The sequence below is a fragment of the Bartonella phoceensis genome (assembly GCF_902825145.1).
GTDB lineage: Bacteria > Pseudomonadota > Alphaproteobacteria > Rhizobiales > Rhizobiaceae > Bartonella > Bartonella phoceensis.
This window is the reverse complement of the sequence record NZ_CADEAD010000003.1, coordinates 230,686-288,356: the sequence shown is the minus strand read 5'-3', so window position 1 is coordinate 288,356 and position 57,671 is coordinate 230,686. Positions and strand designations below refer to the sequence as shown.

The window sequence follows — 57,671 nt, the reverse complement described above, 5'->3', positions numbered from 1 at the left end:
GCAGAGCTTTATAAAAAGTTCCAAGAGCTTGTTCAAAACATCAACGGCACAGAAGAAGTAGAACTTACTCTGCCTCTTCTAAAATTGCATTTAAAGCATCAAATCGAGGATGAAAGTTCACATCTAGAAGCTACACAAGATACGGCTTAATGCCCCTCTAAAATCAAAAATACAGGCGCGTTTCTCTTTACATTAAGAAATTATAATAATATTTTGTTTTTAAATAATTATATCAAATAAAAATAGAAACGTGCTATATGGCGCATATCTTTTTTGATTTTTGGGTCATTTTTAATTGATTTTGGAGTCAATTGAACTTTTGGTTTGATTTTTTTCAAAGGGGATTCAAAGACTTTTCAAAGGCCATTTAGATTCTTTAATGAAATGAGTTTTTTTCTTCTTTTGAAAGATTGTAATTGGCGGTAATTAGCTCTTTAGTGGGAAATATATTATTTGAGGAACGACACGAATAAAATGTGCTCACTGCTTTTAGTATAAATTAATTGAAGATTTTCCATCTATCTTGCGCGTGATAAGTGTTTTTTTGTTCCATGCTGATAAGAAAACCAGATTCAATTTTTAACTAATTCTTACCAAATTTCGCACAAAATATCCTACGCCTAAGCTAAAAAAATCTTGATCAGTTTTGATATTGCTCTCTTCACAAACAAGTATGTGTGTTTCAGAATAGACAAAACAATATAATTATCCATAAAAATCTCACATCCCATTATCTATTGAAACAGTAATAATTTTTGAATAGAATGAATATTTTGCTCAGAACGGTTTTTGATAACATTTTACGCAAACTTCATATTGATTACTAAAAATGTCTATTAGTTATGGCTGAGAAATGAACTTAGTCTTTTTTTATTTTACTATGGAAATTTACGAAAAAACTCTTATCTGCTGGAATAGAGGAAAAGGTCATTAAATTTTATGCTTTAGATAAAGAAACAATAACAAATTTTAAAAAAATAATCAGATACTGATCATAAAGTTTTTACAATAAAGTCTTCTAATCCATTGAAATAGGAAACCATTAGTCCATCTATCAGAATTTTAGATGGTCTGCCCAAAGAGAAATTAGAATCATTCAATAATCTGCATCTGAATAGATACATATTCAAAAATTCTATTTTCTTGCTTTTCTGTAAAAAACTATAAAAAATCAATAAATTATATGATCTTTAAAAAAACATGGTGGGCGATGAGAGACTCGAACTCCCGACATCCTCGGTGTAAACGAGGCGCTCTACCAGCTGAGCTAATCGCCCGATGCTATGATCAGCAATTGGATAGGCACTCTTTAAGGAAAAATTTTTCCAAACGCAAGAATAAAGATAGTATTTGATGATTTTTTTGAAAAAATGTATAAGTCTTCTTGACATAAACGAATGAACACCTTACACGACGGCTTATACCAATTAAATTGGTTCAAAAAGATGCGCGGGTGTAGCTCAGTTGGTTAGAGTGCTGGCCTGTCACGCCGGAGGTCGCGGGTTCGAGCCCCGTCACTCGCGCCATTTTCTAATCCTTTTATGAGATTTCCGTTTTTAGGTGTATGCATCTTATGTACGAGGCGTATGGCCATGAGAGTGTTAGCTTTATATGTTTCTAGAATATAGCTTTTCCTTCTTTTTACATGGTTTATAAGAATAGGGCTTGCGTCTTTCTTTGCTCTGCGTTACCTATGCCGATAAGAAAAGCATCGCTCGGTATGTCTTTTAAGCAGTACGAGCGAATTTAACAGAACAATTATATGATTTATCTGTTTGATTAATAATGTGGAGTGATTGCGTTAATTCAGGTCATTTCACTAAGGTGGAAGAGGATTATGACTCATTTATTGAGCTCTTATTTGCCGGTTTTGATCTTTATCATTGTTTCGGCAGTTATTGCGGGGGTTCTTTTAATTATGCCTTATATAGTGGCTTATCGTTCTCCCGATCCTGAAAAACTATCAGCTTATGAATGCGGATTTAATTCGTTTGATGATGCACGCATGAAGTTTGATATTCGTTTTTATTTAGTATCAATTTTGTTTATCATCTTTGATATTGAAGTCGCTTTTCTTTTTCCTTGGGCAGTTTCATTTAGCTCGATAGGTATGTTCGGCTTTTGGTCGATGATGGTGTTTTTAGCACTTTTGACTATCGGATTTATATATGAATGGAAAAAAGGAGCTCTTGAATGGGATTAATATCGGATAATTCAATGATTACTGTTCCACAACCAAAAGGGCTTATTGATCCAAATAGGGGCAAGTTGATAGATTCTGACGACAACTTTTTTCGTGATATTAATACAGAACTATCCGATAAGGGTTTTTTAGTTACTTCGGCAGATGCTTTGATTACTTGGGCACGTACCGGTTCTTTAATGTGGATGAGTTTTGGTTTGGCTTGTTGTGCTGTCGAGATGATGCAGTGTTCAATGCCTCACTATGATAATGAGCGTTTTGGATATGCGCCGCGTGCTTCACCTCGCCAATCAGATGTAATGGTGGTAGCAGGCACTCTGACAAATAAAATGGCACCTGCGTTAAGAAAAGTGTATGATCAAATGCCAGAACCGCGTTATGTGATATCTATGGGGTCATGCGCAAACGGTGGTGGGTATTACCATTATTCTTATTCAGTTGTACGTGGATGCGATCGTATTGTACCTGTGGATATTTATGTTCCGGGGTGTCCTCCTACGGCGGAGGCGTTGCTATACGGTATATTATTGCTGCAGAAAAAAATCCGTCGTACAGGTTCCATAGAGCGATAAGGATTTCATGATCATGGTGAATGAATCATTAGTTGAACTTGCTACCTATTTAAAAAACAAATTAAGAGATAAGCTTGAAGAGACTATTCTTGCATTTGGTGAATTAACTATTGTATCGCGTCTGGATGCAATCACAGATGTTTTAATGTTTGTTCGTGACGATTCTCGCTGTCAGTTTATCAATATCACGGACATTAGCGGTGTTGATTATCCGTCTCGTGATAAACGTTTTGATGTTTCTTATCAACTTTTATCTCCTCGCGAGAATTTGCGTTTACGTGTTAAGGTACGGACTGATGAAAATACTCCTGTTGCTTCTGCTTGCTCGATTTATCCTGGGGCAGAGTGGTATGAACGTGAGACGTACGATATGTATGGAATTTTGTTTTCAGGTCATCCTGATTTAAGGCGGATTTTGACGGATTATGGATTTGAAGGGCATCCTTTGCGCAAGGATTTTCCTGTCACAGGGTTTGTTGAATGTCGTTATGACAATGAAGCGAAGAGAGTAATTTATGAACCTGTTGTTTTGCGACAAGAGATGCGCAATTTTGATTTTCTTTCTCCTTGGGAAGGAGGACAAAATGTTTTACCGTATGATGAAAAATGAGATATCAACAATGATATTGGAGCGTATAAAGTTTGGAATTAGAATAATAGTTTTTTTAAATAATCAAATATTTTTAGTGTGATAAGATTTTTTATTAACATTCGATATGAAGTTTTTTAGTAAAGTAAAGGGTTGATAGTGGCTGAGGTCAGTGTTCGGAATTTTAATATCAATTTTGGACCGCAGCATCCTGCAGCACATGGGGTTTTGCGCATGGTCCTAGAATTGGACGGTGAAGTTGTTGAGCGTGTGGATCCACATATTGGATTATTGCATCGCGGTACAGAAAAATTAATGGAAACAAAAACTTATCTTCAAGCTGGCCCTTATTTGGATCGTTTAGATTATGTTGCTCCTATGAATCAGGAGCACGCTTTTGTTTTGGCTATTGAAAAATTATTAAATGTTGAGGTTCCCAAACGAGGACAATTAATACGTGTTTTGTTTTCTGAAATTGGACGTATTCTTAATCATTTGCTTAATGTCACAACACAAGCAATGGATGTTGGTGCTTTGACACCACCACTTTGGGGATTCGAACAACGTGAAAGATTGATGATTTTTTATGAGCGTGCGTGTGGAGCGCGTCTTCATGCAAATTATTTTCGCCCTGGTGGTGTGCATCAAGATTTACCAGAATCTTTGATTGAGGATATTGGTAATTTTGTTGATCCGTTTCTTATTGCTCTTAGTAAACTTGATGCGCTTATAACACCAAATCGGATTTTTAAGCAGCGTAATGTAGATATTGGTGTGGTAAGTGTTGATGAAGCTTGGGCACGCGGTTTTTCTGGAGTCATGATTCGTGGAGCTGGTGTGCCATGGGATTTACGAAAAAGCCAACCTTATGAATGTTATGATGAAATGGAATTTGATATTCCTGTAGGTAAAAACAGTGATTGCTATGATCGCTACCTCATTCGTATGGAAGAAATGCGTCAATCAGCAAAAATTATGCGCCAATGCGTGGATCGTTTGCTGAGTACTGAAAAAAATGGACCAGTCTCGAGTTTAGATCGCAAAATCGTGCCTCCAAAGCGGTGCGAAATGAAAAGTTCAATGGAGGCGTTGATTCATCATTTTAAACTTTATACGGAAGGTTTTCATACACCTCCTGGTGAGGTATATGTTGCTGTAGAAGCTCCAAAAGGTGAGTTTGGAGTTTATCTTGTTTCCGATGGAACGAATAAACCTTATCGTGTTAAGTTGCGCGCGCCTGGTTTTGCTCATCTTCAAGCCATGGATTTTTTAACTCGAGGCCATATGTTGGCGGATGCTACAGCTATTTTGGGTTCGATTGATATTGTTTTTGGGGAGGTTGATCGCTAATGTCTGTGCGTCGTCTTGCAGATGATATTTACCAACCTGCAGAGTTTTCTTTTACAAAAGAAAATCAGATCTGGGTGAAAAATACTATAGAAAAATATCCTATAGGGCGTGAGCAATCTGCTGTCATTCCATTATTAATGCGTGCTCAAGAACAGGATGGTTGGGTGACACGTGCTGCGATTGAGCATATTGCTCAGATTCTTTCCATGGCTTATATTCGTGTTCTAGAAGTTGCAACTTTTTATACTCAGTTTCAACTTCAACCTGTGGGAACAAAGGCGCATATTCAAGTTTGTGGTACGACTCCTTGTATGTTACGTGGATCTGGTGAATTGATTAAGGTTTGTCAGAAAAAAATTCATCATGAGCCCTTTGTTACAAATCCGGATGGAACTTTATCATGGGAAGAAGTGGAGTGTCTTGGTGCTTGTGTCAATGCTCCCATGGTTATGATTTTTAAAGATACTTATGAAGATCTTACAGCTAAGCGTCTTGAAGAGATTATTGATGCATTTGAAGCAGGTAAAGGTTCTGAGATAGCGGTTGGCCCGCAAAATAGTCGTAAATCATCAGAGCCTATTGGTGGTTTAACTTCTCTCATTGATGAAGAAGACAAGAAGTCGTTTAAGTCTTTAAAGAAAAAGGATAATGAAGGAATGGGAGTGTAGTGTATATTTTTTCTTGAAAAGATATTTTATTATTTTACCCATTGTGGCAACATTTGACGAGTAGTAAGAATTTTTAAGAAAATGTTTAAGAAATTGCATTTGAGGAAAAGCTAAAAATGCTACGGGCAAGAGAAAAAAGGGTGGGGTATGCTGGCTGATAAAGATCGTATTTTCACCAATATTTATGGTTTAAAAGACAAATCATTAAAAGCTGCAATGTCACGTGGGCATTGGGATGGTACTAAGGTTCTTATCGAAAAAGGTCGTGATTGGATCATTAATGAGGTGAAGGCATCAGGTTTGCGTGGGCGTGGTGGTGCTGGTTTTCCTACCGGAGTGAAGTGGTCCTTTATGCCCAAACAAAGTGATGGTCGTCCCCATTATTTGGTTGTAAATGCTGATGAGTCAGAGCCTGGAACATGCAAAGACCGTGATATCTTACGCCATGATCCCCATACTCTGATTGAAGGTTGTGTAATTGCTACTTTTGCCATGGGAGCAAATATCGCTTTTATCTATATCCGTGGTGAGTATATCCGTGAGCGTGAAGCACTTCAAGCGGCCGTTGATGAATGTTATGATGCGGGTTTACTTGGCAAAAAAACGAAATGTGGGCATGTTTGCGATATTATTATCCATCATGGTGCGGGTGCTTATATTTGTGGTGAAGAAACAGCTCTTCTCGAAAGCCTTGAGGGAAAAAAGGGGCAGCCTCGGCTTAAACCGCCATTTCCTGCAAATATGGGGATTTATGGCTGTCCGACAACAGTCAATAATGTAGAATCTATTGCCGTTGTTCCAACGATTTTGCGTCGAGGTGCTTCGTGGTTTTCATCAATTGGGCGTGCAAATAATGTTGGAACGAAATTATTTATGGTTTCTGGGCATGTTAATGCACCTTGTACATTTGAAGAGGCTCTAGGTATTTCTTTCCGTGAATTAATTGAAAAACATACAGGGGGTATTCGTGGCGGATGGAATAATCTTTTGGCAGTTATTCCAGGGGGAGCTTCTTGTCCGGTTGTTCGGGGTGAAGATATGGTTGATGCAATCATGGATTTTGATGGAATGCGTGATGTTGGATCTTCTTTTGGCACAGGTGGTGTAATTGTGATGGATAAATCAACCGATATTATCAAGGCAATTTGGCGAATATCAGCTTTTTTCAAACATGAGAGTTGTGGTCAGTGTACACCATGCCGTGAAGGCACGGGTTGGATGATGCGCCTTTTAGGGCGTATGGTTGAAGGAAAAGCACAAAAACGCGAAATTGATCTTTTGTTTGAAGTCTCTAAACAGGTTGAAGGACATACTATTTGCGCACTTGGTGATGCAGCGGCGTGGCCTATACAGGGATTAATACGTAATTTTCGGCCAGAGATTGAACGTAGAATTGATGATTATACGCGAAATATCGTTCAGAGAAAAAATATTGCGTTGGAAGCAGTTGGATAGAGGATTTTAAAGTGCAATGGGATGCAAGTTTTAGGTAGATTATCCGCAGGCTGGATGAATGATGATAAATATCAAAGTTGATGGTAAAGAGATTGAAGTCCCTGATTACTACACGTTGCTTCAGGCAGCTGAGGCAGCGGGTGCTGAAGTGCCGCGTTTCTGTTTTCATGAGTCTTTATCAATTGCTGGAAATTGTCGTATGTGCTTGGTTGAGGTCAAGGGAGGACCTCCAAAACCTCAGGCTTCTTGTGCTATGGGAGTTCGCGATTTACGGTTAGGCCCTAATGGTGAAACACCAGAAATTTTTACCAACACAGAGATGGTGAAAAAAGCACGTGAAGGTGTGATGGAGTTTCTCCTCATCAATCATCCTTTGGATTGTCCTGTGTGTGATCAAGGGGGGGAATGTGACCTTCAAGACCAAGCAATGCTTTACGGGCGTGATTGTTCTCGTTATACAGAAAATAAACGTGCTGTAGAAGATAAGTATATTGGGCCACTTGTAAAAACTGTAATGACACGGTGCATTCATTGTACACGTTGTGTTCGTTTTACAACGGAAGTGGCGGGTATTTCTGAACTTGGGTTAATAGGTCGTGGTGAAGATGCTGAAATTACCACATATCTCGAAAAAGCAATGACATCTGAATTACAGGGAAATGTTATTGACCTTTGTCCAGTTGGAGCTTTAACTTCAAAACCTTATGCATTTCACGCACGTCCTTGGGAATTGGTTAAAACGGAATCGATTGATGTAATGGATGCACTGGGAAGTGCGATCCGCATTGATAGCCGCGGTCGTGAAGTTATGCGGATTATGCCGCGTACAAATGAAGAAGTAAATGAGGAATGGATTTCTGATAAGACACGTTTTATTTGGGATGGATTGCGCACTCAACGGCTTGATAGGCCATATGTACGCAAAGATGGAAAGTTTCACCCTGTAAGTTGGACAGAAGCTTTTTCAGTAATTAAAATGGTAGTTTCTAAAACTTTACCAGAAAAAATTGGAGCAATTGCTGGAGACCTTGCGTCTGTTGAGGAGATGTATGCACTGAAAACATTACTTATTTCATTGGATTCAAAGGTTTTTGATTGTCGTCAAAGAGGAATGGCTTTATCCCCTGAATTAGGACGTTCGAGTTACATTTTTAATCCAACGATTGCGGGGATTGAACAGGCTGATGCATTACTTATCGTAGGGTCTAATCCACGTCATGAGGCCGCTGTTTTAAATGCACGCATTTTAAAACGTCAACGGAGGGGAAAGTTTCCCATCGCATTAATTGGTGAAAAAGTCGATTTACGTTATCCGTATTCGTATCTTGGAGATGGTACTGATGCATTAAGTGCGCTTATTCATGGTGAAGATGTATTTTTCAATGTGTTAAAAGAAGCAAAAAGGCCACTTATTCTTATTGGGGAGGGTGCTCTTTCAGGTAAAGAAGGTTTGTCTGTTTTAAAAAATCTTGCAAAATTAGCGGATAATATTGGAGCCCTTAAGGAAGAATGGAATGGGTTTGGCATTCTTCACAATGCAGCGTCGATTGTTGGCGGATTAGACATTGGTTTTACTTCTAGTCTTGGTGTTACAAATATTCTTAAAACTTGTGAAGTTTTATTTTTGCTTGGTGCCGATGAAGTAGAGTTAGCCAATACAAAAGCCTTTACAATTTATATTGGTAGCCATGGTGATAATGGTGCACATGCTGCGGATGTTATTTTGCCGGCATCGGCTTATACTGAAAAATCAGGGCTTTATGTGAATACAGAAGGACGTGTTCAAATGACAAATCGGGCTGGTTTTGCCCCAGGAGAAGCAAAAGAAGATTGGGCTATTTTGCGTGCTTTGTCAGATATTTTAGGACAAAAGCTGCCTTTCGATTCGCTTTCTCAATTAAGACAGAGCTTGTTTAATGATTATCCACATCTTTGTGCTATCGATGATATAGTCCCTTCTGATATAGATAATCTTAAAGAGCTTGGTTCACAAATGATTGCTCTGGAGCGGCAAGCGTTTACTTCTATGGTTAAAGACTTTTATTTGACAAATCCAATAGCACGTGCTTCTGCAGTGATGGCTGAATGTTCATCTCTCGCAAAGAGCCGTGCAACACAGATTGTAGAGTAAGGGTAGAGGAAAAGGAATAATGATGTATGATTTCTTTATGATCTGGTTGTTGCCATTACTCATTATAATCGGAAAAACACTTCTCCTTTTGGTTATTCTTCTGGTCTTGATTGCTTATCTTCTTTATGCAGATAGAAAAATTTGGGCAGCAGTACAATTGCGGCGTGGTCCCAATGTTGTTGGTCCGTGGGGGTTGTTACAGTCTTTTGCAGATTTAATTAAATTTGCTGTTAAAGAGCCTATTATCCCTGCTGGTGCTAATAAGGGTATTTTTCTTTTAGCACCTTTTATTTCCGCTACGCTTGCGTTATCCACTTGGGCCGTTATCCCTGTCAATGAAGGATGGGAAGTTGCACATATTAATGTTGGTTTGCTTTATATTTTAGCTATTTCATCTCTTGAAGTTTATGGTGTTATTATGGGAGGATGGGCGTCAAATTCAAAATATCCTTTCTTAGGAGCTCTTCGTTCAGCTGCACAGATGGTTTCTTATGAGGTTTCTATTGGATTTGTGCTTGTAACTGTCATTTTAATAAGTGGTTCATTGGATCTTACAACCATTGTTTATAAACAAAGTCATGGGCTTGGTACGGCCCTTGGTCTTCCTTTTAATAGTTTTCTTGATTGGAATTGGCTCATTCTTTTTCCAATGTTTATCATATTCTTTATTTCTGCGCTCGCAGAGACAAATCGTCCCCCTTTTGATTTAGTGGAAGCAGAATCTGAACTTGTCGCTGGTCACATGGTTGAGTATTCTTCAACACCTTACATGCTATTTTTTCTTGGTGAATATGTTGCTATTGTTTTAATGTGTGCATTAACAACTATTTTATTTTTAGGGGGTTGGCTTCCTCCCTTGGGTGTTTGGTGGCTCAATTGGGTTCCTGGGGTCATTTGGTTTGTTCTAAAAGTTTGCTTTGTATTTTTTTGGTTTGCTATGGTCAAAGCATTTGTTCCGCGTTATCGTTATGATCAGCTCATGCGGCTTGGTTGGAAGGTTTTTCTTCCGCTTTCATTGGCAATGGTTGTAATAACTGCTGCTTTTTTAAAGTATACTGGTTTCGTTTAAGAGGAGGTTTCACTGTGTCAGGTTTTCTTCAGGCAGCAAAATCACTTCTTCTATTGGAATTTTTGAGTGCTTTTTTCTTAGCTATGCGCCAATTTTTTGCACCAAAACCTACAATTAATTATCCTTATGAGAAAGGTTTTGTGTCTGAGCGTTTCCGTGGTGAACATGCACTGCGTCGCTATCCAAATGGTGAAGAACGATGCATTGCCTGTAAATTATGTGAAGCAATTTGCCCTGCACAGGCCATTACCATTGAAGCAGGGCCAAGGCGCAATGACGGGACACGTAGAACTGTTCGTTATGATATAGATATGGTTAAGTGTATTTACTGCGGTTTTTGTCAAGAAGCTTGTCCAGTAGAGGCTATTGTTGAGGGTCCAAATTTTGAATTTGCAACAGAAACACGTGAAGAACTCTATTATGATAAAGAAAAGCTTTTAATGAATGGAGATCGTTGGGAGCGAGAAATTGCTCGAAATATATTAATGGATGCACCTTATCGTTAAGTGTATCCTTTAATGAGGTGTCGGGTAATTTTTTTGATGGATTTTAATCTGGTACAAAACTTTTGTACCAATTGTTTTGTTAATTGAGGAGAAGCCTATGCTAACGGATCTAGCGGCGGCATTTTTCTATTTATTTGCTTTTATTATGCTTGCGAGTGCGGTTATTGTTATTACAGCGCGCAATCCTGTACATTCCGTTTTATTTTTAATATTAGCATTTTTTAATGCTGCGGCTTTATTTTTGCTTGCAGGAGCAGAATTTTTGGGGCTTATTCTGCTTGTTGTTTATGTTGGTGCTGTAGCAGTTTTGTTTTTATTTGTGGTTATGATGCTTGACATTGATTTTGCTAAATTAAAGAGTGGTGCCCTTCGCTATGCTCCTCTTGGGGCTGTTGTTGGTGGTATTGTGGCTGTAGAATTGATTATTGTTTTTGTGAGTAGCCATTTTCCTCCGGGGCTTAGAACACATATTACGCAACCAATGCCAGATTTAGCGCAGAGAACAAATACTCAGGCATTAGGTGATATTCTTTATACGGACTATGCTTTCTATTTTCAAATTGCTGGGATTATTTTATTGATTGCAATGATTGGAGCAATTGTTTTGACACTTCGTCATAAGTCAGGTGTAAAGCGACAATCTATTGCTGTACAAGTTTCTCGAACAGTAGAAAGCGCAATTGAAATCAAACAAGTTGAATCAGGTAAGGGCATTTAAGGGGGGATTATGCATATTGATATTACGCATTATCTTATTGTTTCTGCTTTGATGTTTACAATCGGTATTGCAGGAATTTTTCTCAATAGAAAGAATGTGATTATTATCTTGATGTCCATTGAGCTTATATTACTTTCCGTTAATCTTAATTTTGTTGCGTTTTCAGCATTTCTTCATGATTTGGTTGGTCAGATATTTGCTTTATTTATCTTAACAGTAGCAGCTGCTGAAGCCGCAATTGGTTTGGCGATTCTTGTCGTTTTCTTTCGTAATCGTGGTTCTATTGCGGTTGAAGATGTTAATGTAATGAAAGGCTAACCAATGATGTATCACACGATCATCTTTCTTCCACTGTTAGGATTTTTAATTGCTGCTCTGGGTGGAAAAACTATAGGAGACCGCATTAATGAATTGATAACATGCAGTTTTATGGTGATTGTTGCCGTATTGTCATGGATAGCTTTTTTTAACATTGCACTTAGTCATACACCAGTGGTTGATGTATCGGTATTACATTGGCTCACTGTCGGCGATTTAAGCTTTGATTGGGCATTACATATTGATACATTGACAGCTGTTATGCTTGTTGTTGTAAATAGTGTTTCGGCATTAGTGCATATTTATTCAATTGGTTATATGCATCATGATCCTTCAAGGTCTCGTTTTTTTTCTTATCTTTCCCTATTTACATTTATGATGCTTATGTTGGTGACAGCCAATAACTTGATTCAGATGTTTTTTGGCTGGGAAGGTGTGGGGCTTGCTTCTTATTTACTCATTGGTTTTTGGTTTCAGCGCGATGCTGCTAATAAGGCTGCGATGAAAGCTTTTGTGGTTAACCGTGTTGGAGACTTTGGTTTTCTCTTAGGAATCTTTAGTATTTTTATTTTATTCCAATCTGTTGATTTTGCCTCTATTTTTGCGAAAGCTGCAGACAAGAGCTTCACCCAAAATATAACCTTTTTAGGTCGGCAGCTTGAGGGGCAGGCGGCGATTACTATTACATGTCTTTTATTGTTTATTGGTGCAATGGGAAAATCTGCACAATTTCTTTTACACACGTGGCTCCCTGATGCAATGGAGGGACCAACACCTGTATCAGCACTTATTCATGCAGCAACAATGGTAACGGCGGGTGTCTTTATGGTCGCACGTATGTCACCAATTTTTGAACTTTCTTCGACTGCTTTGACAGTCATTATTATTTTTGGAGCAACGACTGCGTTTTTTGCAGCAACTGTAGGGCTGGTACAGAATGATATTAAGCGTGTTATTGCTTATTCTACATGTTCACAACTTGGTTATATGTTTGTTGCTCTTGGTGTTGGAGCTTATGGAGCAGCTATTTTTCATCTTTTTACGCATGCTTTTTTTAAAGCTTTATTGTTTCTTGGTGCGGGCTCTGTAATTCATGCTGTATCCGATGAACAAGATATGCGAAAAATGGGCGGGTTACGTAAGCATATAAAGGTAACTTATTGTATGATGGTGATAGGGACCATTGCCTTGACAGGTGTTGGGATTCCAGGGACACTTTTCGGGACTGCTGGTTTTTTCTCCAAGGATGCAATTATAGAGTCTGCTTTTGTATCTCATAATATTGCTTCAGGATATGCTTTTTATCTTCTTGTTTTTGCTGCTTTTTTAACAAGTTTTTACTCATGGCGTCTTATCTTTATGACATTTCATGGTAAACCGCGCGCCACAGTTGATGTTATGCATCATGTACATGAATCGCCTCCAGTAATGTTAATTCCGCTCTTTATATTATCTATTGGAGCGATATTTGCTGGTATCGTTTTTCAACCTTACTTTTTTGGTGGTTTATACGATGCTTTTTGGAAGGAGGCATTATTTACAAGCAGCCATAATCATATTCTTCATGATGCCCACCATGTGTTCGGTTGGGTAAAATGGTCACCATTTATAGCGATGTTTCTTGGATTTATGTTAGCCTATTTATTCTATATTTCTTTTCCTTCTCTTCCAAAAAAGTTAACTGGAGTTATGCCAGGGGTGTATAATTTTCTTTATCAAAAATGGTATTTTGATCAATTATATAACTTTTTGTTTGTTCGTTCTGCTTTTAAGATTAGTTTCTTTTTTTGGACGGTTGGGGACGGTAAAATTATTGATGGTCTAGGTCCAAATGGTATTGCAGCACGTGTTGTTGATATTACAAATAGAGTTGTTCGGATACAGACAGGCTATCTTTATCACTATGCATTTGCGATGCTTGTGGGTGTTGCATTGCTGATCACCTGGATGATGATCGGGGGTGTGAACTGATGATCGATTGGCCAATTCTTTCTACCGTTACATTTTTACCGCTTGTAGGTGTATTGCTAATTTTATTTATTAAAGACGATAGTGAAATAGCACGACATAATATACGCAATGTGGCATTTTTTACAACTGTGTTTGTTTTTATTATTTCCTTAATTATTTGGGCAGGTTTTGATAATACAAACACGCATTTTCAGATGATTGAAAAATTCAATTGGTTAGGGGGGGGCATTAGCTATCATATGGGGGTTGATGGTATTTCTATTCTTTTTGTTGTTCTTGCAGCTTTTCTTTTGCCTTTTTGTATTTTAGCAAGTTGGGAGAATGTTAAAGAGAGATTAAAAGCTTATATGATTGCATTTCTTCTTCTTGAAGTTGCAATTATTGGTGTTTTTTGTGCTCTTGATGCAATACTGTTTTATGTTTTTTTTGAAGGCAGTCTCATTCCAATGTTTATTATTATAGGTGTTTGGGGTGGAGCACGTCGTGTTTATGCAAGTATAAAGTTTTTCTTATACACTTTGCTTGGTTCAGTCTTTATGCTTGTTGCTCTTATGGCTATGTACTGGAAGGCTGGAACACTCGATATACCAACTTTACTCAATTATCAGTTTCCTGCGCATATGCAAATATGGTTATGGCTTGCATTTTTTGCTTCTTTTGCAGTTAAAATGCCAATGTGGCCAGTCCATACATGGCTCCCTGATGCTCACGTAGAAGCACCAACAGCTGGTTCAGTTATTTTAGCTGGTGTATTGCTCAAATTAGGCGGTTATGGTTTTCTTCGTTTTTCTTTACCAATGTTTCCTCTTGCCTCAACTGATTTTGCGCCTTTGGTTTTCACGCTATCACTTATCGCTATTATTTACACATCGTTGGTTGCACTTGTTCAAAGTGATATAAAAAAGCTTATTGCCTATTCCTCAATCGCGCATATGGGATATGTAACAATGGGCATTTTTGCTGCAAATGAACAAGGGATCCAAGGAGCTATTTATCAGATGCTATCGCATGGGATTGTTTCAGCAGCGTTATTTCTTTGTGTTGGAGTTATCTATGATCGTCTGCATACACGTGAAATTGCAGCTTTTGGTGGTTTAGTGAATAACATGCCTAAATATGCTGTTGTTTTCTTAATCTTTACGATGGCAAATGTTGGTTTACCCGGAAGTTCAGGTTTTTTAGGTGAATTTTTAACCTTAATAGGCGTTTTTCAAGTGAATAAATTGATTGTTGTTTTTGCTACAACTGGCGTTATTCTATCAGCTGCCTATGCCCTTTATCTTTATCGGCGTGTGGTTTTTGGTTCTTTGGATAAAGAGAATTTAAAAGTTCTTGTTGATCTTTCTTCAAGAGAGAAATTCATTCTTTATCCAATGGCTATGCTTACAATATTTTTTGGTATCTATCCAACGCCTATTTTTAAAGCAACGGCATCTTCCGTAGAAGCCCTCATCAATAAACTGCACTAGATTAGGGAAGAATGCATATGCAAACTGAAATAATAGCGCAATTAGTCTTAATTCTTCCAGAGATTTTAATAGCATTAGGGGGAGTAGTATTGCTTTTGGTTGGTGTTTATTCCAATACATATTCCTCTTTAACTGTGACTGGTCTGGCTATTGCTCTTCTTGTTGCAACCATTGTTATGATTGTCATTTTTCCGAAGACTGGTTTATTTCAAACCAATGCGCTTATTATTGACTCTTTCGGTCGTTATATGAAAATTTTAACACTCATTGGGGCACTTTTTGCTCTTATTATGTCTGTTAGTTTTAACAGTGCTCAAAAGTTCGATATATTTGAATTTCCAGTGCTTGTTCTTTTAGCAACTCTTGGCATGATGCTGATGATATCAGCAGGTAATATGCTATCACTTTATATGGGGTTAGAATTACAATCTTTGGCTTTATATGTCCTTGCTGCAATCAATCGTGATAACGTAAAATCTTCTGAAGCCGGTATAAAATATTTTGTTTTAGGGGCTTTATCTTCAGGATTATTGCTTTATGGCATTTCTTTGCTTTATGGCTTTACTGGTCAAATTGGTTTTCACGAAATTGCTCTTGCTTTAAAAGATCAAAACTTACAATTAGGGATTATTTTTGCAATTGTTTTTATTTTAGCTGGTTTAGCTTTCAAAATTTCTGCAGTTCCATTTCATATGTGGACACCTGATGTTTATGAAGGAGCCCCCACACCCATTACAGCATTTTTTGCTGGAGCTCCTAAAATTGCCGCTATGGCACTCATTATTCGTATTATTGTTATGTCCTTTATTCCGCTCAGCAGTGCTGATGGTTTTATGCCTGCATGGCAGCAAATTTTGGTGTTCATGGCGCTTACATCGATGATACTTGGTGCGTTTGCTGCAATTGGTCAAAGCAATATTAAGCGTTTAATGGCTTATTCATCAATTGGTCACATGGGATATGCGCTTGTTGGTTTAGCCGCTGGAGATATGCTTGGGATCAAAAGTGTTATTCTTTATATGACTATTTATCTTGGCATGACACTTGGTTCATTTGCTTTTATTCTTGGAATGCGGTCCAATAGTGGAAATGTTGAAAATATTTATGATCTTTCAGGGCTCATAAAAACAAATCCGTTTATGGCTGGTGTGATGACAATACAACTTTTTTCTTTGGCAAGTATACCGCCTATGGCCGGTTTTTTTGGGAAATGGTATACATTTTCTGCTGCTGTTCATGCTGGTCTTACCCCACTCGCTGTCGTTGGGATGATAGCATCTGTTGTTGGGGCTTTTTACTATTTGCGAGTCATTAAAATCATGTGGTTCGATGATGCAAAAATGCATTTTGTTGCTTTATCAAAGGAGCTTCAGTTTTGTCTCGCTCTTTCTGCATTGTTTGTTTTATTTTATACGCTTTTTGGAGTTTGGTTCGCTGAGTTAGCAGAAAAAGCAGCCGCCGCATTATTTTAATGAATATGGTTTATATTTTATCAGATTTTGCACAGAAACAAGGATACACTGTTGAATCGTACGAAAGTGTTGATTCAACAAATCTCATTGCGCAACGCAAAGCGCAAACTGGGCATCAAGGTTATCTCTGGATTGTTGCACAAGAACAGTCACAGGGGAGAGCGAGAAGAGGGAGAACTTGGTCTAGTCCAAAAGGGAACCTTTATTCTAGTCTTTTGTTAATTGATGATATTGTTCATCAAACTGCTGCTCAACTTGGTTTTGTTGCTGGAATAAGTGTAGTAGAGGCAATAAAACAATTTATAAAAGATGAAAAGCAAGCAAGCAATATTGTGAGTTTAAAATGGCCAAACGATATTTTACTTAAAGGAGCAAAAAGCTCTGGAGTTTTGCTTGAGATTTTAAAATTGCCTTCACAACAATATGCATTGGTTATTGGTATTGGAATAAATGTGAAATATAATTATGAAGATGCACCCTATCCCACTTCAAGCTTAAAGAATATTGGTTTGCATATTGAAGCAGAACAGTTATTTACGATTTTAACAGAGTGTTTTTCTAAAAATTACCTTCTTTGGAAACAACCGAAAGGATATGAAATAATCCGAAAAAAGTGGCTTTTATATTCTGCTCACCTTGGGAAACGTGTCAAAGTAGTGAATGATGAAAAAATCATTGAGGGTATTTTTGATGGCCTTGATAGTGATTTTAACTGTATCATAAAACAAAAAAATGGTCAGATAGCCATTATAACAGCTGGAGATGTTCATTTTGGTTCGGCTGCTTCTGTTAATGCAGGTCGCTATTAAAAAATTTTATTTCACTATCAGATTATCTTAATGATTTGGGAGATGTTTATGGTTGCAGCCAATGAGAATGAATTTATTTTTTTACCTTTAGGAGGCGTAGGTGAAATAGGGATGAATCTGGCTGCTTACGGATTTGGACCACAAAATTTTCGTGAATGGCTACTTATTGATATGGGCGTTAGCTTTGCTGGTCCTGAATTACCAGGAACAGATCTTATTTTACCTGATATCCGTTTTCTGGAAAGTGAAAAACATAATATACGCGGTCTTATTTTGACACATGCTCACGAAGATCATTATGGTGCGGTTCTTGATTTATGGCCAAAGCTTAAAGTTCCACTTTATTGTACACCTTTTACAGCAGGATTATTGGAGAGTAAAAGGCAATCAGATTCCGGATCTTGTAAAATTGCACATACTATTTTTCAATCTGGTGATTGCTTTCAGATTGGTTCTTTTGCAATTGAGGCTATTGCTGTGAATCATTCAATTCCAGAATCTGTATCTTTGGCTATTACAACATCTTTAGGCACTGTAATCCACACTGGTGATTGGAAAATTGATCATACACCTGCGCTTGGGACTGTAACAGATGAAAAACGATTTCGTACTTTAGGCAATAAAGGCGTTTTAGCATTGCTTTGTGATTCTACGAATGCATGCCGGGATGGTATAACACCATCAGAGCAGCAAGTTCAGACAAGTCTTTCTGAAATTTTCTCAAAAGCTGAGGGGTGCATTGCAATAGCTACTTTTTCATCTAATGTTGCTCGGATACGTTCAATTGCTCTTGCAGCGGAATTTGTGGGGCGCAAGGTTCTTGTTGTTGGGCGCTCTCTTAAGCGGAGTATTATGGTTGCACAAGAGCTTGGTTATATGAATGGTTTAGCTCCATTTATTACGGAAGAGGATTATGGATATATTCCGCGAAAAGAACTTGTTTTAGTCGTGACAGGGAGCCAAGGAGAGCCATGTGCTGCCTTAGCAAAATTATCACGCAATGAAATGAGAAATATTGCACTTTCTTCTGGTGATACGGTTATTTATTCGTCACGGAGTATTCCAGGAAACGAAAAGGCTATTCTTGAAATACAAAATCGTTTTATCGATATGGGAGTTAAAGTCATTACGAATGGGGATGCTCTCGTTCATGTTTCAGGTCATCCACGTCGCTTAGAACTTTTACAGATGTATGATTGGATAAAACCGCAGATACTTGTGCCTGTACATGGTGAGGCAATGCATCTTACTGCTCATGCGGATTTAGCACGTCAAGCAGGTATTAAAATTGTTATGAATATCAGAAATGGGAGTTTGCTGCGTCTTGCACCAGAGCCTGTAGAAATTATTGATCAAGTTCCTATTGGTCGTATCTATAAAGATGGTTGTCTTATTGGGGATGAAGAAGAACTAGGCATTCGTGAGCGCCGCAAACTAAGTTATGCTGGTCACGTTGTTGTTTCTCTCCATATGAATAGCAAGCATGAGCTATTGGATGATATTGGTCTTTCTACATTTGGTCTACCTGAAAGTAATGAAAAAGGGAAAAAATTAAAGGATATTCTTTTAGATGTTGTGGAAAATACACTTTATAATATTCCACGCATGAAACGAAAAAATAATGAACTTATCCGAGAAGCAACGCGGCGTGCAGTGAGAGCGGCTATTAATGAGATTTGGCGCAAAAAGCCTGTCTGTACAGTTTTTTTACATCGGTCAAAATGAAGCATTTGAATACTGTGTTATTTTCTTTTTAATGAAGAAAGAGTGGAGGGGTTTTCAGATTATTTTATTTCTCAAACTAAGCGTAATAAAGAATAGAGCGCATAAATTTTTCAACAATTTAATCGTTGTGTTTGCAAGTATTCAGAATGTAGCTATAGATAAGTCTATACTTTATTTAAATTGTTCCAATACGATGGTTTTGATTAGGAGTTAATTATTTCAATGCGCCTTTCTCAATATTTCCTTCCACTTTTAAAAGAGAATCCTAAGGAAGCAGAGATTGTTTCTCATCGATTTATGTTGCGTGCAGGTATGATTCGACAACAAACATCAGGGATTTATTCTTGGCTTCCCTTGGGTAAAAAAGTACTTGATAAAGTTTGTAAAATTATTCGTGAGGAGCAAGAACGAGCGGGCGCGATAGAAATATTAATGCCGACAATTCAATCTGCGGATCTTTGGCGTGAAAGTGACCGTTATGACGATTATGGTTTGGAAATGCTTCGCATTAAAGATCGTCAAAAACGTGATTTGCTTTATGGTCCGACAAATGAGGAGATGGTAACAGATATTTTCCGTTCGTATATTCGTTCTTATAAGGATCTTCCACTCAATTTGTATCATATTCAATGGAAGTTTCGCGATGAAATCCGTCCACGTTTTGGTGTGATGCGCTCACGAGAATTTTTAATGAAGGACGCTTATTCTTTTGATCTTGATTATGAAGGTTCTCAAATATCTTATAATCGTATGTTTATTGCTTATTTACGTACTTTTGCTCGTCTTGGCTTAAGGGCAATTCCCATGCGGGCTGATACAGGTCCAATTGGTGGTGAGCTCAGCCATGAATTTATTATTTTAGCTGAAACAGGAGAGAGCGCTATATTTTGTGATAAGCAATTTCTTGAGCTCATTGTTCCAGATAGTTCAATTGATTTTAATGATACAGTTATTTTAGCTGATATTGTTAAACAGTGGACGTCTTTTTATGCAGCGACAGAAGAAATGCATAACGAAGAAGAGTGGACTAAAGTTTCTGATCATAATCGTCTTTCAGCGCGTGGTATTGAAGTAGGGCATATTTTCCACTTTGGCACGAAATATTCTGCTCCCATGGGAGCGAAGGTTATGGGACAAGATGGAAAAGAGCATGTTGTCTCTATGGGGTCTTATGGCATTGGACCTTCGCGTCTTGTTGCAGCAATTATTGAAGCTTCTCATGATGAAAATGGTATTATTTGGCCAAGCTCTATGGCACCGTTTGATTTTGGTATCATCAATATGAAGCCTGATGATGAAAAATGTACACAGGTATGTGAGCTTCTTTATCAGGGATTAAAGGATGCTGGTTTTGATCCATTATTAGATGATAGAAATGAGCGTCCTGGAACAAAATTTGCAACAATGGATTTAATTGGCTTACCAACACAAATCATTGTTGGGCCTAAAAGCATTGCGCGAAATGAAGTTGAAATTAAAGATCGAAAAACAGGTGTCAAAAAATCTTTAACGGTTGAAGATGTACTCAAACAGTTTTCTGTAGTTTTATAGGCAATATTATGAAGAGGTTGAGCAATAAATGGTTTTCATCTTATGAGTGGATGATCGCCTTTCGTTATATGATTCCTAATAAAAAACATGTCGTCGCATCGGTTATTTCAATCATTTCTCTCATTGGAATTATGTTAGGGGTGTTTGCTTTGGTTGTTGTTATGGCAGTGATGAATGGTTTTCGTACAGAGCTTCTCAATCGTATTCTTGGTATGAATGGGCATCTTATTGTTCAAACAGTTTATTCTGGTTTTTCTGATTATAAGACTCTTATTTCTTCGTTAGAATCTGTGAATGGTGTGAAGTTTTCTTTGCCTGTTATTGAAGGTCAAGCACTTGTTCAGGGTGAACTTGAAGGAGGCTCTGGTGCACTAGTTCGTGGTATGCGCAAACAAGATTTAGACAAACTTAAAACAGTCTCCCAAAATATTAAGTTGGGTTCGCTTGCTCAATTTGATAAAGAAGAAGGGGTCGCAATTGGCAGTGGTTTAGCAACAAAATTGGGGCTTACTGTTGGGCGTTATCTGCGCATCATTACCCCAGACGGTGATGCGACTCCTTTTGGAGTGACCCCGCGTGTTAAAGCTTATAAAGTTGCAGCTATTTTTGAAGTTGGTATGTCTGAATATGATTCAATATTTGTTTTTATGCCTCTGCATGAAGCGCAAATGTTTTTTAATTTGGGAGACAAGGTTCAATCTTTAGAGTTATTTCTGGATAATCCTGATGCTGTTGATCAAATAAAACCCGTTGTAGAAAAAACAATTGATGAGCAGGTCTACTTAATTGATTGGCGTACACGCAACCAGGCTTTTTTTTCAGCCTTACAGATTGAACGAAATGTTATGTTTTTCATTCTTTCCTTGATCATTCTTGTTGCTGCTTTGAATATTATTTCAGGACTTATTATGCTTGTAAAAGATAAAAGTCATGATATTGCCATTTTACGCACGATGGGTGCACAACAAAGTGCGGTTATGCGTATATTTATTGTCACTGGTATGATGATTGGATTTATTGGTACAATATTAGGCTTGATTTTTGGTGTCATAGCCACTGCGAATATCAATCATATTCAGGATTTTGTTTCTTGGTTATTTAATGTTGATGTTTTTAATCCTCAACTTTACTTTTTAACAAAATTACCTGCGCAAATTGATTGGAGACAGACAGTTTTCGTTGCTGTAATGGCTTTATTTTTGTCATTTCTAGCAGCTCTTATTCCGGCATGGCGTGCTGCTAAACTGGATCCTGTACAAGCTTTGAGGTATGAGTAATGGCAGCTATTTTAGAGCTTGTGGAGATTGAGCGGCATTTTTTTGAAAGTAATAAACCTCTCATTATTTTAGATAAAGCGAATTTTGTTCTTAATCGCGGAGAGCTTGTAGCACTTGTAGCACCGTCTGGTGCTGGAAAATCAACTCTTCTTCATATCGCTGGATTATTGGAAAAACCAACGGCTGGTGATGTGATGTTACGAGGAGTTTCTTGTGCAAAACGTTCTGATAGTGAGCGAACAGCCATCCGACGAAATGATATCGGTTTTGTTTATCAATTTCATCACTTGCTTCCAGAATTTACGGCTTTAGAAAATGTTATGATACCACAAATGATAGCAGGCTTAAAAAAATCTCTAGCAAAAGATCGCGCACTTAAATTGCTGACATATTTGCGTATTTCTCATCGCGCCAATCATCGTCCATCGGAATTATCAGGTGGTGAACAACAACGTGTTGCTATTGCGCGTGCAGTTGCAAATAGCCCTTCGGTTCTTTTAGCTGATGAACCTACCGGAAATCTTGATCCTGTAACTTCAGCTTATGTTTTTCAAGCTTTATCTACGCTTGTTCGTCAATCTGGTCTTTCTGCTCTTATTGCGACACATAATTATGCTTTGGCTAAGCAAATGCATCGTCGTATTACGCTTAAAGAAAAAAAGATTATTGAACTTCCTTAAGGTAAAATAGAGAATTTATTCTATAAATCGAGAGCTCTGTTTATATTATTTTTTACCTAATTCAAGGAGACTTTTATGACAGTTTTTGTCGTTGACGAAAATCAACTCGATATGCGTCGTCGTCGATTGGTTTTTCGTGCATGGCACCGTGGTATTCGTGAAATGGATCTCATTTTTGGACATTATGTGGATGCACATATTTCTGAGATGAACGATACAACGGTTTCTGAACTTGAGTATATTATGTCTTTTGATGATCGCGATTTATTAACGTGGGTTACAGGAGAAGTCTCACCACCCCCTGAAATTGATGGTCCACTTTTTCGTGACATTATAAACTATCATATTTGCACAAATTTAAATTGATTCCGATGCCTCTATTAAAAAAAACTATTATTCCTCAAAATATTTCTGCTCACATGATCTTTGGTGGAGTGATCGATGGATTTGAAGCCTTTGCACTTGCACAATTGCGTTCAGAAATTGCACAAAATAAACCACTTATCTATGTTGTCCGCGATGGAACAAAAATTGCGCATTTACAACAGGTTTTGAATTTTATTGAGCCTGATTTGCCTGTGCTTCAATTTCCCGCATGGGACTGTTTACCCTATGATCGCGTATCACCTGGGGTTACTGTTATGGCACGTCGATTGTCAGCTTTGGCACATATAGCAAATTTACGCAAAAATCCACGCGCTGCAATTATATTAACAACAGCAAATGCAATTATACAGAAACTTCCCCCTCATGAAATGATTGAAACGCAAGTGATTCATGCACGTGTTGGCCAGTGTATGAGTATGGGGCATTTCATTCAATTTTTAGAATCCAATGGTTTTGAACGTGTTACGGTTGTTCGTGATGTTGGTGAATTTGCTGTGAGAGGAGGAATTCTTGATATTTTTTCTCCCGTTGATATTGAACCTTTACGGCTTGATTTTTTTGGGGATACTCTAGAGAGCATCCGCGTATTTGATTCAGCAACACAAAGAACAATCAGTAAAAGAACAGAATTTTTTTTACACTCGATGAGTGAAGTTGCTCTTACATCGGAATTGATAAGCCGGTTTAAAAGAAATTATATCCGTACATTTGGTGTGTTACAAAAAAAGAATATGCTTTATGAGGCTCTTTCTCAAGGGAGACGTTTTGCTGGCATGGAACATTGGTTACCCTTTTTTTATGAAAAACTTGATACTTTTTTTGACCATTGCGGTAATTTACCACTTGTTTTTGAGCATCTTATAGAAGAAGTACTCATCGAACGCTATCGTCTTATTGAAGATTATTATAATGCACGTAAAGAGCGTGAAGATAATAAAGAAAACTCTACTTCCTATCATCCGATAGAGCCTAGCCTTCTCTATTTAACACCAGAACGCATTTTAGAGATTGTACAACAATCCGAACAACGTGTCGACTTTATACCCTTTAATGTTCCACAAACTTTTGGACAAACTATTGTTCATGCAAATGTTAAACAGGGATATAATTTTGTAAAAGAGCGTAATGCACAAGAGAAAAATGTTTTCTCAAGTGTTGTTCATCATATTGCTTCATTGCGCTCTGCTGGAAAGAAGGTACTTTTGACAGGTTGGAGTGAAGGATCTCTTACGCGTTTGGTGCAGATCCTTGATGAGCATAGCTTAAAAAAAATAGATATTGTAAAATCATTACAAAATGTTAAAGCAACACCACGTGATCATATAACAGCAGCTGTTATCATGATAGAACACGGCTTTGAGACTGAAAATTTTGCGCTCATAACAGAACAAGATATCCTTGGTGATCGATTGATAAGATCACCAAAACGGCGCAAAAACAATACAAATTTTATTTCTGAAATTGCAGCTTTAAATTCTGGCGATATCGTTGTGCATATTGATCATGGTATTGGCCAATTTGTCGGCCTTAAAACTATCACAACAACTGGAATTTTACGAGATTGTCTTGAAATTAAATATGCTGGAGGTGATAGGCTCTTTTTACCTATTGAAAATATTGAACTTCTTTCACGTTATGGATCAGATGGAATAGATGTAGCGTTAGACAAATTAGGTGGTGTTGCTTGGCAAGCACGTAAAACACGACTTAAAAAACATCTGTTGGAAATGGCTGGTCAATTGATCCGCATAGCTGCAGAGCGTGCTACGCGTTCTGCACCAGCTTTGATTCCACCAATTGGACCGTTTGATGAATTTGTTGCGTGTTTTCCTTATGAAGAGACGGAAGATCAAATGGAGGCAATTAATGCTGTTTTAGACGATTTAGCGTCAGGAAAACCAATGGATCGCTTAATATGTGGTGATGTTGGCTTTGGAAAAACAGAAGTGGCGATTCGCAGTGCTTTTGTTGCCGCATTAAATGGATACCAGGTTGCTGTTGTTGTACCGACAACTTTGCTTTCACGACAACATTACAAAACTTTTCTTTCGCGGTTTCAAGGATTACCCATTAAAATTGGTCATGCTTCAAGGCTTGTAAAAGCAAAAGAGCTCGCACAAGTCAAAAAAGAGATTTCAGATGGTACGATTGATATTGTTATTGGAACACATGCATTATTAAGCGATGCGGTTAGTTTTTTACGGCTAGGGCTTCTTATCATTGATGAGGAACAGCATTTTGGCGTAAAACATAAAGAGCGTTTAAAAGAGCTTAAAAGTGATATCCACGTTCTCACACTTTCAGCAACTCCCATACCACGAACTTTAGGGCTCGCATTATCAGGAGTTCGCGAACTTTCATTGATAACAACTCCACCCATTGATAGAATGGCAGTACGCACTTTTATTTTACCATTTGATTCACTTATAATACGTGAAACATTGCTTCGAGAATACTACCGTGGTGGACAAAGTTTTTATGTTTGTCCTCGTATCTCTGATCTTGTTTCTGTGGAAGAATATCTCAAAACGCATGTGCCCGAACTTAAATTCGTTATTGCTCATGGACAAATGCCAGCTGGGCAACTTGATGATATTATGAATGCATTTTATGATGGGCAATATGATGTTTTGCTGTCAACAACCATTATTGAATCAGGTCTTGATATTCCAACAGCTAATACATTAATTGTACATCGCGCTGAGATGTTTGGTCTTGCAGCTCTTTATCAATTGCGTGGAAGGGTAGGGCGCTCAAAACAACGCGCTTACGCACTCTTTACGTATCCTTCTGGTAAGGTTTTAACACCTGCTGCTGATCGTCGCCTTAAAGTCTTACAATCTCTTGATACCTTAGGGGCCGGTTTTCAATTGGCAAGTCACGATATGGATATTCGTGGTTCAGGGAACTTTTTAGGTGAAGCGCAATCGGGGCATATCAAAGAAGTCGGATTTGAACTCTATCAAAAAATGCTTGAAGAAGCTATTGCTGAATTAAAAGATGGAGAGTTAAATGAAGATAAGCAATGGTCTCCTCAAATTTCACTTGGTACAACAGTGATGATACCAGAAAGTTTTGTGCCTGACTTGCCATTACGTATGGGGCTTTATCGTCGTTTAACAGAACTTGATGATTTAGCACAAATCGATGAATTTGCAGCGGAGTTAATTGATCGCTTTGGTCCTTTACCACTTGAAGTTCAGCACCTTCTTAAAGTCTTTTATATCAAAACATTGTGTCGAAAAGCACATGTGGAAAAATTAGATACTGGACCAAAGGGGATTGTGATACAATTTCGCAATAATTATTTTACAAATAGTTTTGCTCTTGTTCAGTGGATTGGCAAACAAGGTTCGATGGCAAAAATTAGGCCAGATCAAAGTATCGCTTTTATTCGCGATTGGTCCACAGTAGATGAAAGGCTTATTGGAACAGCGGATATTATAACACATCTTGTAGAAATAGCAGAACAACATTCTGTTTAGAAATTTTTCCATTCTTTTAAAGCTACCATCTATTTTTATAGAGTATGACGTATATTGATACAATAAATAAAATAGATTAAAGAGTGCAGCCATAACATGAGAATACGCATATGTGTGCTCTTTACGAAATTTTGTAAATTTTCTAATGACACAAGGAAATGGGATAATATGATTTATTCCTTACAAAGGTTGCTTACTGTAGCTTTTTTGTTATTCACTTTAATATCGTGGTATGAAAAATATTCATGCTGAAGCTTTTTTAACTGAGTTATCTCTTTCTGGTTTACCACTTGATGAAAAATACCAGCGTCTTAAAGAAAGATTGCAAGTTATTAAAAAATTAAAAAAACATTTGCTGATTTACCGCTTTCACAAATACGTATTTCTAATACACAACATGATCAACTTATATAGAAGCAGAATTACGAAAAGATTTTGGGTGGAGACGAGCAGATTTTATTGGGCGAAGGATGCAATAAATTCAATGGATCCAAACTTAATTAAGTACTTTGGAGAAGTTATGGAGGATAGTATCTATGATTTTGAAAAAGAGATAATTGATCGGATAAAGAACAGGGTAATGCGTAATCCTTTGCTTGTAATCAGCATGAATATCAATGTGTGATAGAGTGCTTTGAAATGTAAGTACAACTTTTTTCTTCGTTTGCTAATTTTTCAATAGCTGAGAGGGTAGATCTGTCTTAATGATCTTCTATTTTAGTATGGGAGTTACTAAAAAAGTGATGATTGATCCATTCGAAATCGCAAAGTATCGATAAAGCCTGCCATGCTCTTTTTCTTCGAAAATAGCACAATGCGTATTAAAAACAGTTCTCATGAGATTAGTAGGTATTTCCTTTGATAATATATCTTTTACGAACATCTACGAAATTATAAGAATATTACCAACGTTTGAATTTGTTTTTATAAAAACATCACTAATTATGCCCTTTTTAAAATTTTTAAAACGTTCTCTATCGTTAAGAAAATATTCTATTTGAATGATATCAAATATAATTCACTCATTGGGCTCCACATGCTCAATGATAGGGTCTCCTTCCTGGAATTTTATCCAGCCCATTTTTTCAAAGTTATCAATATTCATAGCGTGTTTGAGTAATATAGGCATTACGTCAGCCAAAAGAAATGAAAATTCGCAATCTTTTTTAGATTAAGAAAAAAGTAATTTTAGTACGTTCATTATGTAATTTAATTTTTTCTGCTATGAGGCTTTAAAGGGAAAAAGCTTCACCATGAGCAGTGTACAATCATTATTTCATAATAAAATCAGAAAATCGTTTATCTGAGAACAGTTCTTTTGTAGTAGTTCTAAAACTACGAATGACAAAGAAAATTTTATTTACTAAAATGTTCTAACAACACTGTAAGTGACTTTATTTTTGGTTTACATCAGGAGATGCATAAGCAAAATGTCCAAATTCATCCGAATATCTTAAAGGTAAAATTATAAATTAAAGAAAATTTTACAGTAAGAAGCTGTATAATAACATGAGGGTTTACTTTAATTATATTGCAATATCGATTCGTGTATGAAATCTTACTTTATTACATTGCACTAAGGTCTCTTATCGACAAATTCATAAAAGGTTAATACCATAAAGAGAAATACTGTATACGAGTGTATAAGAGGTTGACTATCTATTTATGGCTTTTTTCTCCAAATTTGACTTTTCTCTTTATATTGAAGTAATAAGCGTAAAAGAGGGTGTTATTTCATTGGTTTAATTTAATACACTTGAAAAATTATATTTAATATTCCTAATGTTGGGGTTATTGTAAAAGCGCGTTGAAAGGATTAACTTAATCATGTCGCATAAAAATGTTTATTCTGTTGTTTCAGTATTAGCTGGGGCTGTTGCCCTTTTTCTTACAATTCATACTTCTGCGAGTGCGCAAACCTTATCTCAAGGTTGGTACAAGGTTTGTAGTAAGCAGCATGACGTTGATGTTTGTAATACAATGAATACTGTTGTGTCAAATACTGGACAGCCTTTGACGGCTTTTAATCTTGTTGAATTAAAAGGGAAACAAAATGAAAAACGCATAGGCATTCAAGTGCCTACAGGTCGTTTTTTGCCAGAAGGTGTTCATATTCAAATAGGGGATAATTTCTCTAAGAAAATTCCTTATATTATTTGTAATGGACCGAGCTGTATTGCTAATGATGTTTTAGATGATAAGCTGATTACTGCTATGAAAAGTGGTTCAAAAATGGTTATCACCACAATTAATTTCCGTGGTTCGCCTAATCCTATTGAATTTTCTCTTAATGGGTTCACAGCTGCATACACGGGTCCTGGTATGGAAGAAAAAGATTTTCAACAAGAACAAATAAAGCTGCAACAAGCCATTCAATCAAAGCAAAAAGAGATCGAAGATCGTATGCGTGCTGAGCAAGAAAAAGCTAAACAAAACTAATCAATATACAATATAAGAAGAGCTTCTTTCGAAGTTTTTTCTGTGTTTATGTATTTTAAACCGCTATGAATATATTTTATAGCGGTTTTTTTAACTTTTGGAAAGCTTTCTACGATTCCACCACCCAATACGCTCAGTTTTGGGCACATCATGAGGAATTGATGATATAACAACAGGATGATTGGCTTTCTCTTCCACTTTGGGCGGAGTTTGCTCAAAAAATTCCTCATTCACAGTTTTCTGCTCTGAGGTTTCTTTTATTACTTCCGATTCTTTAGAGAGTGATTTTTTACGTATTTTACGTGTTGTTTTTTTGCTATTTTTAGAAGTCTTTTCCACTACTTCATGCGTAGATTCATCTACTTTTTTTGTTGTAATCTTATGTATTGGGTCGGTTGTAGATTTTTTTTCTAAAGATTCTGGTACAGCTACATTCTGGTCATTTTCAATGGCTTGCTGGTTTTGTACTGTTTTTGAAGAACGCGCTTTGCGTTTTTTGGGTTTAACAACTGTGGAAATTCTTACAGTTTCATCTTGTTGTATATCATTTTTCATTTCTTCCAACGGAACAGATTTTACAGCTGGAATACGGTGTTTGCGATATGCTGTTTTAATTTCTTCTAAGGCATTCTTACCAAAATCCCCTACCGGTTCTGCATAAGGAATACGAATCTGATAAGAACCGTTGTCCTGATTACGGCGACCACCACGACGTCCCCGACGACGTCCCCGACGACGAGAATCATCATTTAGTGTATCGTCTTTTTTATGAGTAGTGGAAAGAGAATCGTCATTAATCTCATCTTGACGATTTTTACGCCGACGTTTCTGGTTTGTTTCAACGGGTATTTTATTTTCGATAGAAGGACTGTCGTCTATTAAGATTTCATCTTCAACTTCTTCTTTATTGTTATCTTCAGAGATCAATGAAGGCTGAGATATTGCTTCTGCTATTGCGCCTTTAGAAATAATAAGATGTTGCGTTCCAACGCTATCATCTGCTTCAATACTGATATTGAGTTTAAAACGTGTCTCTAGATTAACAAGAATATTACGTTTATGGTTTAATACATAAAGTGCTGTTGTTACAGGCGTTCGTACAATAATGTTATGTTGGGGGTTATGAAGAAGATATTCTTCAATTGAACGCATAACATGTAACGCAATTGAGGATTCAGAACGGATATTTCCTGTTCCAGCACAATGAGGGCAGGGTTGTGTTGTGCTTTCTAAAACTGACACACGAATACGCTGACGACTCATTTCCAAAAGGCCAAAGTGTGAAATGTGACCAACTTGAATACGGGCACGATCACTTTTTAAGCAATCTTTCAACTTTTTTTCTACTAATCTGACATTACGCTCCTCAAGCATATCGATAAAATCAATCACAATCAAGCCAGCAAGATCACGTAAACGTAATTGACGTGCTATTTCTTCTGCTGCTTCGAGATTGGTTTGTAATGCTGTTTTTTCTACAGAAAGCTCTTTGGTAGAACGGCCAGAATTAACATCAATAGCAACAAGCGCTTCTGTTTGATTAATAACAAGGTAACCACCAGATTTTAAAGAAACTTGTGGATGCAACATTTTATCAAGTTGAATTTCGATGTTGTTGCATGCGAAAATGGGAACGGGGTCGCGGTAAGGTTGTACAACTTTTGCGTGGCTTGGCATGAGCATACGCATAAAGTCTTTTGCTTCACGATATCCTTGTTCACCAGAAACAAGAATTTTGTTGATATTCTTGTTATAAAGATCTCGTATAGAACGTTTTATGAGATTGCTTTCTTCGTGAACAAGACACGGTGCTGTAGATTTAAGTGTCAAAGTGCGTACAGTATCCCATAGTCGCGTGAGATATTCATAATCGCGTTTAATCTCAGCTTTTGTTCTATTTGCTCCAGCAGTTCGTAAGATAACGCCCATACCTTTGGGAACTGCTAATTCTTTTACAATTTCTTTAAGACGTTTGCGATCTTGTATATTCGTGATTTTTCGTGAAATGCCACCACCACGTGCTGTATTAGGCATTAAAACAGAATAACGACCTGCTAGGGATAAATATGTTGTGAGTGCAGCACCTTTATTACCGCGTTCTTCCTTAATGACTTGCACCAACAAAATTTGACGCCGTTTAATCACCTCTTGAATTTTATATTGACGTCCTTGTTTTCGTTGATAGGTAGGAAGTTCTTCACGCACATCCTCTGCACCAACCATTTCGATATCATCATGAGAAGCACTTGCACTAAATACTTCTTCTGTTTCATCAATTGCCATTTCTTCAGATATTATATCATTCTCAATATCTGCTGCCATGACATTGTTATGCGCCTCTTTTTTTGTTTTTCTGGAGCGTTTTTTATGTTTGTTTGTTTCTTCAGTAGAGCTGTCTACATAATTTTCTCCTACAGCAGCTTTTTCTTCTTCTTCAAGAAGAGCGAGACGGTCAGCAATAGGAATTTGATAATAATCAGGATGAATTTCAGAAAATGTCAAGAAACCGTGGCGATTGCCACCATATTCGACAAAAGCCGCTTGGAGTGATGGCTCTACACGTGTAATACGTGCTAGATAAATATTCCCCTTAAGCTGCTTTTTATGTTCTGATTCAAAATCAAGTTCTTCAATTTTGTTGCCATGGACAACAACAACACGTGTTTCCTCCGGATGGGAGGCATCTATAAGCATTTTGTTTGACATAAATTAAAATCCTGAAGGCGACATGCACAACTTTACTCAAACGAACAATATAACTATTCGCAAATGCGAGAGGCTGTCTGCCATAAAAGGGGGGTACCAGCAAAACAGGATGGGACACTGCGTGCAGATGTATGGTCGCATTTACAGCATTTCTAATCGTCATCTCCATTTGTTTTGTATGACTCATAACTTTTATAAGTCTCCGGTAAAACAATCTTTAAAATAGTTCGGACATCCGAACACACGAATCTTAAATAGCGCAATCCTAGCTTTTATGACATAAAAAATTTTCATCCATAAAAAGCCTAAATGTGTAACGTACAACAAATCCTCTAAAGACAACTTAATATGGACTACAAATAATTCAGATGGTTACTATCAGCTAGAAAGCGTAAATATTCTTTTATGTTGATATCATGGTTTTGGCAAGTAACAATATAAATACATCCCATTATAATATCCTTATTGCCTTAATTTAGTTTTTTTATTGATTAAAATGGAAGAATTCAGCATTTCTTGAAGAAGATCAAGTAAATTTGAGTATTGCTTTGTAGAAGGGTGATACGAGGTGTCAATACTGTAGGATATGAAATATTTTGCTTATGATAAGAGATTTTTCTACAAAAAAGCTGAAAGTAGCCTGTTGGGGTGTTTTTTTATACATCCTGTATTGTTTGTTGTTTTTTTTGATATTCCAAACGGATATCCGAGCTTCAGATACCTTTAAACTTATCAATTTGCGAGCTATTGGTGATAGTGCGCATACGCGTATTATTGCGGTTTTTAATGCTGAACCAAATGTTCGTTTGCAGATTTTGGATAGACCTGCACGTTTAGTTGTCAATTTACCTAACGTTGATTTTTCAGCGCAACGTACTTCTTTAAAGAAACAAAATATATTATCAGGTATGCTGTCAAATGTGCGTTATGGTTTATCTGATATACGAACTTCACGCATTATTTTGACAAGCAAAAGTGCTTTTGTTGTTGAAAAGACTACAGTACAAAGATTAGAGAATGGTTTATGGCAATTGTTGATTGATATTAGTAAAAGCACACAAGAAAAATTTTATGAGATATTAAAAAAACAGCAAAAAGCTAATCTCGATGTAAAAACACAAAGAATGCCAACACCTAATTTTCGTGTTGTTCTTGATCCTGGACATGGAGGAATTGATGGTGGTGCACGAGGTGTTAGCGGTATTTTAGAAAAAGATGTAACACTGGCCTTTGCACGTGTTCTACGAGATGAATTAGAAAAAGATTCTCATATCACGGTTGCTTTAACGCGTGATTCCGATGTCTTTTTAAGGTTAAGTGAAAGAGTTAAAAAAGCTCAAGATTTTGAAGCTGATCTTTTTATATCTATTCATGCAGATACAATTGATGTACCTTCTTTTCGCGGTGCCACAGTGTATACTATATCAGACAAGGCATCTGATGCTATTGCGAAATCTTTAGCTGAAAGTGAAAATAAAGTTGATCTTTTAGATGGTTTGCCTGCAGATGAAACGCTTGAAGTTACAGATATTTTGATCGATCTTACCCGACGTGAAACGCATGCATTTTCGGTGAATTTTGCAAATAATGTTGTTTCAAACTTATCAAAAAGTAATATCAATCTGATAAATAACCCTCATCGATATGCTGATTTTCAAGTGTTAAGAGCTTCAAATATACCCTCTGTCTTGATAGAGATGGGTTATTTATCGAATAAAGAGGATGAAAGATTATTAAGTAATTCTCAATGGAGAAAAAAAATGGCTAGCTCTCTTGCGTATTCTATTCGTCAATTTGCTGAGTATAGACAGAAAATTATGCAACCTCTTTAAATTTGTGAGAAAATAGAGTATCAATGCTAGCCTCTAGGTAAAAGAGAGAAAACAGTTTTCTCTTTATCTCAGTCTAGCAGAGATATCCGCGTGGTGTTGGTGAGATAACATATTTTTTCTTTGATCAATTTTGAGGAAAGCGGTAGTCGTTTCGATGATGATTTTTTTTAGATATCTTCTTAGTTTTGTTATCACTCTTATGGTTGGAAAAGCAATGATACAAAGCGTGATAGCACAGGAGCAGAAGAGTGCGCTTCCTGATTATGAAATTCTTGCGCTTTATGAACCATCTGTGATGACACGTGTTCATGCCGCTGATGGTAGTCTTATGGCGGAGTTTGCAACAAAACATCGCCTTTATTTGCCAATTCAGTCAATACCAAAAATTCTTAAAGAGGCTTTTATTTCTGCCGAAGACAAAAATTTTTATCGTCATTTTGGCTTAGATCCTGAAGGACTTTCTCGCGCTTTGATCAATAATATTCGTAATATTGGTTCTGGAAAACGCCCGGAGGGTGCGTCAACTATTACACAACAAGTCGCTAAAAACTTCCTTTTAAGTTCAGAGGTAACATTAGAACGTAAATTAAAGGAAGCTATTTTAGCGATGCGTATTGAGAAGACTTATTCAAAAGATCATATTCTTGAGCTTTATCTCAACGAAATTTATCTTGGCCGTGGTAATTATGGCATTGCTGCTGCTTCTTTGAGTTACTTCAATAAATCTGTCAATGATCTGACGCTAGAACAGTGTGCTTATTTGGCTGCTCTTCCAAAAGGGCCAGCAAATTATGATCCATTCAGAAACACTCAACGTGCTATTAATCGACGCAATTGGGTTATAGATCGAATGGTTGCAAATGGGTATGTACCCCATGAACAAGGAGAAAAAGCTAAAGCCAAGCCTTTAGGAGCGACAATACGCGGTAATGATAACTACGTTTTTGCTGCTGACTATTTTACTGAAGAAGTACGTCGCCGTTTAATAAATCGTTATGGCGCCAAAACACTTTACGAAGGCGGGCTTTCAATTCGTACAACGCTTGATCCTCATTTACAATTCCTTGCTCGACGCGCTTTACACAATGGATTAGTTAAGTTTGATCATTCACAAGGTTGGCGTGGCGCTTATGATCATATTGATAAGAAAGATGATTGGGGTATAGAACTTGCAAATATTACAGGATTAAGGGATGTTCCTGAATGGCATTTAGCCGTTGTGCTTTCTACAGATAATAATAAAGTGGAGATTGGTTTACAGCCGCAGCGCGAAGCTTCAGGTTTGTTATCAAAAAAGCGGGAGACTGCTATTTTATCTGAAAACGATTCAAAATGGGCATTAAATGTTGTGAAAGAAAATAGCCATCGAAAAGTTGTTCAGAGTTTATCTCATGTTCTGCAAGTTGGAGATGTGATTTTTGTTGAAAAAGTACCCAATACAAACGGCATTTATCGTTTACAACAAATTCCAAAGGTTGAGGGTGCAATTGTTGCTATGAATCCTGACTCAGGGCGTGTTCTTGCAATGGTGGGAGGATTTTCTTTTGCTGCATCTGAATTTAATCGTGCAACACAAGCCTACCGTCAACCTGGTTCTGCATTTAAGCCCATTGTGTACGCAGCAGCACTCGATAATGGATATACCCCAGCCTCAGTTGTTTTAGATGGTCCTATTGAAATTCGTCAATATAATGGTGAGATTTGGCAACCTAAAAATTATGGTGGTACATTTTCGGGACCTTCAACACTGCGTTATGGCATTGAAAATTCCCGTAATCTTATGACAGTACGTCTTGCCTATGATATGGGGATGTCTCTTGTTGCTGAGTATGCAGAGCGTTTTGGTATTGTGGATAAATTGCAACCTTATCTCCCCATGGCTTTAGGGGCTGCTGAAACAACAGTCTTACGAATGGTTACAGCTTATTCAGTGATAGCTAATGGTGGACGCTCTATTAATCCTTCTCTGATAGACAGAATTCAAGATCGTTATGGGAAAACAATTTACCGTCATGATGATCGTCTCTGTGAAAATTGTAATGTTCAGACGTGGGATAATCAAAGTGAACCCAAATTGGTCGATGAGCGAGATCAAGTTCTTGATCCTATGACGGCTTATCAGATTACATCAATGATGGAGGGAGTTGTTCAGCACGGTACAGCAGCACGTCTACGTTATCTTAATCGACATATTGCTGCTAAAACGGGAACCACTAATGATTCTAAAGATGTGTGGTTTATGGGTTTTACTCCTGATCTTGTTGTTGGTATTTTTATTGGTTATGATCAACCCGCACCATTAGGATATCACGGAACGGGGAGTTCACTGGCAGCACCTATTTTTGGTGAATTTGTGGGAGAAGCTCTAAAAGGAAAACCAGATGTACCATTTAAAATGCCAAAGGGCATGATTTCAATGCCTATTAATCGTAGGACAGGTATGCTCGCGGAAAGAGGAGATCGTGATGTTATTATAGAAGCATTTAAACCAGGAACTGGACCTGCTGATATATATCAGGTCATTGGTGGCACAAACTCTTTTCAAGAAGGTATTCCTTCAGGAACAACTTCTCCACAGGTTAACAAAGCTCTTGAAAGCGGTACAGGTGGATTGTATTAATCGACAAAATTCTCTTTGTTATATGACTGATGAATGGAGTAAGGTTATTTTTATCTATTTGGTAGTGTAGCTACAGTAAATAGGTTGGTGAAGCTATATCCCCTTACTATGGTCATTGCGTTTGTATAAAATGCTAAGCAGGATAATGAAACATTCTTAAAAAATAAAAACTACGGTATTAAATTATGCGGGCAGAAATAGAAATATTAGTCGATGAGATTCAACAAGCAATTAAGTTGCTAAGGAGGCATCTTTGACTGGGATCAATCACTAAAACGCCTAGAGTATCTCAATCAGAAAGCAGAAGATCCCAAACTTTGGAATAATGCGCAACAAGCGCAAGATATGATGCGTGAGCGTCAGCGTCTTGATTATTCAATCAATAATATTCGTTCATTTACAAAAAAACTTGAAGAGTGCATTGAGTTAATTGCGATGGGTGAGGAAGAAAGTGATACTGAAATTATCACTGATGCAGAAAATGCAATACGCAATCTTAAGAATGAGATAGATAAAAGGCAAATTGATGTGCTTCTTTCAGGAGAAGCAGATCCAAACGATACTTATTTAGAAATTCATGCTGGTGCAGGAGGTACAGAAAGTCAAGATTGGGCTTCTATGCTTTTACGCATGTATACGCGCTGGGCTGAACAGCATGAAATGAAAGTTGAACTATTAGAAATTCATGATGGAGAAGAAGCAGGCATAAAATCAGCAACTCTTATCGTGAAAGGGCATAACGCTTATGGTATGTTGAAAACAGAATCAGGTGTACACCGTTTGGTACGTATTTCGCCGTTTGATTCAAATGCAAAGCGCCATACCTCTTTTGCAAGCATTTGGGTTTACCCAGTCATTGATAATAATATTGAAGTCGATGTTTCAGAAGCAGATGTTCGTATTGATACATATCGTGCATCAGGAGCTGGAGGCCAACACGTCAATACGACGGATTCTGCAGTTCGTATCACACATATAAAAACGGGTATTGTTGTCCAATGTCAAACGGAGCGTTCTCAACATAAAAATCGAGCGACTGCATGGTCTATGTTGCGCGCAAGACTTTATGAAGAAGAACTCAAAAAAAGAGAAGAAGAAACGAATGCCATTGAAGCTTCTAAAACAGAGATTGGATGGGGACATCAAATTAGATCTTATGTTCTTCAACCTTATCAGCTTGTTAAAGATTTGCGTACAGGCGTTGAAAACACTGATCCACAATCCGTACTTAATGGCAATTTAGATGCATTTATAGAGGCGACACTGGCCCGACGCATTTATGGAAAAGTTCAAGAAATTAAAGATATTGATTAATCGTACATGAATTTTTTTAAGTTTTGGAGGATGTGAATTCTGTATTGTTACGCTCAGATTTAACAGTTGGTAAAATAAAACCAGTTGGGGAGGGAGGCTTTATATTTTATAAATGCATTGCGTTACAAGGTTATGAACTGCTATTATGATATAAAAGTACAGCAGCAGCTAATACTTTATCAGCATGTCCAGGCACACTAACTTTACGCCACTCTTCTGCTATTTTCCCATTTGCATCAATTAAAAAAGTGCTTCGTTCAACGCCCATATATTTGCGTCCATACATACTTTTTTCAACCCAAACACCGTAAGCATCAAGTGCCATTTTTTCTTCATCCGAAACGAGAATGAGATCAAGCGTATGTTTTGTTTTAAATTTATCATGTTTTTTAACATTATCTGGAGATATTCCAATAACAACAACTCCAATTTCATCAAATTTTGTTTTCAATCGTGTAAAATCAAGCGCTTCATTTGTGCAGCCACTGGTGTCATCCTTCGGATAAAAATATAAAACAACGCATCTTCCGTGAAAGTCAGAAAGGCGTATTTTACTTCCTCCATCACGCGGTAAATCAAAGTCGGGAGCAGGAATGCCTTTCATTGATCTTGCCATTAGTTTTTATCTTTCTTTCTTGTGTAATAAGCATAAAATATCACAGTACATAGAATAAAAGAACTATTCAACTCTTTAGAATATTATTTTTGAAGGGTTTTTATTTTTCCTAACAAGGCCCACTTTTTCATAGCGATTGAATTGAAAAACAAGATCGATATAAACAGCATAAATAAAAGAACACAAAAAATTATAAAGAGCTTATACAGGTTTCAGCAAAACATGCTTTTTCTTACCGAAGGAAAGTTTAATTATTCCTTCTGCATTGATATGCTCTTCAATAATAAGATGTGTTTCATCCTCAATGATTTGATCATTTACACGTACACCGCCACCTTGAACATGTCGACGTGCCTCACTGTTAGATTTGGCAAGTCCTGCTTGTACTAAAAGAGTGAGCAATCCAACACCCTTTTTAAATTCTGCGGTATTAATTTCAACAGTCGGAAGATTTTCTCCCAAAGTTTTCTCTTCAAAAGTTTTTCGCGCAGTTTCGGCTGCTGTATCCGCTAGGCTGCGTCCGTGCAACATTGCTGTAATTTCTGTTGCAAGAATTTTCTTTGCTTCGTTAATTTCAGTTCCTCGCAATGCAGAAAGTTTGCGAATCTCATCCATCGGCAATGTGGTATAAAGCTTTAAAAATCTTATTACATCAGCATCTTCTGTGTTACGCCAATATTGCCAAAATTGATAAGGTGAAAGCATATCTGCATTAAGCCACACAGCCCCATTCAGTGATTTACCCATTTTAGCACCGGAAGAAGTTGTTAGTAATGGTGAAGTTAATGCATATAATTGTGCTGTTCTCAAGCGATGTCCTAATTCAATTCCATTGACAATATTACCCCATTGATCAGAGCCACCCATTTGCATGCGTAGTCCATAGCGTTGATGAAGTTCAACAAAGTCATAGGCTTGTAAAATCATATAATTAAACTCTAAGAACGATAGGGAATGTTCACGTTCAAGTCTTAGTCTAACAGAATCAAATGACAACATACGGTTGACAGAAAAATATTTTCCTACGTCACGCAAAAACTCTAAGTAGTTCAAATTGCATAACCATTCAGCATTATTAACAATGCGTGCATCAGTTTTTGTATCACCAAATGTTAAATAGCTAGTGAATACCTTTTTAATACTTACAATGTTTGCAGCAATATCATCTTGTGTCAGAAGACGTCGTGCTTCGTCTTTGAAAGAAGGATCACCGATCAATCCTGTCCCTCCACCCACCAAAACGATAGGACGATGACCAGTTTTTTGTAACCAATAGAGCATCATAATTTGTAGAAGATTTCCAGCATGCAGACTCGATGCTGTAGGGTCAAATCCAATATAAGCGCTTACAATTTCTTTTGAAAAGAGATCATCTAGGCCTTTTTCATCCGAAATTTGATGAACAAAGCCACGTTCACTCATGATATGTAAAAAATCAGATTTAAAGGAAAGCACAGATTTTATTTCCTCATTAATATTGCATTCGTTTATATGATGGATTGTTAATAGAATTTCTCTACCATAAATGGCGCCTACCTTACAAGAGAACGAGAAACATTGGTAGTAAAAATGATACAGAGACTATTTTGCTGATATATTTAAAAAGAAAACACTTCGTCATTAAAGAGGAGAAGGCACTATTTTTATTCTTGAATATCAGTGAATACAAGAAAATTGGAAAACAACACAAATAAACTACCTCCTTGTTATAAGAATAATTCTTTTTCATTTTTAGAAATTTTTAGTGCTGTTCGGTGAGTGAAAGCAATTCAGGCGGAGGAGAGAGAAAATCATTTGTAATATGGCTATCCAAATATTGTGTACATCGTTCAATAAGTTCCTTATTGCGTCCACTAAAAAAGTGATTAGCCCCTTCCAATATTTCTTGTGTAATGACGATACCTTTTTGTGTTTTTAGTTTGTCTACAAGCATTTGGACATCTTTTGGGGGAGCAACTTTATCAATATCGCCGTGAATAATAAGCCCAGAGGAAGGACAGGGGGCAAGGAATGAAAAATCATAAACATTCGGTTGAGGAGCAACAGATATAAAGCCTTCAATTTCCGGTCGGCGCATCAAAAGTTGCATACCAATCCAGGCACCAAATGAATACCCCGCTACCCAGCAATTTTTAGAATCAGGGTGCTGTGTTTGTACCCAATCGAGTGCAGCAGCAGCATCTGAAAGCTCTCCTATCCCATAATCAAATTCACCCTGGCTTCGTCCGATACCACGGAAGTTAAAACGTAATGTCGTAAAGCCACGTTGTTGAAACATATAGAAGAGATCATAAACAATTTTATTATTCATTGTGCCGCCAAATTGGGGATGAGGATGCAAAATAATCGCAATTGGTGCATTTCTTTGTTGTGAAGGCTGATAACGTCCTTCAAGCCGACCTGCGGGACCATTAAAAATAATTTCTGGCATTGAATGCTCCTTAAATGCTATAAAAGCTTCCATTGACCTTGGTCGATTTTTATCATAGAATCTCTTAAGTAATCGTTAGATATTCTTTTTTAAGTGCATTTTTCAAGAAAATTGCACTATTTTTTTTAAAAAAATCAATTTGTAAGTTAGTGAGTGCGATGTAAAATGGTTATACAACGCCGATATTTTGATCATAATGCGACGACACCGCTTAAGAAAATAGCGCGAATGGCATTATTGGAAGCTTTAGAGATCTTTGGTAATCCATCATCTGTTCATGCGGAAGGAAGGGCTGCTAAGGCTTTATTGCAAAAAGCGCGCCGACAAATTGCTGAAAACCTCAACACACATCCAGATCATGTTGTATTTACATCTGGCGCAACTGAAGCAGCCATGACCTTGTTATCACCCTTTTATAATATGGGAAGCTCTAAGGTTCAATTTTCTCATCTTTACATTGGAGCTACAGAACATCCATCGGTTGCAGAAGGAGGACGTTTTCCTAAAGAATGTATTAGTGCAGTTACCGTTGATCAAGATGGGCTCATTCAACAAGATCAATTAGCCTCTCTCTTAAAGATTCATGATAAAACAAAGGGTCTTCCTCTTGTTGCCATTCAAGCTGCAAATGGAGAAACTGGTGTTATTCAACCCATAAAAGAAATAGCCGCTATCGTTCGGGATTATGGAGGTATTCTTATTGTTGATTTGACACAATATATAGACAAAAATTTTGTTGATATTCATCACATGGGAGGGGATTTTTTTATACTATCTGCACATAAAATTGGCGGACCTAAAGGGATTGGTGCTTTGGTTTCCTGTGGAAATCTACTGATGCCGCATCCTCTTATTGTGGGAGGAGGGCAAGAAAAGGGTTTTCGTGGAGGAACAGAGGCATTACCTCTTATTACTGCTTTTGGCGCAGCAATTACTGATCGATTTACTCAAGAAGAGATAAAACAATTAATGCATTTACGTGATAAATTAGAAGATGGAATACAAGAAATGTGTAGTGATGTTGAAATTTTTGGCAAAAGAGTCAAGCGTTTGCCAAATACAACATATTTTGCTATACGCGATATAAAAGCTGAAACGATGCAAATTGGTTTTGATTTGGCAGGATTTTCTGTCTCAGCAGGTTCTGCTTGTTCTTCAGGAAAAGTAAAAAAAAGCAGAGTTTTGGAAGCGATGGGGCACCATGTTCCAAATGGAGCAATTCGCGTTTCAATAGGGCGGTCTACAACTTCTCAAGATATTGATGATTTTTTATTGTTTTTTTCTCAAATTATTAGTAATAGAAAAAAATAGGGTTTATCATTTAATAGTCATAAATAGAGTTATTTTAAAAAATAAAATAAACTTGATTGGAATTTTCCCACTTTATATATAGCCTAGAGAATGGAGTGCATATTTTGGTCCTGTGAAAAACAGTGCTTTTAGTCACTGGTTCGTAACGCCAAAAAATGGAGAAAGTTTATGCCGGCAGTACAAGAAACAATACGCCAAGTACGAGAAATAGATGTTGATCAATATAAATATGGTTTTGAAACCCATATTGAAATGGATAAAGCTCCAAAAGGTTTAAATGAAGATATTATCAAATTTATTTCTACTAAAAAACGTGAACCTGAATGGATGATGGCTTGGCGTTTACAGGCTTTCCGTCGTTGGTCGACAATGCAAGAACCTGATTGGGCGCGCATTAAATATCCAAAAATTGATTTCCAAGGGCTTTATTATTATGCTGCTCCTAAAAATCATACGGGGCCGAAGTCTTTGGATGAAGTAGATCCTGAGTTGTTAGCGACCTATGAAAAACTTGGCATTCCCCTCAAAGAGCAAGAAATTTTGGCAGGAGTCAGAAAACAATCTGATCCTTCTACTTTTGATGAGAGTATTTATGCATCAGGTCAGGTAGCTGTTGATGCAGTTTTCGATTCCGTTTCTGTTGTGACAACATTTAAAAAAGAGTTGGCACGTGCGGGTGTTATTTTTTGCTCTATTTCAGAAGCAATTATTGAACATCCCGCTCTGATTAAGGAATATTTAGGAACGGTTGTTCCTACGAGTGACAATTATTATGCTGCCTTAAATGCAGCTGTTTTTACAGATGGTTCGTTTGTTTATGTTCCTAAAGGAGTTCGTTGTCCTATGGAGCTTTCAACCTATTTTAGGATTAATGAACGTAATACAGGACAATTCGAGCGCACATTAATTATTGCAGATGAAGATTCTTATGTTTCTTATCTTGAAGGATGTACAGCACCTCAGCGTGATGAAAACCAACTTCATGCTGCTGTTGTTGAGCTTGTTGCACTCAAAAATGCAGAAATTAAATATTCTACAGTACAAAATTGGTATCCTGGCGATAAAGATGGTAAGGGAGGGATTTACAATTTTGTGACAAAACGCGGAGATTGTCGGGGTGATAATTCTAAAATTTCATGGACGCAGGTTGAAACTGGCTCTGCTATTACTTGGAAATATCCATCCTGCTTACTGCGTGGTGACAATTCGCGTGGAGAATTTTATTCTATTGCTGTTGCAAATGGTTACCAACAAATTGATTCCGGTACAAAAATGATTCATTTAGGGAAAAATACATCAAGTCGTATTGTTTCCAAAGGCATTTCTGCTGGTTTTTCAAACAATACTTATCGGGGACAAGTTACAGCACACCGAAAAGCGCAAAATGCACGTAATTTTACGCAATGTGATAGTTTGTTAATTGGAAATGATTGTGGTGCCCATACAGTACCTTATATTGAAGCAAAAAATGCGACAGCGCAATTTGAACATGAAGCGACAACATCAAAAATTTCTGATGATCAGCTTTTCTATGTTATGCAGCGGGGAATTCCTGAAGAAGAGGCCATCGCATTAATTGTGAATGGTTTTGTAAAAGAGGTCATTCAGAAACTTCCAATGGAATTTGCTGTTGAAGCGCAAAAGCTTATTGGTATCAGCCTTGAAGGTAGCGTGGGTTAATTATTTAGATAAATAGCGCGCTTATAAAGCAGCCAAAACAGGATTAAATTATGTTAGAAATAAAAAATTTACGTGCCCGTATTGTTGGGACCGATACAGAAGTTATTCGCGGTTTAAACTTGACTGTTCAAGATGGTGAAGTTGCTGCTATCATGGGACAAAATGGAGCTGGAAAATCGACTTTGTCTTATTTGCTTGCTGGTCGTGATGATTATGAAGTGATAGAAGGTGATATTCTTTATAATGGACAATCACTGTTAGAAATGGATCCAGCAGAACGTGCGACATATGGCATTTTTCTTGCATTTCAATATCCAATGGAAATACCTGGAGTGGCAACGATGGAGTTTTTAAAAGTTGCGATGAATTCTCAACGCAAAGCGCGTGGTGATGAAGAACTTAAGATTCCTGAATTTATAAAACATGTTAAAGAAGTTTCTTCAAAACTTGAAATAGATATGAATATGCTCAAGCGTCCATTAAATGTGGGCTTTTCAGGTGGAGAAAAAAAACGTGCTGAAATTTTACAAATGGCACTTCTTGAACCAAAACTTTGCATTTTAGATGAAACAGATTCTGGTTTAGATATTGATGCGCTAAAAATTGTTGCTGATGGTGTTAATAAATTGCGGGATTCAAAGCGTTCATTTTTGGTGATTACCCATTACCAACGTCTCCTTAATTATATCATTCCTGATACGGTACACGTTCTTTATAAAGGACGCATTATCAAAAGTGGAGATAAATCATTAGCGCTTTATTTGGAACAAAATGGATATGCTGATCTTATTAGTGAAGCGGCTTGAGGTTATTAAATATGAACGCACAGAAAGAATTGTTAGAGGTTGAAAAAGATATACTCAATAATTTCAACCAGTATATCAGCAATTTACCTGGTGATGAGACTGTGCAGGCAGTTCGTAAAAAAGCTATTGAATTGTTTCAAACCATACGGCTTCCTTCACGTAAAATTGAAAATTGGCATTATACTAATCTACGTACATTACTGAAATCCGTTAGTAATTTTTCAGAAGTAAATGACGATGGGCAATTCATTGACACATTACTTTCGGAGAGTGCTGTTTTTTCTATTAAAAATGGAAAAAAATCTACACAGTCAAAGGTAAAAAATATCGTAATAAAACGACTTGCAAATGCATTAAGAGAAAATTCTATAAAAATAGATCAAATCATTTCTGATGAAGATTTTATAGGACAATTAAATACAGCTTTTTTCACAGATGGTTGGTTTTTTTACATCCCTGAAAATACAAAATTAAATGTTCCCATTGAATTACAAAATATTCAAATGGGGGGACAATCTCATATTTTTTCAGACATGAAAATTGATAAAAACAGTCAAGCTGTGTTTATTGAACATCAGATTGGTAATGATCAAGATACCTTTGTTAGTTCAATATTTTCATTGCATATTGCTGCTTATAGTGATGTGACATGGATTCTTATTCGCGATCGTGGTTTTAATGCTACACAGTTTGGCCGATTTCGTGCTGTTCTTGCCCAAGGAGCAAAATTATCACTTTATGTGATTAATATAGGCAGTCAACTTAATCGTCAGGAAATTGATATTGAATTACAGGGAGAGGAATCTGATTTTCAATTACGAGTCATAAATTTATTATCAGGAAGAACGCATAGTGATCTTACGATGACTGTTCATCACGTGGAAGAAAAATCAACCTCAACTGAAATTGTACGCAATGTGGTTACAGATAAAGCAGTTGGTGTTTTTCAAGGAATAATACGCGTTGCTCAAAAAGCTCAAAAAACAGATGCACGCATGGCCTGTAATAGCCTTATCCTTTCAGATTCTGCAGAGTTTAATGCAAAGCCTGAATTAGAGATTTTTGCTGATGATGTTGCGTGTGGTCACGGTGCGACAGTTGCCAATATTAATCATGATTATCTTTTTTATCTCATGGCGCGCGGCATCCCTTTTAAAACCGCTCGTGCACTTTTGATTAAAGGCTTTATCTCTGAGCTTATTGATGACATCAAACAAGATAATATCCAAATTGTTTTAAAGGATATCATTAGCCAATGGTTAGAAAAAAATGTTTAAGGTAAAAAAAATGGAAAGTGCCGTATCAACTTTGGGTTATAATATAGAAGAAGTTCGCCGTGATTTTCCTATTTTACAATATAATGTTTATGGCAAGCGGCTGGCTTATCTTGACAGTGGTGCATCTGCCCAAAAACCACAATTTGTGCTTGATGCGATGGATAATTTTTATCGATGTCGTTATGCGAATGTGCATAGAGGAATGCATTTTTTATCGAATGCTGCGACACAATTGTATGAAGATGCTCGCGAAACAGTTCGTGTTTTTTTAAATGCCAAAACAGCGAGGGAAATTGTTTTTACGAAAAGTGCAACAGAAGCTATTAATACTGTTGCTTATGGTTGGGGGATGCCAAAATTAAATGAAGGTGATGAAATTGTTCTCACTATTATGGAGCATCACTCAAATATTATTCCTTGGCATTTTATTCGTGAACGGAAAGGTGTTAAGCTTGTTTTTGTGCCAGTTGATGAAAATGGTGTTTTACACATTGAGGATTTTCAAAAAGTTTTAAATGATAAAACAAAACTTGTTGCTATTACGCATATGTCTAATGTATTGGGAACTGTGCCTTCTGTTAAAGAAATTATTAAGCTGTCACACCAAAATCGTGTTCCTGTTCTTGTTGATGGTTCTCAAGGGGCTGTACATTTAACAGTTGATGTGCAAGACCTTAATTGTGATTGGTATGTTTTTACAGGTCATAAGCTTTATGGTCCAACAGGTATAGGTGTTCTTTATGGTAAGGAATATAGGCTAGAAGAAATGCATCCTTTTCAAGGGGGAGGGGAAATGATTGAAGACGTAACTGTTGATGAGGTTTTTTACAATGCTCCTCCCCATCGTTTTGAAGCAGGCACTCCTCCCATAGCTGAAGCTGTTGGGTTGGCTGCCGCTATTGATTATATACGCAAAAAAGGCAAAAATGCCATTCATGCACATGAAACAGCACTTTTATCTTATGCACATGAAAGGCTTGAAACGGTTAAGTCATTGCGTATTTATGGACATTCTCCTCATAAAGGAGCAATTATATCTTTTGAAATGGAAGGTATTCACTCCCATGATATCGCTATGTTTATTGATCGGCAAGGTGTTGCTATACGTGCGGGGACGCATTGTGCACAACCTTTATTACAGTATTTTGGTTTGACATCTACTTGTCGTGCATCACTAGCTATGTATAGTAATCATGAAGATATTGACCAATTAGTGGAAGCATTAGAAAAAGCAAGGACGTTTTTTAATGGCTAAAACAATTGAAGATTATCATTCTACAGAATCCGTTGAAACTGTAAGCGAAAATGAAAAATCTTACATATCAGCAATTCCAGCAGATGAAATTGATCGTATGACGAATGATATCATTTCTGCTCTCAAAACAGTTTATGATCCGGAGATTCCTGCTGATATTTACGAGCTAGGGTTAATTTATCGTATTGATATTGAAGATGATCGTTCAGTAAAAATTGAAATGACGCTTACAGCACCAGGATGTCCCGTTGCCGGTGAAATGCCGGGGTGGGTAGAAAATGCTGTAAGCGCAGTTGAAGGTGTTTCACACGTTGAAATCACTATGACGTTTGATCCACCATGGACACCTGACTGTATGTCAGAAGAAGCACAAATTGCTGTCGGATGGTACTAAATACTCTCAGTATAATCTACGATCATTGCAGAAAAACTATATTCATAGTTCATCGCGATGTTAGTCTTATTCTTCGATAATACCACATGCCAAACGCACACCACCTCCACCAAGCGGTAATGGCTTATCTGATTGATTATCTCCACCGAAATGAATTATTAACGAGCGTCCTGTAATTTCTGAAAGCTTCTTAATTCGAGGAGCAAGAACACTCATTGTTGCATCGCCTTTATCATTGGCATAAAGTGCAGGTAAATCACCAAGGTGGCCATTCATATTATAAGGTCCGAGATGTTTATAAGTATGGTTTGGGTCATAATGTCCGCCTGCAGCACCACCAATTACACTATCTTTCGTATCACATGAAGGATTCTCATGTACATGAAAACCATGCAAACCTTCCGATAAGGTAGACAAATTTGGCGTAAAAACCAGACCATATATGTTTTCTTCAATTTTAATTGTACCAATAGGATTCTTTGCGTTGTTCTTTTCTAGCTTATAAATCTTGACTTGCATAGATTTTGCTAATACAGTATTATTACAAGTGAAAAACGTTAATGAAGCTAATAATGGAAATAAAATTTTATTTATACAGTAAGTTTTTCTATTCATTTTAAATAACTTTCACAAATTAAAAAATATTTATTTTATTAATTATTTTTATATTAAATATAAAAGCAATATACTTAATAAAGATCGTTTTTACATTTTACATAAATTTGTTATTTTCTTAAATTTTGAAAATAATAATTTCTTAAAAAATATGATTAAAAGAACAAATTTTGTAATCTCAAAATAACTCTTTTTATACATCTCTAAGCATATCTAAAAATGTAGCTTTTATAGATTGATAGTTATATTCCACTGATATTTCTTCAAGAGATGTTGCTAAAAAACAGAGATTTTTTAAGGTTTCATGAGAAATTAAGTAAGGAATTTTAATAATTTAGCTAATATCTTAGCCATAATGGGACGCAGTTTTTTTTATTATGAAGTTTATAAAAGAAATAATTATCGTGATGTGTATAAATTTCCCATGAAAATACAAAATGTACCGACCATAATACCTATTATTGATCCTATCATTGCACCAATTATTATTCCAATCGAAAGTGCTATACCTATACCCATTGCAATAATTGGACCAAATCCCGGCAGAGCAATATAACCATAAGTTGCAAGAATTGCTGCAATTGCTCCTGATATACTACCATTTAAGCTTCCAATAAAAGCTGGTTCTTTAATAGAGAAAAAAATTTTTTTGAAAAAAGTCCTCTCACAATCATTAGAAGCAGTATTACTATAGGTTTTAAAATCAACCACATTTTTTTCTTTCATTTTGAACGCTAACTGTTCCAGAGTAATCAACTGATACGATAAAATGGTGCTTCTTAAATTCTACTAAAGCACGCCAAATACCTTTATCGTCTAAACGCAATCGTTTAATATTTGTGAAACCATTTTGCATAAGGCAGTTTCTAATTTGTGAAGCAGTAAACGAGTTTTGTCCTGGTTTAGTAATGTCTTTAGTGAAGCTATATGCAGCAGTTTGACAATAGGGGGCATAGAAAACTTCACTTATTGAAGCAGTAACTATAGACGAGAGACATATAATAATTATAAAAATAATAATTGGTTTTAAAATTTTACTTAATCTCATCTTATTACCATCTGCTAAAATACTAATCCATTAATATTTGTATTGCTAACAGGTTCCCAAGAATATGTTATTTTTAATATTATACTTAATGAAGAAAATTTTTATTGATTAACCAAAAATAATTTTTTTTATTATCTTATGAGGTAAAATAACATAACTATCTTTTTTAAAATAGTTTTTCTATCTTGTTATTTATTCAAATATATAATTTTACAATACTCATATCATCAACTAACTGATATAAAAGAGATCTATTGTATAAGAGTTCGGCTCTAAGAGAATATGAGATATTAGAACGTTTTAATAGCTCTTACATATAATTTTTCCTTGAACACATTATTTTGTCAAAATTCCACGAAAAAGGGAAACTGCATTTCTCATTGTAATTTTATTTGTTTTTAGGAAGTGAGAACAATGGCGTGAAAAATGAAAAAGTGCTTCAATCTAAGTGTTTTTGCATTTTTGGTTGTTCTTTTTTCACCTTATGTACTGTATAAAACAGTAGAAAATTTATCTGCCGAATTAAAGCTTATTTTGCTTCATAAGTGTCATTTATTTTTGTCATATTAATGAAATTTTTAGGCAATTTAGTTGGGAATATTTGTATAATTTTTTTGAATCCGTAACCGGGATACATTCCTTCTCGCATAAATAAATTACGTAACGGTGAGCAATTACGTAATAATCCAAGACCAACGCTTCGTATGATGTGAACAGGTAACATATTGGAAAGTAAAGCAGAGTTGAGCGTATGAACAGATCCACTTCGGATCAATATATCAGGTTTGCGACACTTATTATAACGTGCAACAATCATTTCAGCGTTATAATTGGATATTTGCTCGGGTAAAATATCAATCAAAGTCTGCACGTCACGGAACCCTAAATTCAATCCCTGTGCTCCAATAGGAGGAAAGACATGGGCTGTTTCACCTACTAAAATCGTTCGATTGGCCGCAAAACGATGAGAAATAAGTCCTGAAAGTGGCCATATCTGAATTGGTGTTTCCAATATCAGTTTTCCAAACATTGATTGCATCTGGTCTTCAATGATTTTTTCAATTGTTTGTTTCTCCATATTCAATAATTCCTCAGCACGAGAGGAACTAACAACCCATACAAGACTGGATCTTTTTCCTGGGAGTGGAACTTGCGTAAATGGACCATGTTCTGTATGAAATTCTGTTGATGTATTTTGATGAGAAAAATTATGAGAAAAATTAAGAACCAGTGCTTTTTGCGGGTAATTCCACTGTTTGACACCTATACCCGCTGCTGCCCGTGTTAAAGAATGTCGTCCATCAGCAGCAATAACAAGCGATGTTTGAATAACCCTCTCATCTGCAAGGGTAATCCATACATGACTCTTTTGGTGATGAAAAGATTTTGCGGAAGAATCAAATCTTGTAATATTGGGTGTATGTGTAACAGAATGAGCTAAAGCATTATTTAACTCTATATTAGGGATATTATAACCAAAAGCTTCTTCACCAATTTCAGCTGAAGAAAAATTGACAGTAGGGGCACGCACAATCCGAGATGTGATATCTATGATTCTCATGAATGATAAAGGCGCAGCATGATCTTTGAGAATATTCCAAATATTAAGTTTTTGAAGTGTACGTATTGCTGGCATCATAAGAGCAGTTGTCCGTAACTCATCAGCATGAGTAGGTGGACCAACAAGACAAATAGAATAACCATTCTGTGCAAGACTAAGTGCTGCTAACATACCGACTGGACCTGCACCAATAACAGTAATATCTTTATGATCTTTTTTTTTAAATGTCACAATTACTTGAGCCTTTCCCCATTTATAAAATATTTAACATTTTCTAGATGAACAATCTCTTTTTATTATATGAAGCTATTCTATTATATTATGTAATAAATAATGCGATATAAAAAAATAACCTTTTTGTGTTTTGTTACAGTGAAAATCATATTATGGGAAAATGGCGTATTGGTGTATGAATAAAAACTTTAGAAGCGAGGATAAGAAAACTTTGAAACGTAAGCTAACAAAAAAAATCATAACGAATGCTGATCGATTGCGCCATAAAAAAGTAACGATGCCTCAAGCAAAAGCTTTTTCTGTTCATTTATTAACAGCTTCTGGTTCGTTTTTAGCATTTCTTTCTCTTATATCAGCGTCTCAAAAAGAATGGACTGCCATGTTTTGTTGGCTGGGATTTGCACTTCTCATCGATGGTATCGATGGGCCAATTGCGCGCAAACTTGATGTTAAATACGTACTTCCAACATGGTCTGGAGAGCTCTTAGATAATATCATTGACTATGTAACTTATGTCTTAATTCCAGCTTTCGCACTTTATCAAAGTGGTTTGATGGGACCACGATTATCATTTTTATTGAGTGCTATCATTGTTATTTCATCAGCTATCTATTACGCAGATACTGGAATGAAAACAAAAGAGAACTTTTTTAAAGGGTTTCCCGTAGTTTGGAATATGATGGTTTTCATGCTTTTTGTAGTAAGGCCAGGGGAATGGATCACTTTTACTATTATTTCCTTATCGGCAGTAATATCTTTTTTACCAATTTATTTTATTCATCCTGTAAGAGTTATTCGTTTGCGTAAACTTAATTTTTCAATTTTTCTCTTATGGTGTTTTTTTAGTATTGCCGCATTCTTTTATCAACTGGATTCTCCATCTTGGGTTAAAATAGGAATTTCAGTAACAGGTATTTATATGTATTGTATTGGTGCTGTTATGCAGCTATTTCCTCAATTGGGAGTAATAAACATAAAAAAACGATAAAATAGATCATTTATGCAGGGTATGAGATGCGAATTGATTTTGGGGCGGGTAATGATATTTATTTTATGAAGGAGGGGCGCGCTGGTATTATAAAGCTTACACGCCCTTTAGCATTGAACGCTCTTAATCAACGAATGGTGTTCGCTTTTCAAAAAGCTCTTAATACATGGGAAACAGATGATACTGTTTCTTGTGTCTTAGTTGAAGGAGAGGGACGTGCTTTTTGTGCTGGTGGAGATGTTGTAGAAATCTACCATATGAAAAAAAAAGCCTCTTCTTACCAATATTTTAGTAGTGAATATCGTTTGAATGCTTCTATTAAACGTTTTCCAAAACCTTATATTTCTTTTTTAAATGGTATTTGGATGGGAGGAGGGGTAGGTATATCAATATATGGTTCACATCGAATTGTTACAGAAAATACACTCTTTGCTATGCCAGAAGCTGCTATTGGATTTTTTCCAGATGTTGGGGCAAGCTTTTTTTTACCATCTTTGCCCAATCACTTTGGTATTTATCTTGCTTTAACTGGTGCACGTATAAAATGGGGAGATTGCTTAAATTTAGGGCTAGCGACACATGCTGTTCCTGAGATTGAATTAGAATGTATTAGAAAAGCTATTATTGAGCAAGGAAATCCTACATTAGCTTTAGATAAACGAGCGATTACAAAAGACTATGAAACAAGTCATGAAATACGCTGTGTTATCAGGGATTGTTTTAGTACGCGCACATTGGAGGAATGTATTGAATTACTTTATGAAAAAAGTAATGAAGGTATTTTATTCGCAAAGGAATGTTATGATATTTTGCAGTTACGTTCTCCAACAAGTTTAAAAGTTATCTGGAAACAAATGAAACAAAATCTATTTCAAACTTTAGAAAATTGTATGAAAATTGAAAACCGTATCGCACATCATATGATTGATTCACATGATTTTTATGAAGGTGTGCGCGCAATGTTAATTGATAAAGATAAAACACCTAAATGGCAGCCAGAAAAACTTTCAAGTGTAACAGATGAAATGATAAATACTTACTTCCAACCTGTTGAAAAAGAATTATTATTTTGAAAACTAATCCTCAAAAACAGATTTCAAAAATCAATTTAATTTACAACTATTATTTGCGATTTTTGGCGCTTATTTGCTTAGGTTTGAGTATGTTTTATTGGGTGCGTCTTGTTGGAATATTTCCAGGCGTTCTATGGCGTTTTGACCTTATGCCATGGCAATGGCAGTTTACATCAGCTACATTGGCTGTTGTTTATCCTATAGCTTTAATCGGACTTTGGATGTATTCATTGTGGGGAATTGTTTTATGGAGCATTGCAGCACTTACTGAAACGTTGACAATATATTACTTTGGTTCTATCGATCAATCATTTGTACCACTGTTTCACGGAGTATTATTTTTAACTTTTACGATACTACAAATAATGATGATCTTTTTAAAAAGAAATTATAAAAAAAGATCATTGGATTGAAAATTATAAAAATTTCTTAAGAGAAAATTAAAGTTCCATAATATATATTATGCAATAATATGATGCAAAAAACAAAACCTCTAACCTGACCTGAATAGAAACAACATAAACTCCACTTTAAAATATACGTCATATTTTTATGCCTCAATTCATTATTCTGAGATTTAATGTTTGGTTACAAGACCTTATACATCTGCATCTGTTTCAAAAGTAAGTTCTTGATATGCAGGTTTAACGTGTGATGGGACATAATTTATAACATTATTGTAATCAAGCGATTTATCCATATGTGTGAGTATGGCTTGTTTTGGTTGTAGATATTTTATCCATTGTAATGCTTGATCAACAGAAAAATGGCTTGGATGGGGTTCAAATTGCAGTGCTTCAATAATGAGAACATCTAAATTCATTAATTTTGGTATCGTTTTTTCAGGAAATTTACTAACATCTGTACAATAAGCAACATTACCAATACGAAAACCTAAAGAATGAATATGACCATGACATTGTAAATGCGTAGTGACGGTTATTGCTCCGCCCTGCCCCTTAATTATAAGTTGACTCTCTTCATTGATAAGATGCGCTTTTAAAATGGGGGAGTAAGATGAACCTTTTGGTGTTCGAAAACAATACCCAAAAGCATTTTGCAAATGCTTTAGTGTGGATGTATCTGCGTAAATATCTATTAAACATTTTTGTGCAAGCGCATAACTGCGTAAATCATCAATACCGTGAATATGATCTGCATGAGAATGCGTATAAAGCGCAGCATCAAGATGTTTTACGTCGGCATTGATCATTTGTGATCTAAAGTCTGGACCAGTATCAATAACAATTGTTGTTTTTTTTCCTGATGCATGAATACGTTCAACCAACAAAGAACTTCTGTAGCGTTTGTTTTTAGGATTATTGGGATCACACGCTCCCCAATCACCATTAGGTCGTGGAACTCCTGGAGAGGGACCACAACCTAATATTGTAAATCGATATCGATCAGACATATCTTTTGCCTTATTTCATTTTACTAAATAAACGAAAAGCATTTTGTGTTGTTATCTGAGCTATTTCTTCAATGTTTAAGCCAACCGTTTCAGCCAAAATAGCCGCTGTATAACATACAAAAGATGGCTCATTAGTTTTGCCTCTATGAGGTACAGGTGCTAAAAATGGTGCATCTGTTTCTACTAATAAATTTTCATGAGGCACAATTTTTGCTATTTCACGGGTTTCAAGTGCATTTTTGAAAGTAAGAATACCTGAAAAAGAAATATAGCCACCAAGTTCAATACCAGCACGAGCAAGTTGCATACCAGACGAATAGCAATGAAGTACAAATGGAAAATCACCTTCCTTTATTTGTTCGCGTAATATTTTCTCCATATCCAAGTCTGCATTGCGTGAATGTATAACAAGAGGGAGCTGTGTTTCTCGAGAAGCGATGATATGCTCTTGAAAAACTTTCTTTTGTTCTTCTGGTGAAGAATAATCATAATGATAATCAAGCCCAACTTCTCCAAATGCAACAATTTTAGGATGCTTCGAGAGGTGAATAAGTTTTTCAGCTGTAATATTAAGTTCTTCATGAGCATGATTGGGATGTGTGCCAACGGAACAAAATACTTGATCATATTTTTGCGCGATTGCTAGAAGTTTATCCAAGTTACGAACATATGTTGAAATTGTTATCATACGCTTAACATCAGCATCTAAAGCCCGTTGGATAACATCATCTAAATCTTGTGAAAAATCTTCAAAATCAAGATGACAATGCGTATCAATCAACATAATGTATCACGTCTTTCTTTAAGATATAACGGGGAAAAATTGGTTCTGGTGGTGGAAGATCAAGACCTTCTTGAATTTTTGAATTACTGATATGATACAATAGTCGATCATTTTCAGCAATCGAAAGGCTATCAAGAAGCTTGGCTGCTGACTGTGGTATGAAAGGCAAAAGCATGATCCCTATTCGCCGTAAGGTTTCTACAGTTACGTAAAGAACTGTAGAGAATCTTTTTGGATTATTTTTCCATAAACTCCAAGGTTGTTCGTTGGCAAAATAGCGATTGGTATCTGCTACAACTGAAAAAATAGCTGAAAGTGCTAAATGCATCCCATAAGAAGACATAGCTTGGCGTACAAACTCAAGTGTTTGAAGAGATTGTTCCAGAAGCTGTTTATCTTGAACTAAAAAAGTAGCTGGTATAGGAACTTTTGCATCACAATTTTTGGCAATCATAGACAAAGAACGCTGTGCTAAATTACCAAGATCATTAGCAAGATCAGAATTAATACGATTCACAAAACCATCATGGCTATAACTGCCATCTTGTCCAAATGGCACTTCACGAAGTAGAAAATAACGGAACTGATCAAGACCATAGTCATCAACCATTTCAAAAGGGTCAACCACATTTCCAATGGATTTTGACATTTTTGCACCGCGATTGAGTAAAAAACCATGCGCAAAAATATGCTTAGGCAATTCAATTCCAGCAGACATTAAAAATGCTGGCCAATAGACAGCATGAAAACGCAAAATATCTTTACCAATGATATGAGTGGTTGCAGGCCAAAAATCACGTTTTTTCGAACTTTTATCGAAAAAACCAATTGCTGACAGATAATTCGTAAGTGCATCAACCCAAACATACATCACGTGCTTTGGATTACCTGGAATAGGAATTCCCCAATTAAAACTTGCCCGTGAAATAGAAATATCTTTTAAACCCGATTTAATAAAACTTATAACTTCATTACGTCGCTCAAGTGGAGCAATAAAATCAGGGTGCTTTTCATTATGTTCAAGAAGAGCTTTTTCATAACGTGAAAGTCTAAAAAAATAACTTTCTTCTTCGTTCCATTCAACTGGAGAGCCTAATTCCTTTTCGCGACGGATGTTATCTTCTCCAATTTCAGTATCTTTTTCTTCATAATATGCTTCTTGACGAACCGAATACCAGCCGGTATAGCGACCAAGGTAAATATCGCCATTCGCTTCCATTTTATTCCAAATTTCCTGACAAGCCTGATAATGGCGCTCTTCTGTTGTACGGATAAAATCATCGTTAGAACAATTTAAGACTGCAAGCATTCTTTGAAAGACAGCGCTATTACAATCTGCAAGTTGCTTAGGTGTCATACCCAACGCTGTTGCTGTTTGCTGCATCTTTAAACCGTGTTCATCTGTGCCAGAGAGAAAAAATACATTTTTTCCGTCCAATCGTTGAAAACGGGCTAAAACATCACTTACAATTGCACTATAGGCATGTCCAATATGTGGAGTGCCATTAGGATAAAAAATGGGAGTTGTTATATAATATGTGTCACGCATGTCATACTCATTGTGAAACGCAATAAAAGATACATTGACATAACGTCTATTAATCACATTGTCACGGAAAAAGCTCATCTTCATGAATGATCTTATGAACTCTAAAAAGCAGATTAATAATAAATTGCTTCTTATCGAGATTAAATGATTGTATTTCTCCTATCTCTTGGTAAATATCCTGCCACACTTGTGCACATTTCTTTGAGAGAGCCAACTCTCCCTCCTCGATCAATATGATAGCTTTTTTTTGAATTTTATCAAGAATTTCATCACAAAATTGTTGGAATTGGAGTGCTGAAGAAAGAGATGAAAGTGTTTGTGCAAGAGTGTGTACAACAACTGGATTACAAAAAGAATCCTCTAAGAGAGCATCAATGGTTTTAATAATTTCAAAACCACCATGAGAAATAAATAAAGCAGCTTTTCGAGGACTTCCTTCAGATCTCTGAATAATCATTTCAAGAGTTTTTTCATCAGGTAAATCCTGATTGAGAAAAATGTGTGCAATCGCTTTTTTCATTTCATCATCACACAGTGGTCGTAAAGAAATCTGTTGGCATCGTGAACGAATTGTTGGAAGCAATTTTCCTGGAGAGTGTGTGATAATGATGAATAAAGTCTTTGCAGGAGGTTCCTCAAGCGTTTTAAGAATTGCATTAGCTGCACTTCTGTTCATATCCTCCGCAGGATCAATAATAACAATACGCCACCCATTATCTTGCGATGTTTGGTTTAAAAAATGCATAACATCACGGATATCATCAATGAGTATACCTGTTTTAAATTTTTGTGTTTTTAAATCAAAGCGACGTGCAATGTGCAAAAGTCCAGGATGACAACTTTGTGTAATTTTATGCCATGTAATGGAATTATGTTCAGGTTGCAGAAAATCATTCTTTTGAGAGCTTAAAATATTCCAGGCAAGATGAAATGCCAACGTAGCCTTTCCAATTCCATAATTTCCTTCAAATAATAATGCATGATGTAAACGCCCCTCTTTACACATTTGTGCCAAAAAATGACGTTTAGTCTCGTGACCAAAAATTATATTATTTTGTAAAGATGATAAAACCGTATCAATATCATCATATTGGCGCAAAATATTTACATCACTCATGGAAGTTTATCCCAAAACACCTGATGACAAATATTTTTTATTTCCTGTGCAATAACTTCTGCTGCGCCTGTGGCATCAATCACTCGAAATCGATAAGGTTCCTGTTTTGCTAATTGCAAAAAAGCTCGGCGCCTTTGTTCTTGAATCTCTAAATTATCTTTTTCAAAATAATCAATCGCTTCAGCTTTCTTTCTTCGCGCTT

The 57,671-nt window shown here is 36.5% G+C and carries 49 protein-coding genes and 2 tRNA genes (2 of these 51 only partly in view); 37 read left to right on the top strand and 14 right to left on the bottom strand.

Going from position 1 to position 57,671, the window contains the following annotated elements:
- Nucleotides 1–150 carry the 3' end of a helix-turn-helix domain-containing protein gene (locus tag J7R07_RS05360; protein WP_208435865.1) on the top strand. 378 nt of this gene lie to the left of the window's left edge, so 150 of the gene's 528 nt are visible here — the last part of the coding sequence; its start codon lies beyond the left edge, outside the window; the stop codon is at nt 148–150.
- A 1,051-nt stretch (nt 151–1,201) separates the two neighbouring features.
- Here the strand turns inward: J7R07_RS05360 and J7R07_RS05355 are convergent.
- Nucleotides 1,202–1,277: transfer RNA gene (locus J7R07_RS05355), tRNA-Val, on the bottom strand.
- 172 nt (nt 1,278–1,449) lie between these two features.
- Here J7R07_RS05355 and J7R07_RS05350 point away from each other — a divergent pair.
- The 24 genes from J7R07_RS05350 (at nt 1,450) to J7R07_RS05235 (ending at nt 28,844) form a co-directional block, all read left to right on the top strand.
- Nucleotides 1,450–1,526: transfer RNA gene (locus J7R07_RS05350), tRNA-Asp, on the top strand.
- A 311-nt stretch (nt 1,527–1,837) separates the two neighbouring features.
- Nucleotides 1,838–2,203 carry an NADH-quinone oxidoreductase subunit A gene (locus J7R07_RS05345; protein ID WP_208435864.1) on the top strand — a complete coding sequence of 122 codons (366 nt, stop codon included), beginning with the start codon at nt 1,838–1,840 and terminating at the stop codon, nt 2,201–2,203.
- Nucleotides 2,194–2,775: a NuoB/complex I 20 kDa subunit family protein gene (locus J7R07_RS05340; RefSeq protein WP_208435863.1), complete on the top strand. Its 582-nt coding sequence runs from the start codon at nt 2,194–2,196 to the stop codon at nt 2,773–2,775. The genes J7R07_RS05345 and J7R07_RS05340 overlap by 10 nt, the downstream gene beginning before the upstream one ends.
- A 16-nt stretch (nt 2,776–2,791) precedes the next feature.
- Nucleotides 2,792–3,385 carry an NADH-quinone oxidoreductase subunit C gene (locus J7R07_RS05335; RefSeq protein ID WP_208435884.1) on the top strand — a complete coding sequence of 198 codons (594 nt, stop codon included), beginning with the start codon at nt 2,792–2,794 and terminating at the stop codon, nt 3,383–3,385.
- A gap of 138 nt (nt 3,386–3,523) precedes the next feature.
- Nucleotides 3,524–4,714, top strand: coding sequence for an NADH-quinone oxidoreductase subunit D (locus J7R07_RS05330; RefSeq protein ID WP_208435862.1), 1,191 nt, complete (start codon nt 3,524–3,526; stop codon nt 4,712–4,714).
- Nucleotides 4,714–5,382 (top strand): NADH-quinone oxidoreductase subunit NuoE, encoded by a 669-nt coding sequence (gene nuoE, locus J7R07_RS05325; protein ID WP_208435861.1) that lies wholly within the window; start codon nt 4,714–4,716, stop codon nt 5,380–5,382. The genes J7R07_RS05330 and nuoE overlap by 1 nt, the downstream gene beginning before the upstream one ends.
- A gap of 147 nt (nt 5,383–5,529) precedes the next feature.
- Nucleotides 5,530–6,837: an NADH-quinone oxidoreductase subunit NuoF gene (nuoF, locus tag J7R07_RS05320; RefSeq protein ID WP_208435860.1), complete on the top strand. Its 1,308-nt coding sequence runs from the start codon at nt 5,530–5,532 to the stop codon at nt 6,835–6,837.
- 61 nt (nt 6,838–6,898) lie between these two features.
- Nucleotides 6,899–8,968 carry an NADH-quinone oxidoreductase subunit NuoG gene (gene nuoG / locus J7R07_RS05315; RefSeq protein ID WP_208435883.1) on the top strand — a complete coding sequence of 690 codons (2,070 nt, stop codon included), beginning with the start codon at nt 6,899–6,901 and terminating at the stop codon, nt 8,966–8,968.
- A 22-nt stretch (nt 8,969–8,990) separates the two neighbouring features.
- On the top strand, nt 8,991–10,037 hold the full coding sequence (gene nuoH / locus J7R07_RS05310) for an NADH-quinone oxidoreductase subunit NuoH (protein ID WP_208435882.1): 1,047 nt from the start codon (nt 8,991–8,993) through the stop codon (nt 10,035–10,037).
- A gap of 14 nt (nt 10,038–10,051) precedes the next feature.
- On the top strand, nt 10,052–10,543 hold the full coding sequence (gene nuoI, locus J7R07_RS05305) for an NADH-quinone oxidoreductase subunit NuoI (RefSeq protein WP_208435859.1): 492 nt from the start codon (nt 10,052–10,054) through the stop codon (nt 10,541–10,543).
- 97 nt (nt 10,544–10,640) lie between these two features.
- On the top strand, nt 10,641–11,261 hold the full coding sequence (locus J7R07_RS05300; RefSeq protein WP_208435858.1) for an NADH-quinone oxidoreductase subunit J: 621 nt from the start codon (nt 10,641–10,643) through the stop codon (nt 11,259–11,261).
- Between the two features lie 9 nt (nt 11,262–11,270).
- Nucleotides 11,271–11,579 (top strand): NADH-quinone oxidoreductase subunit NuoK, encoded by a 309-nt coding sequence (nuoK, locus tag J7R07_RS05295; RefSeq protein WP_004860043.1) that lies wholly within the window; start codon nt 11,271–11,273, stop codon nt 11,577–11,579.
- A 6-nt stretch (nt 11,580–11,585) separates the two neighbouring features.
- On the top strand, nt 11,586–13,550 hold the full coding sequence (nuoL, locus tag J7R07_RS05290) for an NADH-quinone oxidoreductase subunit L (protein WP_208435881.1): 1,965 nt from the start codon (nt 11,586–11,588) through the stop codon (nt 13,548–13,550).
- Nucleotides 13,550–15,019 (top strand): NADH-quinone oxidoreductase subunit M, encoded by a 1,470-nt coding sequence (locus tag J7R07_RS05285; RefSeq protein ID WP_208435857.1) that lies wholly within the window; start codon nt 13,550–13,552, stop codon nt 15,017–15,019. Before nuoL ends, J7R07_RS05285 begins: the two co-directional genes overlap by 1 nt.
- A 17-nt stretch (nt 15,020–15,036) precedes the next feature.
- On the top strand, nt 15,037–16,491 hold the full coding sequence (gene nuoN / locus J7R07_RS05280; protein ID WP_208435856.1) for an NADH-quinone oxidoreductase subunit NuoN: 1,455 nt from the start codon (nt 15,037–15,039) through the stop codon (nt 16,489–16,491).
- Nucleotides 16,491–17,300, top strand: coding sequence for a biotin--[acetyl-CoA-carboxylase] ligase (locus J7R07_RS05275; protein ID WP_208435855.1), 810 nt, complete (start codon nt 16,491–16,493; stop codon nt 17,298–17,300). The genes nuoN and J7R07_RS05275 overlap by 1 nt, the downstream gene beginning before the upstream one ends.
- 48 nt (nt 17,301–17,348) lie before the next feature.
- A complete protein-coding gene (locus J7R07_RS05270) occupies nt 17,349–19,025 on the top strand; it encodes a ribonuclease J (protein ID WP_208435854.1) in 1,677 nt (558 codons plus the stop codon).
- Nucleotides 19,026–19,247: 222 nt separating this feature from the next.
- Nucleotides 19,248–20,576, top strand: a complete 1,329-nt coding sequence (proS, locus tag J7R07_RS05265) for a proline--tRNA ligase (protein ID WP_208435853.1) — start codon at nt 19,248–19,250, stop codon at nt 20,574–20,576.
- A gap of 8 nt (nt 20,577–20,584) precedes the next feature.
- Entirely contained in the window at nt 20,585–21,853 is a 1,269-nt protein-coding gene (locus tag J7R07_RS05260) for a lipoprotein-releasing ABC transporter permease subunit (RefSeq protein ID WP_208435852.1), read from the top strand.
- On the top strand, nt 21,853–22,533 hold the full coding sequence (locus tag J7R07_RS05255) for an ABC transporter ATP-binding protein (protein WP_208435851.1): 681 nt from the start codon (nt 21,853–21,855) through the stop codon (nt 22,531–22,533). Before J7R07_RS05260 ends, J7R07_RS05255 begins: the two co-directional genes overlap by 1 nt.
- Before the next feature lie 75 nt (nt 22,534–22,608).
- The gene (locus tag J7R07_RS05250; RefSeq protein ID WP_208435850.1) at nt 22,609–22,899 is read left to right on the top strand and encodes an FAD assembly factor SdhE; all 291 of its coding nucleotides are present in this window, start codon (nt 22,609–22,611) and stop codon (nt 22,897–22,899) included.
- Between the two features lie 5 nt (nt 22,900–22,904).
- Nucleotides 22,905–26,405, top strand: coding sequence for a transcription-repair coupling factor (gene mfd / locus J7R07_RS05245; protein ID WP_208435849.1), 3,501 nt, complete (start codon nt 22,905–22,907; stop codon nt 26,403–26,405).
- A 232-nt stretch (nt 26,406–26,637) separates the two neighbouring features.
- The gene (locus J7R07_RS05240; protein ID WP_208435848.1) at nt 26,638–27,030 is read left to right on the top strand and encodes a hypothetical protein; all 393 of its coding nucleotides are present in this window, start codon (nt 26,638–26,640) and stop codon (nt 27,028–27,030) included.
- A 1,202-nt stretch (nt 27,031–28,232) separates the two neighbouring features.
- Entirely contained in the window at nt 28,233–28,844 is a 612-nt protein-coding gene (locus J7R07_RS05235) for an invasion associated locus B family protein (protein ID WP_208435847.1), read from the top strand.
- A gap of 90 nt (nt 28,845–28,934) precedes the next feature.
- Here the strand turns inward: J7R07_RS05235 and J7R07_RS05230 are convergent, their stop codons facing one another.
- Nucleotides 28,935–31,550 (bottom strand): Rne/Rng family ribonuclease, encoded by a 2,616-nt coding sequence (locus J7R07_RS05230; RefSeq protein WP_208435846.1) that lies wholly within the window; start codon nt 31,548–31,550, stop codon nt 28,935–28,937.
- A 602-nt stretch (nt 31,551–32,152) separates the two neighbouring features.
- Between J7R07_RS05230 and J7R07_RS05225 the strand changes: the two genes are divergently transcribed.
- From J7R07_RS05225 to prfB, 3 genes are all read left to right on the top strand, one after another.
- Nucleotides 32,153–33,382: an N-acetylmuramoyl-L-alanine amidase gene (locus J7R07_RS05225; RefSeq protein WP_208435845.1), complete on the top strand. Its 1,230-nt coding sequence runs from the start codon at nt 32,153–32,155 to the stop codon at nt 33,380–33,382.
- 199 nt (nt 33,383–33,581) lie between these two features.
- On the top strand, nt 33,582–36,002 hold the full coding sequence (locus J7R07_RS05220; protein ID WP_343070150.1) for a penicillin-binding protein 1A: 2,421 nt from the start codon (nt 33,582–33,584) through the stop codon (nt 36,000–36,002).
- Nucleotides 36,003–36,187: 185 nt separating this feature from the next.
- Nucleotides 36,188–37,316, top strand: a protein-coding gene (prfB, locus tag J7R07_RS05215; protein ID WP_208435843.1) for a peptide chain release factor 2 whose coding sequence is annotated in 2 segments (ribosomal slippage) — nt 36,188–36,256 and nt 36,258–37,316 — 1,128 coding nt in all. Because the reading frame shifts where the segments join, the coding sequence is not laid out codon by codon here.
- Between the two features lie 130 nt (nt 37,317–37,446).
- On the opposite strand, the gene J7R07_RS05210 is transcribed toward prfB, so the two are convergent.
- The 3 genes from J7R07_RS05210 to J7R07_RS05200 all read right to left on the bottom strand — a co-directional run bounded on the left by J7R07_RS05210 (nt 37,447) and on the right by J7R07_RS05200 (nt 40,363).
- A complete protein-coding gene (locus J7R07_RS05210) occupies nt 37,447–37,932 on the bottom strand; it encodes a peroxiredoxin (protein WP_208435842.1) in 486 nt (161 codons plus the stop codon).
- A 201-nt stretch (nt 37,933–38,133) separates the two neighbouring features.
- Nucleotides 38,134–39,387 (bottom strand): tyrosine--tRNA ligase, encoded by a 1,254-nt coding sequence (tyrS, locus tag J7R07_RS05205; RefSeq protein WP_208435841.1) that lies wholly within the window; start codon nt 39,385–39,387, stop codon nt 38,134–38,136.
- Nucleotides 39,388–39,673: 286 nt separating this feature from the next.
- On the bottom strand, nt 39,674–40,363 hold the full coding sequence (locus J7R07_RS05200; protein ID WP_208435840.1) for an alpha/beta hydrolase: 690 nt from the start codon (nt 40,361–40,363) through the stop codon (nt 39,674–39,676).
- 165 nt (nt 40,364–40,528) lie between these two features.
- On the opposite strand from J7R07_RS05200, the gene J7R07_RS05195 reads away from it, so the two are divergent.
- From J7R07_RS05195 to J7R07_RS05170, 6 genes are all read left to right on the top strand, one after another.
- On the top strand, nt 40,529–41,674 hold the full coding sequence (locus J7R07_RS05195; RefSeq protein ID WP_208435839.1) for a cysteine desulfurase family protein: 1,146 nt from the start codon (nt 40,529–40,531) through the stop codon (nt 41,672–41,674).
- A 168-nt stretch (nt 41,675–41,842) separates the two neighbouring features.
- Nucleotides 41,843–43,354 (top strand): Fe-S cluster assembly protein SufB, encoded by a 1,512-nt coding sequence (sufB, locus tag J7R07_RS05190; protein WP_208435838.1) that lies wholly within the window; start codon nt 41,843–41,845, stop codon nt 43,352–43,354.
- 50 nt (nt 43,355–43,404) lie between these two features.
- Complete coding sequence (gene sufC, locus J7R07_RS05185) at nt 43,405–44,160, top strand: Fe-S cluster assembly ATPase SufC (RefSeq protein WP_208435837.1); 756 nt, start codon at nt 43,405–43,407, stop codon at nt 44,158–44,160.
- An 11-nt stretch (nt 44,161–44,171) separates the two neighbouring features.
- Nucleotides 44,172–45,437 carry a Fe-S cluster assembly protein SufD gene (gene sufD, locus J7R07_RS05180; protein WP_208435836.1) on the top strand — a complete coding sequence of 422 codons (1,266 nt, stop codon included), beginning with the start codon at nt 44,172–44,174 and terminating at the stop codon, nt 45,435–45,437.
- A 10-nt stretch (nt 45,438–45,447) separates the two neighbouring features.
- Nucleotides 45,448–46,692 (top strand): cysteine desulfurase, encoded by a 1,245-nt coding sequence (locus J7R07_RS05175; RefSeq protein ID WP_208435835.1) that lies wholly within the window; start codon nt 45,448–45,450, stop codon nt 46,690–46,692.
- Nucleotides 46,685–47,086, top strand: coding sequence for an SUF system Fe-S cluster assembly protein (locus tag J7R07_RS05170; protein WP_208435834.1), 402 nt, complete (start codon nt 46,685–46,687; stop codon nt 47,084–47,086). Before J7R07_RS05175 ends, J7R07_RS05170 begins: the two co-directional genes overlap by 8 nt.
- A 66-nt stretch (nt 47,087–47,152) precedes the next feature.
- On the opposite strand, the gene J7R07_RS05165 is transcribed toward J7R07_RS05170, so the two are convergent.
- The 4 genes from J7R07_RS05165 to J7R07_RS05150 form a co-directional block, all read right to left on the bottom strand.
- A complete protein-coding gene (locus tag J7R07_RS05165; protein ID WP_281384546.1) occupies nt 47,153–47,680 on the bottom strand; it encodes a superoxide dismutase family protein in 528 nt (175 codons plus the stop codon).
- A 420-nt stretch (nt 47,681–48,100) separates the two neighbouring features.
- The gene (locus J7R07_RS05160; RefSeq protein ID WP_208435832.1) at nt 48,101–48,427 is read right to left on the bottom strand and encodes a hypothetical protein; all 327 of its coding nucleotides are present in this window, start codon (nt 48,425–48,427) and stop codon (nt 48,101–48,103) included.
- Nucleotides 48,405–48,749, bottom strand: coding sequence for a hypothetical protein (locus J7R07_RS05155; protein ID WP_208435831.1), 345 nt, complete (start codon nt 48,747–48,749; stop codon nt 48,405–48,407). Before J7R07_RS05155 ends, J7R07_RS05160 begins: the two co-directional genes overlap by 23 nt.
- Before the next feature lie 529 nt (nt 48,750–49,278).
- Complete coding sequence (locus J7R07_RS05150; protein WP_208435830.1) at nt 49,279–50,541, bottom strand: UbiH/UbiF family hydroxylase; 1,263 nt, start codon at nt 50,539–50,541, stop codon at nt 49,279–49,281.
- Nucleotides 50,542–50,719: 178 nt separating this feature from the next.
- On the opposite strand from J7R07_RS05150, the gene pcsA reads away from it, so the two are divergent.
- From pcsA to J7R07_RS05135, 3 genes are read left to right on the top strand one after another with little or no spacing between them, the layout of a single operon-like run.
- Entirely contained in the window at nt 50,720–51,532 is an 813-nt protein-coding gene (gene pcsA, locus J7R07_RS05145) for a phosphatidylcholine synthase (RefSeq protein ID WP_208435829.1), read from the top strand.
- 26 nt (nt 51,533–51,558) lie between these two features.
- Nucleotides 51,559–52,605: an enoyl-CoA hydratase/isomerase family protein gene (locus J7R07_RS05140; RefSeq protein ID WP_208435828.1), complete on the top strand. Its 1,047-nt coding sequence runs from the start codon at nt 51,559–51,561 to the stop codon at nt 52,603–52,605.
- A complete protein-coding gene (locus tag J7R07_RS05135) occupies nt 52,602–53,018 on the top strand; it encodes a DUF6163 family protein (protein ID WP_208435827.1) in 417 nt (138 codons plus the stop codon). Before J7R07_RS05140 ends, J7R07_RS05135 begins: the two co-directional genes overlap by 4 nt.
- 185 nt (nt 53,019–53,203) lie before the next feature.
- On the opposite strand, the gene J7R07_RS05130 is transcribed toward J7R07_RS05135, so the two are convergent.
- From J7R07_RS05130 to tmk, 5 genes are all read right to left on the bottom strand, one after another.
- A complete protein-coding gene (locus J7R07_RS05130; RefSeq protein WP_208435826.1) occupies nt 53,204–54,019 on the bottom strand; it encodes an MBL fold metallo-hydrolase in 816 nt (271 codons plus the stop codon).
- Nucleotides 54,020–54,029: 10 nt separating this feature from the next.
- Nucleotides 54,030–54,803 (bottom strand): TatD family hydrolase, encoded by a 774-nt coding sequence (locus J7R07_RS05125; protein ID WP_208435825.1) that lies wholly within the window; start codon nt 54,801–54,803, stop codon nt 54,030–54,032.
- Nucleotides 54,793–56,352 carry a methionine--tRNA ligase gene (gene metG / locus J7R07_RS05120; RefSeq protein WP_208435824.1) on the bottom strand — a complete coding sequence of 520 codons (1,560 nt, stop codon included), beginning with the start codon at nt 56,350–56,352 and terminating at the stop codon, nt 54,793–54,795. The genes J7R07_RS05125 and metG overlap by 11 nt, the downstream gene beginning before the upstream one ends.
- 61 nt (nt 56,353–56,413) lie before the next feature.
- Entirely contained in the window at nt 56,414–57,469 is a 1,056-nt protein-coding gene (locus J7R07_RS05115) for a DNA polymerase III subunit delta' (protein ID WP_208435823.1), read from the bottom strand.
- Nucleotides 57,466–57,671: the 3' portion of a dTMP kinase gene (gene tmk, locus J7R07_RS05110; RefSeq protein WP_208435822.1), read on the bottom strand. The gene runs 439 nt beyond the window's last position; the window shows 206 of its 645 coding nt (coding positions 440–645); the start codon falls outside the window, past its right edge — the gene reads right to left on this strand; the stop codon is at nt 57,466–57,468. The genes J7R07_RS05115 and tmk overlap by 4 nt, the downstream gene beginning before the upstream one ends.

Excerpts from the sequence above, each read along its gene's own strand:
- metG (WP_208435824.1), bottom strand. The coding sequence starts at position 56,352 with ATGCGTGACACATATTATATAACAACTCCCATTTTTTATCCTAATGGC.
- nuoH (WP_208435882.1), top strand. The coding sequence starts at position 8,991 with ATGTATGATTTCTTTATGATCTGGTTGTTGCCATTACTCATTATAATC.
- sufB (WP_208435838.1), top strand. The coding sequence starts at position 41,843 with ATGCCGGCAGTACAAGAAACAATACGCCAAGTACGAGAAATAGATGTT.
- J7R07_RS05340 (WP_208435863.1), top strand. The coding sequence starts at position 2,194 with ATGGGATTAATATCGGATAATTCAATGATTACTGTTCCACAACCAAAA.
- J7R07_RS05155 (WP_208435831.1), bottom strand. The coding sequence starts at position 48,749 with ATGAGATTAAGTAAAATTTTAAAACCAATTATTATTTTTATAATTATT.
- sufC (WP_208435837.1), top strand. The coding sequence starts at position 43,405 with ATGTTAGAAATAAAAAATTTACGTGCCCGTATTGTTGGGACCGATACA.
- J7R07_RS05260 (WP_208435852.1), top strand. The coding sequence starts at position 20,585 with ATGAAGAGGTTGAGCAATAAATGGTTTTCATCTTATGAGTGGATGATC.
- nuoF (WP_208435860.1), top strand. The coding sequence starts at position 5,530 with ATGCTGGCTGATAAAGATCGTATTTTCACCAATATTTATGGTTTAAAA.
- nuoG (WP_208435883.1), top strand. The coding sequence starts at position 6,899 with ATGATAAATATCAAAGTTGATGGTAAAGAGATTGAAGTCCCTGATTAC.
- J7R07_RS05200 (WP_208435840.1), bottom strand. The coding sequence starts at position 40,363 with ATGCCAGAAATTATTTTTAATGGTCCCGCAGGTCGGCTTGAAGGACGT.
- J7R07_RS05240 (WP_208435848.1), top strand. The coding sequence starts at position 26,638 with ATGAAAAATATTCATGCTGAAGCTTTTTTAACTGAGTTATCTCTTTCT.
- J7R07_RS05170 (WP_208435834.1), top strand. The coding sequence starts at position 46,685 with ATGGCTAAAACAATTGAAGATTATCATTCTACAGAATCCGTTGAAACT.
- J7R07_RS05195 (WP_208435839.1), top strand. The coding sequence starts at position 40,529 with ATGGTTATACAACGCCGATATTTTGATCATAATGCGACGACACCGCTT.
- J7R07_RS05175 (WP_208435835.1), top strand. The coding sequence starts at position 45,448 with ATGGAAAGTGCCGTATCAACTTTGGGTTATAATATAGAAGAAGTTCGC.
- nuoK (WP_004860043.1), top strand. The coding sequence starts at position 11,271 with ATGCATATTGATATTACGCATTATCTTATTGTTTCTGCTTTGATGTTT.
- sufD (WP_208435836.1), top strand. The coding sequence starts at position 44,172 with ATGAACGCACAGAAAGAATTGTTAGAGGTTGAAAAAGATATACTCAAT.
- J7R07_RS05345 (WP_208435864.1), top strand. The coding sequence starts at position 1,838 with ATGACTCATTTATTGAGCTCTTATTTGCCGGTTTTGATCTTTATCATT.
- J7R07_RS05220 (WP_343070150.1), top strand. The coding sequence starts at position 33,582 with ATGGTTGGAAAAGCAATGATACAAAGCGTGATAGCACAGGAGCAGAAG.
- J7R07_RS05140 (WP_208435828.1), top strand. The coding sequence starts at position 51,559 with ATGCGAATTGATTTTGGGGCGGGTAATGATATTTATTTTATGAAGGAG.
- J7R07_RS05130 (WP_208435826.1), bottom strand. The coding sequence starts at position 54,019 with ATGTCTGATCGATATCGATTTACAATATTAGGTTGTGGTCCCTCTCCA.
- J7R07_RS05225 (WP_208435845.1), top strand. The coding sequence starts at position 32,153 with ATGATAAGAGATTTTTCTACAAAAAAGCTGAAAGTAGCCTGTTGGGGT.
- J7R07_RS05255 (WP_208435851.1), top strand. The coding sequence starts at position 21,853 with ATGGCAGCTATTTTAGAGCTTGTGGAGATTGAGCGGCATTTTTTTGAA.
- pcsA (WP_208435829.1), top strand. The coding sequence starts at position 50,720 with ATGAATAAAAACTTTAGAAGCGAGGATAAGAAAACTTTGAAACGTAAG.
- J7R07_RS05125 (WP_208435825.1), bottom strand. The coding sequence starts at position 54,803 with ATGTTGATTGATACGCATTGTCATCTTGATTTTGAAGATTTTTCACAA.
- J7R07_RS05300 (WP_208435858.1), top strand. The coding sequence starts at position 10,641 with ATGCTAACGGATCTAGCGGCGGCATTTTTCTATTTATTTGCTTTTATT.
- J7R07_RS05270 (WP_208435854.1), top strand. The coding sequence starts at position 17,349 with ATGGTTGCAGCCAATGAGAATGAATTTATTTTTTTACCTTTAGGAGGC.
- J7R07_RS05275 (WP_208435855.1), top strand. The coding sequence starts at position 16,491 with ATGAATATGGTTTATATTTTATCAGATTTTGCACAGAAACAAGGATAC.
- nuoN (WP_208435856.1), top strand. The coding sequence starts at position 15,037 with ATGCAAACTGAAATAATAGCGCAATTAGTCTTAATTCTTCCAGAGATT.
- nuoE (WP_208435861.1), top strand. The coding sequence starts at position 4,714 with ATGTCTGTGCGTCGTCTTGCAGATGATATTTACCAACCTGCAGAGTTT.
- J7R07_RS05235 (WP_208435847.1), top strand. The coding sequence starts at position 28,233 with ATGTCGCATAAAAATGTTTATTCTGTTGTTTCAGTATTAGCTGGGGCT.
- proS (WP_208435853.1), top strand. The coding sequence starts at position 19,248 with ATGCGCCTTTCTCAATATTTCCTTCCACTTTTAAAAGAGAATCCTAAG.
- mfd (WP_208435849.1), top strand. The coding sequence starts at position 22,905 with ATGCCTCTATTAAAAAAAACTATTATTCCTCAAAATATTTCTGCTCAC.
- J7R07_RS05160 (WP_208435832.1), bottom strand. The coding sequence starts at position 48,427 with ATGAAAGAAAAAAATGTGGTTGATTTTAAAACCTATAGTAATACTGCT.
- J7R07_RS05210 (WP_208435842.1), bottom strand. The coding sequence starts at position 37,932 with ATGGCAAGATCAATGAAAGGCATTCCTGCTCCCGACTTTGATTTACCG.
- J7R07_RS05115 (WP_208435823.1), bottom strand. The coding sequence starts at position 57,469 with ATGAGTGATGTAAATATTTTGCGCCAATATGATGATATTGATACGGTT.
- J7R07_RS05285 (WP_208435857.1), top strand. The coding sequence starts at position 13,550 with ATGATCGATTGGCCAATTCTTTCTACCGTTACATTTTTACCGCTTGTA.
- J7R07_RS05250 (WP_208435850.1), top strand. The coding sequence starts at position 22,609 with ATGACAGTTTTTGTCGTTGACGAAAATCAACTCGATATGCGTCGTCGT.
- J7R07_RS05230 (WP_208435846.1), bottom strand. The coding sequence starts at position 31,550 with ATGTCAAACAAAATGCTTATAGATGCCTCCCATCCGGAGGAAACACGT.
- nuoL (WP_208435881.1), top strand. The coding sequence starts at position 11,586 with ATGTATCACACGATCATCTTTCTTCCACTGTTAGGATTTTTAATTGCT.